The organism is Arsukibacterium sp. MJ3 (assembly GCF_000987765.1).
Lineage (GTDB): Bacteria > Pseudomonadota > Gammaproteobacteria > Enterobacterales > Alteromonadaceae > Alishewanella.
Genome location: NZ_LAHP01000009.1, coordinates 57672 through 115342 on the forward strand (window position 1 = coordinate 57672; position 57671 = coordinate 115342).

Annotated in this window: 52 protein-coding genes and 1 other RNA gene (2 of these 53 cut by a window edge); 31 read left to right on the forward strand and 22 right to left on the reverse strand. The window is 49.0% G+C overall.

From position 1 onward, the window contains the following. From VT06_RS08520 to VT06_RS08535, 4 genes are all read right to left on the reverse strand, one after another. A protein-coding gene (locus VT06_RS08520) for an exo-beta-N-acetylmuramidase NamZ domain-containing protein (RefSeq protein ID WP_046553873.1) crosses the window boundary here: on the reverse strand, positions 1 to 503 show its 5' portion. It extends 685 nt beyond the left edge of the window; 503 of the gene's 1188 nt are visible here — the first part of the coding sequence; the start codon lies at positions 501 to 503; its stop codon lies beyond the left edge, outside the window. Beyond that, positions 500 to 1420, reverse strand: coding sequence for an N-acetylmuramic acid 6-phosphate etherase (murQ, locus tag VT06_RS08525; protein WP_046553950.1), 921 nt, complete (start codon positions 1418 to 1420; stop codon positions 500 to 502). Before murQ ends, VT06_RS08520 begins: the two co-directional genes overlap by 4 nt. A gap of 71 nt (positions 1421 to 1491) precedes the next feature. Further along, on the reverse strand, positions 1492 to 2367 hold the full coding sequence (locus tag VT06_RS08530) for a BadF/BadG/BcrA/BcrD ATPase family protein (protein ID WP_046553874.1): 876 nt from the start codon (positions 2365 to 2367) through the stop codon (positions 1492 to 1494). Between the two features lies 1 nt (position 2368). Beyond that, entirely contained in the window at positions 2369 to 3970 is a 1602-nt protein-coding gene (locus tag VT06_RS08535; RefSeq protein ID WP_046553875.1) for a sodium:solute symporter, read from the reverse strand. 139 nt (positions 3971 to 4109) lie between these two features. Here VT06_RS08535 and nagZ point away from each other — a divergent pair, with 139 nt between their 5' ends. The 3 genes from nagZ to VT06_RS08550 all read left to right on the forward strand — a co-directional run bounded on the left by nagZ (position 4110) and on the right by VT06_RS08550 (position 9949). Next, entirely contained in the window at positions 4110 to 6020 is a 1911-nt protein-coding gene (gene nagZ / locus VT06_RS08540) for a beta-N-acetylhexosaminidase (protein ID WP_046553951.1), read from the forward strand. 5 nt (positions 6021 to 6025) lie between these two features. Then, the gene (locus tag VT06_RS08545) at positions 6026 to 7219 is read left to right on the forward strand and encodes an acyltransferase family protein (RefSeq protein WP_046553876.1); all 1194 of its coding nucleotides are present in this window, start codon (positions 6026 to 6028) and stop codon (positions 7217 to 7219) included. A 183-nt stretch (positions 7220 to 7402) separates the two neighbouring features. Next, positions 7403 to 9949 (forward strand): EAL domain-containing protein, encoded by a 2547-nt coding sequence (locus VT06_RS08550; protein ID WP_046553952.1) that lies wholly within the window; start codon positions 7403 to 7405, stop codon positions 9947 to 9949. 42 nt (positions 9950 to 9991) lie between these two features. Here the strand turns inward: VT06_RS08550 and VT06_RS08555 are convergent, their stop codons facing one another. From VT06_RS08555 to VT06_RS08565, 3 genes are all read right to left on the reverse strand, one after another. After that, a complete protein-coding gene (locus tag VT06_RS08555) occupies positions 9992 to 10633 on the reverse strand; it encodes a cold shock and DUF1294 domain-containing protein (protein ID WP_046553877.1) in 642 nt (213 codons plus the stop codon). A 65-nt stretch (positions 10634 to 10698) separates the two neighbouring features. Further along, the gene (gene nadC, locus VT06_RS08560; RefSeq protein WP_046553878.1) at positions 10699 to 11616 is read right to left on the reverse strand and encodes a carboxylating nicotinate-nucleotide diphosphorylase; all 918 of its coding nucleotides are present in this window, start codon (positions 11614 to 11616) and stop codon (positions 10699 to 10701) included. 1 nt (position 11617) lies between these two features. Further along, positions 11618 to 12139 (reverse strand): TIGR02281 family clan AA aspartic protease, encoded by a 522-nt coding sequence (locus tag VT06_RS08565; protein WP_046553879.1) that lies wholly within the window; start codon positions 12137 to 12139, stop codon positions 11618 to 11620. A 68-nt stretch (positions 12140 to 12207) separates the two neighbouring features. On the opposite strand from VT06_RS08565, the gene ampD reads away from it, so the two are divergent. Genes ampD through VT06_RS08590 form a run of 5 tightly spaced genes read left to right on the forward strand, consistent with a single transcriptional unit; the run spans position 12208 to position 15812 of the window. Further along, positions 12208 to 12780, forward strand: a complete 573-nt coding sequence (gene ampD / locus VT06_RS08570) for a 1,6-anhydro-N-acetylmuramyl-L-alanine amidase AmpD (RefSeq protein WP_046553880.1) — start codon at positions 12208 to 12210, stop codon at positions 12778 to 12780. Next, positions 12777 to 13664 (forward strand): regulatory signaling modulator protein AmpE, encoded by an 888-nt coding sequence (gene ampE / locus VT06_RS08575; protein WP_046553881.1) that lies wholly within the window; start codon positions 12777 to 12779, stop codon positions 13662 to 13664. The genes ampD and ampE overlap by 4 nt, the downstream gene beginning before the upstream one ends. A gap of 1 nt (position 13665) precedes the next feature. After that, entirely contained in the window at positions 13666 to 14124 is a 459-nt protein-coding gene (locus VT06_RS08580; RefSeq protein WP_046553882.1) for a thioesterase family protein, read from the forward strand. 46 nt (positions 14125 to 14170) lie between these two features. Next, entirely contained in the window at positions 14171 to 15085 is a 915-nt protein-coding gene (gene rarD / locus VT06_RS08585; RefSeq protein WP_046553883.1) for an EamA family transporter RarD, read from the forward strand. Between the two features lie 49 nt (positions 15086 to 15134). Then, positions 15135 to 15812, forward strand: coding sequence for a DUF599 domain-containing protein (locus VT06_RS08590; protein WP_046553884.1), 678 nt, complete (start codon positions 15135 to 15137; stop codon positions 15810 to 15812). A gap of 25 nt (positions 15813 to 15837) precedes the next feature. Here VT06_RS08590 and dolP read toward each other — a convergent pair whose 3' ends face one another. The 4 genes from dolP to VT06_RS08610 are packed head-to-tail and all read right to left on the reverse strand — an operon-like array spanning position 15838 to position 19161. Continuing rightward, positions 15838 to 16404: a division/outer membrane stress-associated lipid-binding lipoprotein gene (dolP, locus tag VT06_RS08595; RefSeq protein ID WP_046553885.1), complete on the reverse strand. Its 567-nt coding sequence runs from the start codon at positions 16402 to 16404 to the stop codon at positions 15838 to 15840. Beyond that, positions 16401 to 16988 carry an SIS domain-containing protein gene (locus VT06_RS08600; protein ID WP_046553886.1) on the reverse strand — a complete coding sequence of 196 codons (588 nt, stop codon included), beginning with the start codon at positions 16986 to 16988 and terminating at the stop codon, positions 16401 to 16403. The genes dolP and VT06_RS08600 overlap by 4 nt, the downstream gene beginning before the upstream one ends. A gap of 11 nt (positions 16989 to 16999) precedes the next feature. Beyond that, complete coding sequence (locus VT06_RS08605; RefSeq protein ID WP_046553887.1) at positions 17000 to 17344, reverse strand: YraN family protein; 345 nt, start codon at positions 17342 to 17344, stop codon at positions 17000 to 17002. Positions 17345 to 17346: 2 nt separating this feature from the next. Further along, positions 17347 to 19161: a penicillin-binding protein activator gene (locus VT06_RS08610; protein WP_235357389.1), complete on the reverse strand. Its 1815-nt coding sequence runs from the start codon at positions 19159 to 19161 to the stop codon at positions 17347 to 17349. A gap of 109 nt (positions 19162 to 19270) precedes the next feature. On the opposite strand from VT06_RS08610, the gene rsmI reads away from it, so the two are divergent. Together rsmI and rnpB are read left to right on the forward strand one after the other, a co-directional pair. After that, the gene (gene rsmI, locus VT06_RS08615) at positions 19271 to 20125 is read left to right on the forward strand and encodes a 16S rRNA (cytidine(1402)-2'-O)-methyltransferase (RefSeq protein ID WP_046553889.1); all 855 of its coding nucleotides are present in this window, start codon (positions 19271 to 19273) and stop codon (positions 20123 to 20125) included. An 18-nt stretch (positions 20126 to 20143) separates the two neighbouring features. Further along, an RNA gene (rnpB, locus tag VT06_RS17530) (RNase P RNA component class A) lies at positions 20144 to 20523 on the forward strand. Between the two features lie 139 nt (positions 20524 to 20662). On the opposite strand, the gene VT06_RS08620 is transcribed toward rnpB, so the two are convergent. Next, the gene (locus tag VT06_RS08620; RefSeq protein WP_046553890.1) at positions 20663 to 23506 is read right to left on the reverse strand and encodes a TonB-dependent receptor; all 2844 of its coding nucleotides are present in this window, start codon (positions 23504 to 23506) and stop codon (positions 20663 to 20665) included. A 240-nt stretch (positions 23507 to 23746) separates the two neighbouring features. Here VT06_RS08620 and VT06_RS08625 point away from each other — a divergent pair, with 240 nt between their 5' ends. After that, positions 23747 to 25147, forward strand: a complete 1401-nt coding sequence (locus tag VT06_RS08625) for an SH3 domain-containing protein (RefSeq protein WP_052750205.1) — start codon at positions 23747 to 23749, stop codon at positions 25145 to 25147. Between the two features lie 11 nt (positions 25148 to 25158). After that, positions 25159 to 26253, forward strand: coding sequence for a dipeptide epimerase (locus tag VT06_RS08630; protein ID WP_046553891.1), 1095 nt, complete (start codon positions 25159 to 25161; stop codon positions 26251 to 26253). 28 nt (positions 26254 to 26281) lie between these two features. Here VT06_RS08630 and VT06_RS08635 read toward each other — a convergent pair whose 3' ends face one another. Then, the gene (locus VT06_RS08635) at positions 26282 to 27148 is read right to left on the reverse strand and encodes a MurR/RpiR family transcriptional regulator (protein ID WP_235357390.1); all 867 of its coding nucleotides are present in this window, start codon (positions 27146 to 27148) and stop codon (positions 26282 to 26284) included. A 371-nt stretch (positions 27149 to 27519) separates the two neighbouring features. On the opposite strand from VT06_RS08635, the gene mraZ reads away from it, so the two are divergent. The 16 genes from mraZ to lpxC all read left to right on the forward strand — a co-directional run bounded on the left by mraZ (position 27520) and on the right by lpxC (position 45281). Beyond that, entirely contained in the window at positions 27520 to 27984 is a 465-nt protein-coding gene (gene mraZ, locus VT06_RS08640; protein ID WP_046553893.1) for a division/cell wall cluster transcriptional repressor MraZ, read from the forward strand. Then, positions 27985 to 28944, forward strand: a complete 960-nt coding sequence (gene rsmH, locus VT06_RS08645) for a 16S rRNA (cytosine(1402)-N(4))-methyltransferase RsmH (protein ID WP_046553894.1) — start codon at positions 27985 to 27987, stop codon at positions 28942 to 28944. Beyond that, positions 28941 to 29249: a cell division protein FtsL gene (gene ftsL, locus VT06_RS08650; RefSeq protein WP_046553895.1), complete on the forward strand. Its 309-nt coding sequence runs from the start codon at positions 28941 to 28943 to the stop codon at positions 29247 to 29249. Before rsmH ends, ftsL begins: the two co-directional genes overlap by 4 nt. Then, positions 29246 to 30997 carry a penicillin-binding transpeptidase domain-containing protein gene (locus tag VT06_RS08655; RefSeq protein WP_046553896.1) on the forward strand — a complete coding sequence of 584 codons (1752 nt, stop codon included), beginning with the start codon at positions 29246 to 29248 and terminating at the stop codon, positions 30995 to 30997. The genes ftsL and VT06_RS08655 overlap by 4 nt, the downstream gene beginning before the upstream one ends. Next, on the forward strand, positions 30987 to 32447 hold the full coding sequence (locus VT06_RS08660; RefSeq protein ID WP_046553897.1) for a UDP-N-acetylmuramoyl-L-alanyl-D-glutamate--2,6-diaminopimelate ligase: 1461 nt from the start codon (positions 30987 to 30989) through the stop codon (positions 32445 to 32447). The genes VT06_RS08655 and VT06_RS08660 overlap by 11 nt, the downstream gene beginning before the upstream one ends. After that, on the forward strand, positions 32444 to 33865 hold the full coding sequence (murF, locus tag VT06_RS08665) for a UDP-N-acetylmuramoyl-tripeptide--D-alanyl-D-alanine ligase (RefSeq protein WP_046553898.1): 1422 nt from the start codon (positions 32444 to 32446) through the stop codon (positions 33863 to 33865). Before VT06_RS08660 ends, murF begins: the two co-directional genes overlap by 4 nt. Beyond that, on the forward strand, positions 33859 to 34941 hold the full coding sequence (gene mraY / locus VT06_RS08670) for a phospho-N-acetylmuramoyl-pentapeptide-transferase (RefSeq protein WP_046553899.1): 1083 nt from the start codon (positions 33859 to 33861) through the stop codon (positions 34939 to 34941). Before murF ends, mraY begins: the two co-directional genes overlap by 7 nt. Positions 34942 to 34944: 3 nt before the next feature. Further along, positions 34945 to 36315, forward strand: a complete 1371-nt coding sequence (murD, locus tag VT06_RS08675) for a UDP-N-acetylmuramoyl-L-alanine--D-glutamate ligase (protein WP_046553900.1) — start codon at positions 34945 to 34947, stop codon at positions 36313 to 36315. After that, entirely contained in the window at positions 36312 to 37523 is a 1212-nt protein-coding gene (ftsW, locus tag VT06_RS08680; protein WP_152658999.1) for a cell division protein FtsW, read from the forward strand. Before murD ends, ftsW begins: the two co-directional genes overlap by 4 nt. Beyond that, entirely contained in the window at positions 37516 to 38601 is a 1086-nt protein-coding gene (gene murG / locus VT06_RS08685; protein WP_046553901.1) for an undecaprenyldiphospho-muramoylpentapeptide beta-N-acetylglucosaminyltransferase, read from the forward strand. Before ftsW ends, murG begins: the two co-directional genes overlap by 8 nt. Next, entirely contained in the window at positions 38598 to 40052 is a 1455-nt protein-coding gene (murC, locus tag VT06_RS08690; RefSeq protein ID WP_046553902.1) for a UDP-N-acetylmuramate--L-alanine ligase, read from the forward strand. The genes murG and murC overlap by 4 nt, the downstream gene beginning before the upstream one ends. Beyond that, positions 40049 to 40972 (forward strand): D-alanine--D-alanine ligase, encoded by a 924-nt coding sequence (locus VT06_RS08695; protein WP_046553903.1) that lies wholly within the window; start codon positions 40049 to 40051, stop codon positions 40970 to 40972. The genes murC and VT06_RS08695 overlap by 4 nt, the downstream gene beginning before the upstream one ends. A gap of 1 nt (position 40973) precedes the next feature. Then, positions 40974 to 41729, forward strand: coding sequence for a cell division protein FtsQ/DivIB (locus tag VT06_RS08700; protein ID WP_046553904.1), 756 nt, complete (start codon positions 40974 to 40976; stop codon positions 41727 to 41729). Further along, positions 41726 to 42961 (forward strand): cell division protein FtsA, encoded by a 1236-nt coding sequence (gene ftsA / locus VT06_RS08705; RefSeq protein ID WP_046553905.1) that lies wholly within the window; start codon positions 41726 to 41728, stop codon positions 42959 to 42961. The genes VT06_RS08700 and ftsA overlap by 4 nt, the downstream gene beginning before the upstream one ends. Positions 42962 to 42985: 24 nt before the next feature. Continuing rightward, the gene (ftsZ, locus tag VT06_RS08710) at positions 42986 to 44146 is read left to right on the forward strand and encodes a cell division protein FtsZ (protein WP_046553906.1); all 1161 of its coding nucleotides are present in this window, start codon (positions 42986 to 42988) and stop codon (positions 44144 to 44146) included. Between the two features lie 223 nt (positions 44147 to 44369). Next, positions 44370 to 45281, forward strand: coding sequence for a UDP-3-O-acyl-N-acetylglucosamine deacetylase (gene lpxC / locus VT06_RS08715; protein ID WP_046553907.1), 912 nt, complete (start codon positions 44370 to 44372; stop codon positions 45279 to 45281). Positions 45282 to 45411: 130 nt separating this feature from the next. On the opposite strand, the gene VT06_RS08720 is transcribed toward lpxC, so the two are convergent. After that, the gene (locus VT06_RS08720; protein ID WP_046553908.1) at positions 45412 to 45873 is read right to left on the reverse strand and encodes a DciA family protein; all 462 of its coding nucleotides are present in this window, start codon (positions 45871 to 45873) and stop codon (positions 45412 to 45414) included. A gap of 248 nt (positions 45874 to 46121) precedes the next feature. Here VT06_RS08720 and secA point away from each other — a divergent pair, with 248 nt between their 5' ends. Together secA and mutT are read left to right on the forward strand one after the other, a co-directional pair. Further along, the gene (gene secA / locus VT06_RS08725; protein WP_046553909.1) at positions 46122 to 48851 is read left to right on the forward strand and encodes a preprotein translocase subunit SecA; all 2730 of its coding nucleotides are present in this window, start codon (positions 46122 to 46124) and stop codon (positions 48849 to 48851) included. Next, positions 48835 to 49287, forward strand: coding sequence for an 8-oxo-dGTP diphosphatase MutT (mutT, locus tag VT06_RS08730; RefSeq protein ID WP_046553910.1), 453 nt, complete (start codon positions 48835 to 48837; stop codon positions 49285 to 49287). The genes secA and mutT overlap by 17 nt, the downstream gene beginning before the upstream one ends. A gap of 75 nt (positions 49288 to 49362) precedes the next feature. On the opposite strand, the gene VT06_RS08735 is transcribed toward mutT, so the two are convergent. The 8 genes from VT06_RS08735 to pilB all read right to left on the reverse strand — a co-directional run bounded on the left by VT06_RS08735 (position 49363) and on the right by pilB (position 57040). Continuing rightward, on the reverse strand, positions 49363 to 49887 hold the full coding sequence (locus VT06_RS08735) for an invasion associated locus B family protein (protein WP_046553911.1): 525 nt from the start codon (positions 49885 to 49887) through the stop codon (positions 49363 to 49365). Between the two features lie 82 nt (positions 49888 to 49969). After that, the gene (locus tag VT06_RS08740; RefSeq protein WP_052750206.1) at positions 49970 to 50983 is read right to left on the reverse strand and encodes a PEP-CTERM sorting domain-containing protein; all 1014 of its coding nucleotides are present in this window, start codon (positions 50981 to 50983) and stop codon (positions 49970 to 49972) included. Positions 50984 to 51145: 162 nt separating this feature from the next. After that, entirely contained in the window at positions 51146 to 51379 is a 234-nt protein-coding gene (gene yacG / locus VT06_RS08745) for a DNA gyrase inhibitor YacG (protein ID WP_046553912.1), read from the reverse strand. Between the two features lie 231 nt (positions 51380 to 51610). Beyond that, positions 51611 to 52357 (reverse strand): cell division protein ZapD, encoded by a 747-nt coding sequence (zapD, locus tag VT06_RS08750; RefSeq protein ID WP_046553913.1) that lies wholly within the window; start codon positions 52355 to 52357, stop codon positions 51611 to 51613. A gap of 69 nt (positions 52358 to 52426) precedes the next feature. After that, entirely contained in the window at positions 52427 to 53107 is a 681-nt protein-coding gene (gene coaE, locus VT06_RS08755) for a dephospho-CoA kinase (protein ID WP_235357391.1), read from the reverse strand. After that, positions 53097 to 54038, reverse strand: a complete 942-nt coding sequence (locus VT06_RS08760) for an A24 family peptidase (protein WP_046553914.1) — start codon at positions 54036 to 54038, stop codon at positions 53097 to 53099. Before VT06_RS08760 ends, coaE begins: the two co-directional genes overlap by 11 nt. Beyond that, positions 54038 to 55267: a type II secretion system F family protein gene (locus VT06_RS08765; protein WP_046553915.1), complete on the reverse strand. Its 1230-nt coding sequence runs from the start codon at positions 55265 to 55267 to the stop codon at positions 54038 to 54040. The genes VT06_RS08760 and VT06_RS08765 overlap by 1 nt, the downstream gene beginning before the upstream one ends. A 78-nt stretch (positions 55268 to 55345) precedes the next feature. Further along, positions 55346 to 57040 (reverse strand): type IV-A pilus assembly ATPase PilB, encoded by a 1695-nt coding sequence (gene pilB, locus VT06_RS08770; protein ID WP_046553916.1) that lies wholly within the window; start codon positions 57038 to 57040, stop codon positions 55346 to 55348. Between the two features lie 179 nt (positions 57041 to 57219). Between pilB and VT06_RS08775 the strand changes: the two genes are divergently transcribed. Continuing rightward, positions 57220 to 57671, forward strand: the 5' portion of a protein-coding gene (locus VT06_RS08775; RefSeq protein ID WP_046553917.1) for a transposase. It continues 247 nt past the right edge of the window; only the first 452 of its 699 coding nucleotides appear in the window; it begins with the start codon at positions 57220 to 57222; the stop codon falls past the right edge of the window.

Sequence of the window (57671 nt, forward strand, 5' to 3'; positions counted from 1 at the left end):
TCGAGTATCAGCACTGCCACGCCATGTTCGGCTGCTGCCTGCATTAAATAATGCATTGAGCTAATGTACGTGTAATAACGCACGCCGACATCCTGAATATCGAAAATCACCAGATCCAGTGCTTGCATCTGTTCAGCACTGGGTGCCTTATTGGCGCCGTACAATGACAACAGCGGTAAGCCAGTTTTACTGTCTACTGTGGAGCTGACCTTGGCACCGGCATCATGATCACCCCTGAAACCATGCTCCGGGGCAAAAACACTCACAATATTTACCTGTTCAGCCAGCAGTGCATCAACCAGATGTTGCTCGCCAAGCCGTGAGGTTTGATTAACCAGCATGCCAACACGTTTACCTTGTAATAAGGGTAAATACTCGGCCAGGCGCTCTGCCCCCGGGGTAATAGCAGTGGCTGGTTTATTACTGGTTGCTGGCGGTTGGCTGTTGGCGGCCGGTAAATAAACTATAAGCCACAGCAGGCTTAACACACTGAGTAGTTTCACAATTGTTGTCCCAGCGCTTTACTGACAAAGCCATTACTTTTTGCCAGCGCCGCCTGGCAGCTGGCCAGATCATCGCCGGTTAACACCAATAAAATGGCCAGCTTGGGACTCATGTTGGCTTGCTGTAATGCGGCACTGGCCGTCACGTTATCGCAGTCGGTCGCCTGCATCACAATACGCACTGCCCGGGCCTGTAATTTCTGATTACTGGCATGTAAATCGACCATCAGGTTCTGGTACACCTTGCCACTACGTACCATGGCCGCAGTACTTAACATATTTAGCAGCATTTTCTGGGCGGTACCGGCTTTCATTCGGGTTGAGCCGGTTATTATTTCCGGGCCCACTTCAGCGCAAATAGCAATATCGGCGGCAGCCAGGATTGGCCCGGCAGCATTGCAGCTAATGGCAATTGTGGTTGCCCCCAGTTTGCGACCATAGGCCAGGCCGCCTAAAACATAGGGGGTGCGGCCACTGGCGGCAATACCAACCAAAATATCGTTGCGGTTAAAGTTAATGGCGGTTAATTCTGCTTCTGCCAGCTGTGGGCTATCTTCTGCCCCTTCAACGGCGTGTTTAATGGCTTTTTCGCCACCGGCAATTAAACCAACCACCTGGTTAGCCGGTACACTAAACGTCGGCGGGCATTCTACGGCGTCTAAAATACCTAAACGACCACTGGTACCGGCGCCCTGGTAAATTAAGCGACCGCCACGGTTAAACGCGCTAACAATCGCATCCACTGCCTGGGCTACGGCGGGCAGTGCCGGTATTAATGCCGCAGCAATGCCGTGATCTGCTTGATTAATCAGACTGACAATAGCTAGGCTGTCCAGCTGATCTAGCTTGGCAGAGGCTGGATTACGCGCTTCGGTGCTCATGCTAGCCAGTTGTTGTAGTAATTCGGTTTCACTCATCAGGGCTTTACTCATTTTTTAACGACATGTTGAAAGTATTCGTTTACGTTGCTGGTTTACGCTGGCGGTTTTTAACCCTGCGGCGCCGCACTTTGCTGCGCCGCCAAAATCAGGCCACCGTCTAATGCATTACCCTTTGCCGGTTGTAGCAGCGCCTTTATGTCCGGGTTCAGATACGGCTGACTGCTGGCGGCTAACCCTCCCAGTAACACCACTGGCAGGTCGTGTTGGCCAAGGCAGTAAGTAATCAGTTCGGCAATGGCGGCAGCGTGCTGCTGCAATATCTGTTGTGCCAGTGGGCAGCTACTGTGCGTAAATACTAAGGGTGCCAGCGCGGCAAAGTCAGTGGCGCTCGCCTGTTTTAGCCAAGGTAATACCGTGTTAACGCTGGCGCCGCAGTGCTGGGCTAACGCATGGATCAGTGGGCTAATAACGCTGCTAAGGCCGCTATCGTTGTCTAGTTGCCATAATAATTGCCGCACCGCCAACTTGCCGAGCCAGGCACCGCCAGCCTCATCACCAATAGTAAAACCCCAGCCACCGGTTTGTTGCTCAGTGTCGTCGGCGGTTAACCGCATGGCTACAGAGCCGGTACCCAGCGCTACCATTACCACTGGCTGGCCGTTATTGGCACCATATAACGAGGTGCGGGCATCGGTAGTAAGCTGCCAGGCGGCAAAATCCAGTTGCAGTTGCTGGCAAAATGCGGCGTGTAATTGCGGATTGCCTGCACCAGCCAGGCCAATGCAGGCCACAATCTGGCGTGGGGTAATGGCGGCTTGCTGGCATAGTTGTAGGCACAGCTGCCGGACATTAGTTATGGCCAGCGGCAGATCATTGGATAACTGGGCCGGGCCGGCTGTCGCTTGCCACTGTTGGCCGCTGGCTTTATGCTGCAGCCTGGCCACAGTTTTACTGCCACCGCCATCGATTGCCAATAAATACATGTTAGCGCTCCACGCTATAGGTTGTTGCAACAGCAGGTTTTACGATAGCTGATGACGTGGTTGACTGTGGCTTGCCAGACCAGCACACCAACCATGCCACCGCAGTACCCAGACAAAGTTGCCAGGTAAAGCCCAGATCAATGCTTGCCAGGGTAGGGCTAAGCTGTTGCAGTATATAAGGCTGCATTAGCAGCGTGACCGTAAAGCCGGCTAACAGCGCCGCAGTAACACTGCTGCTGTTACCCCGTTTGCTAAACAGCGCGGTAAAAAACACCCCCAGCAAGCCACTGTAAGAAAACACCATAACACTTAACGCAAACGCCAGTAATGGCATAGCAGAATATTGCTGCCAGTAAAAACACACGATAGCCATTAATGACAACACTACGGCGGTCAGTAACATTGCCCATTGGCCCGCCCGCACATAATGCCGGTCATCGGTCTTGGCGTGGTGCTGTTGACGCCAGGGTTGGTACATATCGGCAACCAATACTGATGCCATCGAGTTTAAACCTGAGGTAATGGTCGATAACGCGGCAGCAATCACTCCCACCACTACCAGCCCGCGCAGGCCAGAGGGCATTTCATTCAATACATAGTACATAAAAACGGTAATTTGTTCACCGGCAAAACTGCCGCTGTAACGGCCACTATTGCTAAAGACATCGGGCCGCTGATAATAGATATACAGCAATAAACCAATAACAATAAAGATCAGCATCACCGGAATAACCAGTAGCGCTGAGGTTAACAATGCTTTGGCGCCACCGGCAGCGGTTTTACAGGTAAGTACCCGTTGGGTCATGTCTTGATCCAGGCCAAAAGCAGCAATATTAAGCAGTACAAAGCCGGTGAGTGCCGACCATACGGTAAACACCCCGCTACTGCTAAAGTCCGCTCTGAAGTCAAACAGTAATAATTTAGACGTGCCGTCGGCTAGTGGTTGGCTTAACACCGTATACAGACTGGCCAGGTCAAGTTGTAAACTGTGGTATAAATACCCTAACACCACCAATGCTGCACTTACGTAAACCGCGCACTGCAAAGCATCGGTGTAAATGACCGAGCGAATGCCGCCGGCCATGGTGCACGCCAAACCCACCGCTGCCAGTAACACAATAGCCATCACAACACTGCTGGCGTCAATATTGTTAAACAACAGCATAGCCACCGCCAGCGCGGCCATATATAAACGGGCACCACTGGCGAAGACGCGGCCAAATAAATACATTTTGCCAGCATGGTTTTTCGCAGTAGCGTTAAAGCGACTTTCCAGCAGTTCGTATACGGTAGTTACTTTTAAGTGATAGTAACGCGGGATAAGCCATTTTATCACTAACAAAGTGGCAATAATGGCACCAATATTGGTAGCCAGATAACTTAGATTACCGCGAAAACCCATGTCTGGGCCGCCTAAAAAAGTCGCGGCAGATTGCGAGGTCGCCAGCACCGAAATGGCAACCAGTAGTGGTGGCATGTTGTTACCGCCAAGAAAATAATCGCTGCTGCTGTTAGCTTGTCGTCGGTTTACCCAGATAGCTAACGACGCCAGTAGCAGAAAATAGCCAATAAAAACCGTCCAGTCTAATAACGTTAATTGCATGGCAGTGTTCCTGCGAGCTAAGGTTTACGATTAATTGTAGTTTCGCCAGTAGCCACTACTGGCGCAGGCGGGTTTTTTTTGTTTTACTGCACGCCAATACATGAACAGACATTACCTTAACATAAGCGGAGTATACAGTGTGTTGCATCAGCAAAATGGGTGGTTACAACGTCGGCTATGCTGGGTGTGGTGTATTTTATTGGGTGTACTGGCGATGAGCAGTCAGGCGCAGCAAACCGCTGCACCGACTATTCGCCAGATGCTGGGCCAAAAGCTGATGCTCGACTTGCGCTACTATTGCAAAGAGCCGCAGCCAGCCGGGGCATGTCGTACGCCATTAACCAGCTTGCCGGCAGAGCTGGCAGAGCTTATCAGCCAATATGACATTGGTGGTGTTATTTTATTTGCTGAAAACCTGCAACACAGCCAACAGATTATTGGTCTGAACCGCCAGTTGCAACAAGCCGCCAGTAAGTCGGCGTTAGCACAGCCGTTATTTATTAGTATTGATCAGGAAGGTGGCCGGGTAGCCCGCTTGCCTCGGCAACTGGCAACGTCGTTTAGTGGCAATATGGCTATTGGTGCTACGTACCCAGAGCATGGCAACCACTTTGCTAAGCAAGTGGGTAGTATTATGGCCACAGAACTATTAGCACTGGGTATAAATGTTAATTTTGCACCCACCGTCGATGTTAATGTTAACCCGGATAACCCGGTGATTAACGTGCGGGCATTCTCTGAAAACCCGGCAGTAGTGGCGCAGCTGGGTGGGGCCATGACAGCCGCTATGCAGCAACAAGGCGTCATTGCCGCGCTTAAACATTTTCCCGGCCATGGTGATACCCATGTTGATAGTCATTTAGGCTTACCGCGGGTGGTGCATAGCCGAGCGCAAATTGATCAGGTTGATTTACTGCCGTTTGCTGACATTATAAAACAGCACAACCCCGGCATGATTATGACTGCTCACATTCAATACCCGGCGCTGGATAGCAGTACCTTTGTGGCGAAAGACGGCCAGAAAATGCTAAAACCGGCCACCTTATCGCGGGCTATTTTGCATGATTTACTGCGCCGGCAACTGGGATTTAACGGGGTCATTGTTACCGATGCACTGGATATGGCGGGTATTAGTCATTTTTTCAGCCCACACGAGGCGGTAATAGCCACCTTTGCTGCCGGTGCCGATATTGCCCTTATGCCGGTAAAATTGCAAAACCCGGCAGAACTGGCCAGCTTAGCTGCTCTGCTCACTGCACTGGAGCAGGCAGTTAACAGTAACCAGCTTGATATTGCTGAATTACGCGCCTCTTATCAGCGCATTATTGCCCTGAAACAACAGTATCCGCTGCTACCGGCGGGCTCAGCAGCAGCGCAACTGGCTAACGCCAATAAGGTAATAGGTAGCCCGGCGCATCGGCAGGCTGAACTGGCGCTGGCCCAGGCCGCCATTACCCGCATCACTATTGCTAAAGACAGTAAGGCAACCGCACTACCGTTAACTATGCTATTAACGCCGGGCAAAAAAATAGTGTTAATTATGCCCGACAACAATAAAGCGGCAGCGCTTAAGTTGGCGTTACAGCAACAGAGTAAAATACCCCTTAGCATTAGCAGCCTCAGTTTATTGCAGAATGATCTGGCTAGCGCCAATGCTTTATTGGCCAAAGCCGATGTGGTGGTGAGTGGTTTTATTACCCCAATGCCGTCGTTAGCAGAAATTGGCGGCATGGACGATATAACCGCGATTGGCCCGTTAGCGGCACGTTACCAGCAGCAGCAACGTGACTTTTTAAGTTTGCTGCAACAAGTACAGCAACAACAGACAGCGCATGTTTTTATTAGTATGCGTGCGCCCTACGATGTGGCTATATATGGCCGGTATGCCGATCTGGTGCTGGCCAGCTACGCCTACAACAGTGAAGACAACGCCATTGCCGCCGGCAATCCGGGGGCAATCTATACGGCGCTGGCAAAGGTACTACTGAGCCAGGCAAGCGCCCCTGGTTCTCTACCGGTAACACTACCGGTTACCGCTATAAAGCACTAACGCTAATGTTTAACTGGCTGCGGCGTCATTGCGATGCCATTTTGGCGCCACTGCCAGCAGAGCGTTTGCTGGCGTTGGATGTGCTGCGCGGTTTAACTATTACGGCAATGATCCTGGTGAATAATCCGGGGAGCTGGCGTTATGTCTATGCCCCGCTGCGCCATGCAGAATGGCACGGTTGGACCATAACCGATCTTATTTTTCCTTTTTTCATTGTTATTGTTGGCATGTCATTACAGCTTAGCCTGCAGCGACAACGTAATACGGCTAAATCGGTTACCATCCGCCATGCTGCTAAGCGCAGTGCCACGCTGTTTGGGCTAGGGCTGTTTTTAGCGCTGTTTTACTATAATTTTTCCGATCCGGCATACAGTTATCTGCAGCAAAAATTGCTAACACTGCGTTGGCTCGGGGTGTTACAACGCCTTGGCATGGTATATTTTTTTACGGTGCTTATCGTATTGTACTGCGGCACCCGTGGTCGCATTGGCTGGTTATTGGCGTTGCCGGTGCTGTATGTAGCCGGCATGTTGTTTTTGCCTTATCACGATGCGCAAGGCAACCAATTTGTCGGCCTGTGGCTTAACGGAAATAACTTTAGTAACTGGCTTGACCATACCTTGTTGGGGCCAGCTCATGTGTATTATCGTCAGGCAATGCCGTTCAGTTTTGACCCGGAAGGACTGTGGTCTAGCTTACCGGCCATCGCCAGTTGTTTAAGTGGCGTGTTAATGGCGCAACTGCTGCAAGCAGACCGGCCATTGCAGTGGAAAATAAGGCTGTTACTGCTTGGTGGCGTGGTGGCGGTCTGGCTTGGTTTACTGTTCGGCGACATTATCCCCATTAACAAACAGTTATGGACGCCAACCTTTGTTTTACTGAGCAGTGGCTTTGCTGCAATTGCTGTGGCAGCCTGTTTATGGTTATGTGATGTGAAAGGCTACCGCCGTTGGGGCGCGCCTTTTGTGGTTTTTGGCGCTAACGCTATTTTGTTTTTTATGTTGGCCGGCATTGCCGCCAGAGTATTGGTGATGCTGCCGCTGGGCGATGGCTCGTTAAAAAGTTGGTTATTTGGCCATTTTTTCCAGCCTTTATTTGGTGATCTTAACGGATCACTGGCCTTTGCTCTGGTGTTCATGGGGTTATCATACCTGTTAATGCACTGGTGTTATCGCAAGGGTTTTATCTATAAAGTTTAACGTTATTATTTATAAACTATAACAGCGCTATTTATAGATCATAAAGGCACTATTTATAGATCATAAAGGCACTATGGCTTGCTGCATTTGCAATTTAAGCTGGCTGCAGTAAGCTCAGTAGCAGAATAATAATAAAGAGACCGATTTATGCGATGTTGCAGCCTGGTGGCTTTGCTGTTCTTAATGGTAACAGCCGCAACCAGTCAGCGGTTAACCGCAACCGAAACCGGTCAGTCTGGCAACCGCCCGTTGGTAGTGGGTATTTATCAAAATCCGCCTAAAATAGCGATAAATGACACCGGCAGGCTCACCGGAATTTTTGGTGATTTGTTACAGCAAATTGCCCTGCAAGAGGGCTGGCAATTAAAGCCGGTAAGTTGCGATTGGGCTTATTGTCTTGAACTGCTAACAAGCGGTGATATCGATATCATGCCTGATGTAGCCTTCAGCCCAGAGCGTGCTGTAGTGATGAGTTTTCATCAAACCCCTGCCTTATATAGTTGGTCAAAATTTTACAGTTTATCTGGCCAAGACGTAAACCAATTAGCTGATTTGGCGGGTAAGCAAGTTGCGGTGTTAAAAGACAGCTCTCAATACTTTTTTTTAAAAAATGTCAGTGAGCAACAGCAATTACCCATAACCTTACTACCCGTAAAGTCATTATCGGCAGCTTTTAATTTAGTGGCTGCTGGTCAGGCCGATATCGCGGCAGCAAGTCACTTTTTTGGTGATCGCCGGGCTGACGCTTTTCAGCTAAAAGCTAATATGTTGCGCTTTAGTCCGGTAGAATTGTATTTTACCACCGCACTTAACCAGAATCTGGATGTGTTGGCGATAATTGATCGACAGTTACAACAGTGGCAAGCTGATCCGCAATCTTATTACTATCAAACCGTTAAACGCTGGAGCGAACCCGATTTTACAGCCACTGCCGCTACCTCAATGTTAGTGCTTTGGGCTGTTTTTAATGTAGTGTTGCTGGCACTGATTGCTGCGATTGTATTCTGGTACTTTCGACGTAGTCGTCGACAGCTTGGGCAGTTGCAATTAAGCCAAGAGCGGCTTACCACCATTTTAAACAGTGTTGACGCCCATATTTACATCAAGGACCGACGTTTTCGTTATCAGTACGTTAACCATAAAATAGCGGAATTATTTTGCCGGCCCGCAGAGCAGATTGTGGGCCATACGGATAGTCTGTTTTTTGATGGTAAAACAGTCGAGCAGTTACAGACTAATGATCAACGGGTATTACATGCCGGCCAGCGAATTGTCGAAGAAGAAATTAATACGCTGGCCAGTAGCGGCCAAAGCCATACTTTTTTATCGGTAAAGTTACCGTTACGTCATGCCAATGGTGAAATATATGCCTTGTGCGGTATTTCAACCGACATTACCGAACATAAGCAGAATCAGGCGGCTATTCACCAGTTGGCGTTTTATGACGCATTAACTGCATTGCCAAATCGTCGTTTGCTGCTAGAGCGGCTTGAGCAAGCGTTCAGCCTGGCTGATCGGATTGGTTGTCAGGGTGCAATATTGTTTATTGATTTGGACCATTTTAAAGATCTTAACGATACCCGTGGTCATGCTGTAGGCGATGAATTACTGAGTCTGGTGGCCAGCCGGCTCGGTGGTCAGTTACGAAAAAGCGATACATTAGCCCGCTTTGGTGGCGATGAGTTTGTGGTGTTACTTACCGAGTTGCAATCCAGGCCTGATTTAGCCGCGCAGCGAGTAGAATTACTGGCAACTAAGTTAATGACTATGCTAAGTCAGCCCTTTCAGCTAACGGAATGCAGTTATTCTATTAGTGCCAGCATCGGTATTGCCATGTTTAGTGATGCCAACAATGTTGATGAATTGCTGCAACGGGCCGACCTTGCGTTGTATGATGCTAAAAGTCGTGGCCGAAATCGTTATTGTTTTTATGACAGCACGCTGCAAGCCAAAGTAATAGCCAGAACCGCAATGCTGAACGGCTTGCGTCAGGCGTTAAGCCTGAATTACTTTAGTCTGCATTATCAGCCGCAATATCATAGTGATGGCCGGATGCTGGGTGCTGAAGTGCTATTACGCTGGTTTGATCCTGAATTAGGGCCGGTATCGCCAGCCGATTTTATACCATTGGCCGAAGATTGCGGCTTAATTTTGCCTATTGGTGCCTGGGTATTGCAGCAAAGTTGTCAGCAACTGGAACGTTGGCAGCATGATCCGATTACCGCGCATTGGCACCTGGCAGTCAATTTAAGCGCACGCCAATTACATGATCCAAAATTTGTTCAGCTGGTAACGGATACCTTGCACAGCACTGGTGCTGATCCGGCACATTTAGTGCTGGAATTAACTGAAACCCAGTTATTGCAGGATATTGAAACGGTTATTGTTAAAATGCAGCAATTGGGTGAGTTGGGCGTACGTTTCTCGCTGGATGATTTTGGTACTGGCTATTCGTCGCTCAGTTATTTAAAACGTTTACCATTAAACCAGCTGAAAATAGACGGCAGCTTTGTCCGTGATGTGCTGCATGACCCCAGTGATGCGGCAATAATCAGAACCATTCTGGCGCTGGGTAACAGCCTGGAGTTAAACGTTATTGCAGAAGGCGTGGAAACGGTAGCGCAGTACCAGGCGTTAACAGAGTTGGGTTGTCAGCAGTTTCAGGGGTATTTGCTGGGCCGACCGGCGCCAGTAAGTGAACTTAGCGCTACTTCACAAATACCGGCGTAGTAAGCAAAAAGTGGCTAAACAAAAGCGGCTAAAGGTGCAGCGTTATGACCACAGCGCCAAGCGGCCCAGAAATAACTTACCGTGTTGCGATAATAACCACAATAATAACAAGCCATTGCCAATAATAACCAGTAAAAACTCACGTTGAAATAAAAATTTACGACGCTTGTGTGCCAGTTTTTTTTGCGCCAGTAAGGCGCCGGGCCAGCCCCCAATCAGGCTAAATAGCTGTAAACTTTGTTCAGGCAGGCGCTGGCGCTGGCGGGCAATAGCGGCAGTCTTGTCAGCCTGATACAGCCAATAGGTAAATAAGCTGGCTTCAATATACAAAATAGGCAATACATAAGGCAGGGTGCCAAACAGTAAGGCAACAACCACCAGTACTAAAAAAGCACAGCGGAAGTACAACGCCACATCTTGGGTGTAGTCGAGATCGATAACAACGGGTTCGTTTTTTGCTGTGGCCATAGCGGCGGGGGTAATGACTGCCAGTTGGGTAGCCAGTGGCCGGCCGTGTTTATCCACGCCTAGGCTAAACTGTAACCGAGCCCCTTCAGCTGGGCGAATTTTGGTATCGGCAAAGTCCCGGATATGAAAAAAAAGTTGTTGCTTATCGTTATCGGGCACGACGAAGCCAAAACCTTTATCATCGCGCCAATGTACTACCTTGCCTGTCAATTGCATCGACGGTAGCTAAGCTCCGGTTATTACGATGGGGGCAGTGTAACAGAAGTTAGCTGAACAGTGGTTTAACTAGTTACCGGCATTATTTTCACAATGCTTAGGCGCATTGATAAATCGATAGCCTGCACATGCTTGGTTAACGCGCCGCTGGAAATAAAATCGACGCCGGTTGCTGCAAGTACGCTTAGTTTCTCGGCGGTAATATTGCCTGACACTTCCAGTTTCGCCCGGCCATTATTTATTTTTACGGCTTCGCTAATGTCGGCCAAGCTGAAATTATCCAGCATAATAATATCGGCGTTGGCGGTTAAGGCTTGCAGCAGTTCATCCAGGTTTTCGGTTTCAACTTCAACCGGCTTACCGGGGAAGTTTTGTCTGGCTTGCAGCACGGCGGCACCAATTGAGCCGGCGGCAGCAATATGGTTTTCTTTAATTAAAAAGGCGTCAAATAAGCCAAAGCGATGATTTACACCCCCGCCACATTGCACCGCATACTTTTGCGCAAAACGCAGCCCCGGTATGGTTTTTCGGGTATCGAGCAGCCGGGTGGCGGTGCCAGCCAGCATGCCGACATAAAACGCGGTTGTGGTCGCGGTGCCACTAAGTAATTGCAGAAAATTTAAAGCACTGCGCTCGCCGGTTAACAGCAAAGGTGCTGGGCCAGTTAACGTGCATAACAAGCTATTTGCATCGACCTTGTCGCCATCTTTAACCTGCCAATCAATACTAACGACAGCTGCCGACGCGTGCCGGTTCAGCTGAGCAAATACTTCGTCTACCCAGGCAGTACCACACACCACACAGGCTTCGCGACTAATAATAGTGGCGTTGGCAAGTTGCCCGCCAGGGATAAGACTAGCGGTAATATCGCCCTCTGCTAAGGCTAAAAAGCCTAAGTCTTCGGCTAGGGCGGCTTGCACACTACGGCTAATTTCCGGTACCAGGTAACGATGCTGCGATGCGGCTGTTGGCTGCTCTGTCATATTAGTTTCGCTGAATTAGGGTAAGTTGGTTGCCTTGCTGGCGGAATTCTAACTGGTTTAAGGCGCTCATGCCTAACAATATCTCGGTGCCACCTAAATTCGGTACCACACTGGCAGACACCTGTTGCAGGGTTATATCGCCTAATTGTAAGGTTGCTATCTGGCTTAAATAAGCAGTGGTAATGCCATTTGCCGTTGCCACCTGAATTTGTCGGCCGCGTGGTAAACCCAGTTTGTCAGCGGTGCTTTGGGCAATAGCGACGGTAGTGGCGCCGGTATCTAACATAAAGTCGACGGGTTGGCCATTTAGCAGCGCCGTGCCAACGTAATGGCCGGCGCGATTTCGAATAAGCACCGTGCTAATTTCGCCACTGCTGTGTTGTATGCTTTGCAGCTGCTGATTCGGATTGCGTTTTGCCGCCAGATAATCCTGAAAAAACAGAAATAGCATCACTAATAATATAAGCCAGGCTAACCAACTAAAGGCTTTAGCAAAGGGGCTTCGTTGCTCGGGAGCTTGCATTAAACGGCCTCAACAATGACAATAGTGCCCTAGCTTAATCACAGTGCAAGCTAAAGGCAAAAATTCTGATGAAAACCACTGCTACTCCACGTTGTCCAACGCTGCTGCAAAGGCCGTCCGGTCATTACGATGAACGGCCGGCCGGCGTAGCCATAAGTTTGTTGGTCATTCACAATATCAGCCTGCCTGCGGGGCATTTTGCGCCAGTGCCGCAACAAGGTAGTTATGTTGATGCCTTGTTTTGTGGCCGCCTCGATTGCAACGCCCATGCTAGTTTTAGCTCGCTGCAAGGGGTAACTGTTGCCGCCCATTGTGTCATTTGGCGTGACGGCAGTATTTTTCAGTACGTACCTTTTAGTCAACGCGCTTGGCATGCCGGTAAAAGTGAGTTTGCTGGCCGGGCCAACTGTAATGATTTTTCGATTGGGATAGAGTTAGAAGGCTGCGACAATTTACCGTATACTGAGCAGCAATATCAAAGCCTGGTAGCGTTAAGCCACTACTTAATGACATGCTATCAAGATATTAGTCCACAGCGCATTGTGGGCCATTGTGATATTGCACCCGGGCGCAAAACGGATCCGGGGCCGGCATTCGACTGGTTAGCATACCGAATAGCACTGAAGGAGAGCAGGGAATGACATTAATAAGTATGTTATTGGCGCTAATAATCGAACGGCTGGCCGTTCGTAGTAATGCCTGGCAAGCGCAGCGTTATGTGCAGGCCTATTTACGGTTAAGTAGCAAAACGCCACTGGCTGGGCTGGCACGGCATCAATTCGGCCAGTATATATGGCTGTTATTGCCTGGCGCTGTGGTCATGTTGCTACTTTGTCTGATCGACAATCGGTTGTTGACGCTTATCGTCAATACGCTGGTGTTATTGGTGGGTATCGGTTGTTGGCATTATCGGCAATTATACAAGCAATATTTGAATGCTCAGGAACGCGGAGATGCTGAAGCGGCGTATCTGGTTATTGAACAAATTCGCCGTGACAGTGCCAGTAAAACTGAGCAAACTAGCTATGGCCAAACCATGGTGTGGCTGAATTTTCGCTATTACGCGGCTACCGTATTTTGGTTTTTACTGTTGGGTGCTTTTGGTGTTATTACCTATGCCTTATTGCGCCAGTTGCATGAACCGCTAACCCTGGCCACCGCCGCATCAGACCAAGAATCAGCAGCCACTGATTACAGTAGCTTACAGCCCGCTAGTGATACTCCCGACGCAGTACACTATCTTAACTACTGGGCACAGTGGTTTCCTACCCGATTATTTAGCCTTGGTTTTGCGCTGGTTGGGTACTTTTCGCGGGCCTCTAACACCTTGTTGGCCTATTTTCTTGATGTTAAAACTGCTAACGAGCAAGTGCTGACAGAGGTTGCCGTAGCGGCAGAGCCTATTGACCCTGAGCTGCGTAATACCGTAGATGAAACCAGTGCTATGGTGCAGCTGGCTAAGCGTAATATGCTGTTTTTCTTAGCGTTTGCTGCGGTGCTCACCTTAAGTGGTTTGTTGAATTAATATGCTGCAATCACCCGAACAGTTGTTACCTTACATTGCCGCCACCTTTGATCAAATGCCGTTTAATCGCTTACTTGGCTTGCAGGTAAGCCGCTTTGCCGAGGATCAGGTTGAAGTGCATTTCCCCTGGGCTGAACAGTTAGTCGGCAACCCAATACAGCAAATTTTACATGGCGGGGTTATCGCCACGGTACTGGATGTGGCCGGCGGTATGATGGCCGTCGCCAGTGCATTAGGGCGCTTTAGTAATATTGAGCAAAGTGAACTGGTGCAGCGTTTTGGCAAAATGAGCACTATTGATATTCGCACCGACTATTTACGGCCTGGCCGCGGCAAGCATTTTATTGCCACCGCCAGAGTGATCCGTGCCGGTAATAAAGTTGCGGTATGCAAAATGGAGCTGCATAACGAACAGGGTGTACATATTGCTCTGGGTACTGGCACTTATCTGGTTGGCTAGCACAAGCGCCACCCTGGCCTAACAGCCAACTTTCTGGGGTTACAACATGTCGTTAAGCAGGGAACAAAAGCTTGGTGGTGCCTTCGCCGCCAGCGCTTACACCCTTTGGGGTATCGCCCCGTTATACTTTAAACAACTTAATTTTATTGCTGCTGCTGAAATTCTGGTGCATCGGATTGTCTGGTCTTGTCTTTTATTGCTAGTGGTATTAATCGCCTTAAAGCAAGGCGCTCAGCTGCGCCAACTACTGCGTCAACCTAAACTGATTTTATGGCTGTTATTTACTTCAATTATTCTTGGTGCTAACTGGGGGTTGTTTATCTGGGCAGTGAACAGTGATCACATGCTGGATGCCAGCCTGGGCTATTATATTAACCCATTGCTAAATGTATTGTTGGGCATGCTATTTCTTGGTGAACGGCTGCGGCCACTGCAGTGGCTGGCATTGGGGTTAGCAACCAGCGGGGTGGTGATCCAGATAGTCATTTTTGGCTCTATTCCCTGGGTAGCGTTAGCCTTAGCCAGCTCGTTTGCTATTTATGGTTTACTGCGTAAAAAACTGGCGGTAGAAGCCATTACCGGGCTGTTTGTTGAATCGTTACTGCTGTTGCCTGTGGCGTTGTGTTACTGGTGGTTTTACGCTGACAGTAGCGCGGTAAATCTGTTGAATAACAGTGTTGGCCTTAATCTTATGCTGGTAGCGGCGGCCTTTGTGACCACTATCCCGTTATTGTGCTTTATCGCGGGTGCCCGTCGATTGCAGTTATCGACCATGGGCTTTTTTCAGTATATCGGCCCCAGTATGATGTTTTTCTTTGGTGTCTGGTTATATCATGAGCCGCTGCGGCCAGCCAGTTTGATCACCTTTGGTTTTATTTGGTTAGCGTTATTTATTTATACTCTGGATGCGTGGCGGCGAAGTCGCAGCCAGCAAAGAATTCGCCGCAGCGCCGTTTGTTAGTTTACCCAGAGCCGTTTTTTCGCCCATAATGCTGTTATAGGAGCATGCTATGCCTGGCCCGTTAGACGTAATTGCGGTTATCTGGTTTTTTATGTTGTGGATAGGCTACACCCTATTTGCCAAGCGCCGGGCTAAGGTGGTGAGTTGTTTATCGTTCGAGTTGCGGCGCAAGCGCACCGACTGGATGCAGAAAATGCTGACCCGTGAAAACAAAATGGCCGACGTGGGCTTAATTTCTACTTTGGAGCGCAATGTTACGTTCTTTGCTTCCAGTTCGCTGCTTATTCTGGCGGGTTTATTAACCGCCATGTCCTCTGCTGAAAAGCTTAGTATTATGTTGTCTAATCTGGTGCCCTGGTCTACTTTCACCGAGGGTTCAGTGCAATTAAAACTGCTACTGCTGACCTTTATTTTCGTATTTGCTTTTTTTCAGTTTACCTGGTCGTTGCGTCAGTACGGCTTTTGCGGAGTGTTAATTGGTGCGGCGCCAGATGGTCGAAATTTAAACGAGGATGATCAAGCGTTGTATGCTAATCGGGCGGCAAAGGTAATTGATCAGGCAGGCCATTCTTTTAACTATGGCTTGCGCGCCATCTATTTTTCGTTGTCAGCATTATCCTGGTTTATTGACCCTATTTTATTTATGGTGGCGACAATAGTGGTGATGATAGTGATGCAGCAGCGCGAGTTTCACTCGAAAGTGCTAAAAGCGCTGCAAGAATGTTAGGGCATGCTGTTGTGTACTAAGCTGGTTACCGTTCAAAAGCTTTAATTACCCGTGATACGCCATCAATATGGCGGGCAATATCTACGGCTCTGTCGGCTTCTGGCCCTTTAACCAACCCCATTAAAAATACTTCCGCATTTTCGGTTACCACTTTAATATTTAGGCCACTAATATCATCTTCGGATAATAATTGGCTTTTTACCTTAGTGGTAATCCAGCTGTCGCGGGTACGGGTGGCTAAAGACGTGCTGTTACCTAATCTGATTTGATTATGGATGTCACGTACCCCAGGGGTATCTTTAACCAGTAGTTCGGCTTGTTGTTTAATGCTGTCGCTACTGACCTGACCGGTTAGCAAAATAACACCGTTATAGCTGGTGACATTAATATTACTCTCATCAGGGATACTCTCGGCCGTACCGATAGCACGCCTAGCCCGGACCACAATGCTGTTGTCATCTAGCTGCGAGCCGAGTGTACGCCGATCGTTGGCGGAATTAGCGGCAGTAGCGCCGCCGGCAACCACGGCGGCAGCGCAGCCTTGTAACAACATTACAGTGGCTGCTACAGCGATAATTTTGCTGGTATTCATAGTTCTCCTTGCTGTGGAAACAGCGTAGTGTCAATTAACTCGCAAATACAATGCAGTAAAAAAGTGTAGCATTCAAACACCCGCGCCGGGCGATGCGCCGGTACTTTTAATTCAACGTCTTGCTGGCTTAATAAACCCGCCAGGTCACTGTCATTATCAACCGTTAGGGCCAATACTTTCATGTCATTGGTCACGGCGGCTTCGACGGCTTTAATCAGGCTTTGTTCAGAGCCGGTAAGCGAAATAACCAGCAGTACATCGGCCGCAGTGCCTAAAGCACGAACCTGCCGCGCCAGATAATCCTGATTAATATGGTTATCAGGGTGCAAGCTCGACATATCATTTTGCAGTGCCAAGGCTGGCAGGCAAGGGCGCTCGGTTTCAAATTGGTCCAGTAGCAGCTGAGCAAAATGGCAAGCCAAACCATGGCTGGCACCGGCACCACAGCAAAGTACCTTACCACCATTAATAAGACTATTGGCGATAACTAAAGCCCCGCTTTCAATGGGTTCGGCCAGCGCTTCGCTGGTGGCGATCATGGTTTGAATATTTTCGCTGAACAGCTGTCGGATATGTTCCTGCATTACCTTTCCTTCTAACTGAATGCGTTTTGCACCCAGTTGTAATGAAAGGGCTCTCGCCCTTCAATTGCTAATACGTCAATCCGGCAAGCCTGATCCTGACCACCATGTTGTTGCAAATACCAGCGCACTGCCCGCAGCAGCTTTTTTTGTTTAGCTGGTGTAACGGCCGCTAAAGCACCACCAAAAGCGTTACTGGCGCGGTATTTTACTTCAATAAATACCAACTGTGAGCTTTGGCGCATCACTAAATCAATTTCACCGGCTTTGCACTGAAAGTTACGACAAACTAGAGTTAGCTGCTGTTGTTGCAAGTAAGCCAGCGCCAGTTGCTCATAGTACTCACCTTTATTGTTCATGCTTAGGGTTCTTGTACCGTAATAAGCCGATTATTGCGATAACTGGCCCAACTTAGTCTGCGCACTATGCTACCGTTCGCATCTAAACTTAACTGGCCGGTTAATCCCGAGAACACCAGCGCTGGTAAATACTGCTGTTGTTTCAACCGTGCCACCAGCTGATAAGCATCATGACCCATCGCAAATAGCCGTTGCAATACTTCATCCTGCTCGCTAAACAACTGCTGATACTGTTCTCGTAACAGTACACTACTTTGCTCACCAAGCATCCAGGGCATTTCGGTAAAGGTTAAGCCGTTTAAATCACGCTGCTCGTTCCGGTCAAGGCTGGTGCTAAAGCTACGCGAACTGGCATACACTGGCAATCTCGGCGCGGTCTGGTTTACCGCCACATCAACATAGGGTTTAAATAAACGGGTTTGTACCGGATCAGCTAACAAGTAAATGGCATCAATATCCAATCGGCTATGCGGTTCGGCTTCCAGTTTGGTGTTACTACCAAGCAAACTACTAACGTTACGGATGCGGCTCTGGCTGGCATCAAGTTCCAGCAAGTTACTAACAATCGCTTCCAATTCAGCTTTGGCACTAAATTGATATAACTCTGGGGCCGCATAGCCCATGGCTTGCCATTGGCTGGCAAAATGTTGCTGCATCCGCTGGCTAATATTATTACGGGCGCTTATTACCACCGGCTTGTGGTAGCTTTTCTGTTGAAACAGTTGGGCCATCTGGCTGGCTTCATCTTCCATGCTTAGCGCAAAAAAGAAGTGGTTATCGCGTTTTTCCTGTGCCGGATTACGACTGTTTAAAAACAGCGTTGGCCAGGGCCAATCGGCTTGTTGGCTAAAGATATCAACTTGGTCACGTAATAGCGGGCCTATCACAAAATCAACTTGTTGTTGTTGTAAGGCCTCGGTAATTTGAGCAGGTGTTTGCTGGCTATCAATAAACAGCAGTTGTACCGGCTCGCCTTTGTATTGGCTGGCGGCACTAATTAAGCCAGCTTGCAAGGCTTTCGCATGGGCCCGAAAGTTACCGCTAAACGGAAGTAACACCGCAATTCGACTGGGCTGGTAAGGTGTTAATTGCAGCAGTTGCTGCAAAGCTGCCGGTAAGGCAGCTGACTTGGGCATAAAAGGATAACGGCGATGCCAATCGGCTAGCGCCTGCTGTAACGCTTGTTGCTGGCCAATATGCAGCCGGCTTAATTCGGCCAAGTTTAACCAGGCCAGGTTGCGGTTGGTGGCATTAGTGCGCAGTGTTGTCAGGTTGTTTTGGTTTAAGGTCGTCAGTTGCTGCCATAATAAATCCCATAGTGCGGGATAGGCAGAATTACTCTGCTGCAGCTGGTCTAGTTGCAATAGCCAGCTACTAGCGGCCAGACTGCGTTGTTGCTGGGCATAAAACTGACTTCCCTGCCATAAATAGGTGCTGATATCGGCTTTAGGCAAGCTATCAATATTCGTTTGCTCCAGCAGCAGGTTAGCCCGCTCTATTTCGTTATTAGCCAGATAAGCTTGTAACAACAGTACCGTATTGCGCTGGCGTACCAGCTTGTATTCACTGTTGGCTAAGGTGTAGCAAATAGCCAGCGCCAGCGGATACTGTTGCTGCTGTAATGCTGCTTGGGCTGCCCGTAGTAAATGAATTTGCCGTGCCTCTCCCTGGTAATCACCGGCTTTTTGATAAATATCGCGGGCATCTGCCATAGCCGGCATGGCTAAGGGTTGCTCGATAGCGTTGGTTGCAATGGGGCCTGCAGCCGGTGTAGCCGGTTGCTGGGCACAGCTGGTTAGCAGGCCGCTGAGGCACAAAAAAAGCAGTGTCTTTAATTTGCTGGAATTCACGTTGCACAGTACCATTAGGCTTTTAATAGGGCTATCTTACTGAGACTGCCCGCCAAGCTCAAATAAATAGCGAAATATGACTAAACAAATTGGATCGTTGTACGTTGTTGCTACGCCTATTGGCAATTTAACTGACATTAGCGAGCGCGCGATAGCCACCTTAAAACAGGTTAGCTGTATCGCGGCTGAAGATACCCGGCATACCGGCAAGTTACTGGCACACCTGGGGGTGCAAACCCGTACGTTGGCGCTGCATGATCATAATGAAAAACAGCGGGCCGCCAGTATCATTGCCCGTTGCCAGGCAGGGGAAGCGGTCGCGCTGGTATCGGATGCGGGCACGCCATTAATCAGCGACCCTGGTTATAACCTAGTTAGGTTGTGCCGTGAGGCGGGGGTAAACGTGGTGCCTATACCTGGCCCTTGTGCTGTTATTACCGCGCTTTGTGCTGCCGGGTTACCCACCGATAAATTTTTGTTTATTGGTTTTCTGGCGGCTAAAAGCAACCAGCGTCAGGCGCAACTGGCGGCGTTGCCGGCCGCAGTGGGTACGGTGGTGTGTTATGAAACCGCCCGGCGTATTCAGGCATGTCTCGATGATGTTGCAACAGTGCTCGGGGCGGAGCGTCAACTGGTGTTGGCCAAAGAGCTAACCAAAACCTATGAAGCCTTTTGCCATGGCACACCGGCACAAATACAGGCCTGGCTGAATGCCGATCCGCAGCGCTGTCAGGGCGAAATGGTGCTAATGATAGCACCTGAACCGGCCAGAGCCGCCAGCGACATCAGCGAGCAAGTGCAGCAAACCTTGAAAATTTTACTGGCTGAATTACCGGTAAAACAGGCGGCAGCGCTGACCGCACAAATACACAATGAAAAGAAAAACCCGCTGTATAAGCTGGCGTTAGAATGGGCTGGCAGTTCAGCCTGATTAGCGTATAATCCGCCCTGAGTTGGCCAAGGCAATCGCTGCTTGCGTAAGCAAGGGGAGGAAAGTCCGGGCTCCACAGGGCAGGGTGCCAGGTAACGCCTGGGAGGCGCGAGCCTACGACCAGTGCAACAGAGAGCAAACCGCCGATGGCCCGCCTTTCTTTGGAAAGAACGGGATCAGGTAAGGGTGAAAGGGTGCGGTAAGAGCGCACCGCGCGGCTGGCAACAGTTCGTGGCACGGTAAACTCCACCCGGAGCAAGATCAAATAGGCCCTCTATGGCGCGGCCCGCGTTGAGGGCGGGTAGATTGCTTGAGGCTTACGGTGACGTAAGCCCTAGAGGAATGATTGCTACTCTGGCAACAGAGCACAGAACCCGGCTTAATGGCCAACTCGCTTAATATATTAAACCGCGCTAAGCCGATAATGCTTAGCGCGGTTTTTTTATGTCTTGCTTTTTATCAATGGATAGACAGCTTGTCGTTATAAAAAAGCCCGCACAAGGCGGGCAAAAGGTACCAGGAAGAGCGGGTGCTGGCTTACATAAACTTATATTCCAGTAACAAGGTATAGGCCCGGCCCCGAGGATCCGCCACGCGTGGCTCCCAGGCTGCACCGGCAGCAAAGTCGTTCTGATGCGCGGTAAACGGTGGGTCTTCATCAAGCAGGTTTTTAATACCAAATGTCAGGCTTAAATTGTCGATAGCCTTGTAGGTTACGCTGTAGTTATAAGTAATGTAGGTATCTACCTTCGGATCCCATTGCGCTGGCACAAAACTGCCATTACGAACGCTTACCGGTAACTCATCGTTATAGCCATCACGATAAAGCTGGGTCAGGCTGTGGCTCCAGTCACCAAGCACATAACTGAAATTCAGCGTGTGTTTCCATTTTAATGGCAAGTTGAAATAGCGAACATACTCGCCAACCAAATTCTCACTATAGGGTAAGCTATCAATGCCTTTCGTTTTAAAGGTGTCAATATAACTGCCATTGAGGTTTACTTTCCAATTGCCACCCGCTAATTCGCCGGTTAGGTTGGCATCCAGTTCAATACCACGGGTTAAAGTACCGCCCGAGTTAATATAACGACGGTCTATTGCCACAATCTGGCCTTGTCCATCGCGGATCCAGTTATCCGTAAACAGGTTATAGTTTTCAATCAGCACGTCACGCGGCGCTGAGCGAATGGTATCGGTACGTTCAATTTCCCACCAGTCGATACTGAAATTAAAGTAGTCCACTGGCACCACCACAAAACCAAAGCTCTTCTGCTCAGATTCCTCTGGTGACAAATCTTCTTTGCCGCCGAAAATTTCTACCGGCTGAATACGACTACAACCGGCAATCGTTTCATCAGCCACACCGCTTGGACAGGTAGCCGGATCGGCTAAATCTAAGCCGGTATACTGTGACTCGGTAACACCATTAAACAATTGATTAAACGACGGCACTTTAAAGCCGGTACTATAGGCACCGCGGAACATCAGCTGTTCTATTGGCCGAAAGCTGAACGATATTTTTGGATTAGTAGAGCTACCAAAGCCATCGTATTTGTCATAGCGGCTGGCGAGCGTTACGTCCAGGTTATCCAGTACCGGTAAGTACACTTCAGCAAATACAGCTTTAATATCACGGCTTACTTTGTCCAGCACGTTAGCATTATCAAATGGCGCTAAAAATACCGGGCGCATTTCCGCTCGCTGGTCACCATTAAACTTAAACTCTTCTCGTCGCAAATCGGTGCCCACCGCCATCATAATGTTGCCACCAGAGAGCTCAAACGGAATTTCACCAGAGAGGGTGGCGTCAATTTGCGTCATAATCGACTCGCCGCCATATAATTGCACACCGCGCGCCGAAGCGGCGTTTAGTGCTGAGAGACCGGCAGCTGATTGGTTTTGTCCTGGCAGTAAAAACGGGTCAATTAAACCACTGCCCAATACTTGTTGTAACTTATCGGTAAAGTAGTAGCCGTCGCCCAATACTGAATCAGACTCGCTGGACGCTCTGGAAATACCGGCGTTGTAATCCCAGCCAGCAATAACCCCTTCCAGCGACGCCAACAAACGATAGGCTGAGGTGGTAGTTTCAATTTCACGGCCACCACAGGTCATACAACGCCAGCGGTAAGCAATAGCTTCGCCGTAATTAAGTTGCGCGGCGCCAAAGTAACCCTCCAAGGCATTATAAATACGATCGTATGAAGCGCCGGTACTCGGGTACCAGGTGCTGGGGCCAAAGGTTGAACCGGGAGAAATTTGATAGGGTTCAAATGCCTTACTGACATCCACTTCCGAGGCGACAAATTCTAGGGTTGCAAGATGATCTTCAGACAGCTTAAAGGTGGCACGACCAATAAAATCCAAGCTTTCTTGCGGTTGCTGAATACGGGCAGCGGCCGGGTAATCCCAGGCACAAGCATAGCGGGATGACGCTGAACTCCACAGCTGGTCACTATACGGTCCCATATTAGCACCGCCGTTTTCACAGCCAGCACCACCAGGCAAGTCAAGAATGTTAATGGCGGTAACCGATTGACCATCCCGTGGGTCTACTAAGCCGGTACCAATTAAATTAGGCTGACTAGAGCCGCGGTTAAATACGGTGGCAAACGGCGTGCCGCGGGTGTCTGGTGACAAGCCACGCTCTGGCTGAAAGGTATTAGAGAAAGCGCGATCGTTGCCGGCCAGTACTTCATTTTTCTTATAAGACAAGGTGCCAAATACGTTCCAGCCGTCCTTGTTAATGTCGCCAGTACCCAGCAGCAAATTGGTGCGGTAGATATTACCGCCGCCCGCTTCCGTATGATCAACAAAGGTCGACACTTCCGCACCGGTGTAATCTGACTTGGTAATAAAGTTAATAACCCCACCGATAGCATCGGTACCGTAGACCGCAGAAGCACCATCTCGTAATACCTCAACCCGTTCCAGTGCGGCAAAAGGAATAGAATTTAAGTCTACCGCGCGGCCTTTTAAACCATGGGTGGCTACCCGGCGCCCGTTTAACAGCACCAGTGTTGCATCCGCACCTTGGCCGCGAAGGTTCGCACCCGATACTCCGTTGTTGCCCCGTTGCTCTTCAGAGACGATACCGCCATTACTGGCCAGGTTATCAGACGAGTTACCGGCAATATTCATTTGCAACAGCAGTTGTTCTGCTGAGGTGATACCTGCGGCATCAATATCGGCACGGCTGAACACCGTAATAGGTAAGTCACCTTCAACGGAGGTACGTTTAATACTAGACCCGGTTACCCGGATCCGTTCAACTTTGGCGTCAGTCGCCATTGTATCGGTTTGTTGAGCGGTATCTTGGGCAAATACTTGTGTGCTCAAGCCTGCTAGGGCAAAAGCCTGAACCAGCTTATTTAACTTCATCACTTTCTCTCCTGGAGTGGCGTATTTCTGTTTTTATAATGGTTAACCGTTACCCGGGTCTGCTTGCCCGTTTTAATGTTTATGCACATGTTTATTTTCTGCACAAAATGAACATAGCAATAAATTTTTGGTTTTGAAAATAATTTATGCTAAAAACTATTAATAATTGGAATATTTGATTCTAATTGCAGCTATTATAAAAGTTATGCGAGCTAATTGCTGTGCTATTAAGAGGGTAAAATGAAGCTAAGTTGTTGTTTTTTATTGGTAGTATGCTTAAGCGCTCTCTGTTTTCAGCAAGGTGCTTATGCCGAGTCAGATATTCCGTTGTTAAAAACCGAACAGCTGCATGCCCGCTATTGGTTGCAGCAGTTGACAGACGCCAACACGGTATTGCTGAATCAGGCCCAAATAAGTGCCCGTAATGTCCAAACCTATGCGCAGCAAGCCAGCATGACCGAGTTGGCCAGTTTGCCCGCCAGCTTTTCAGCCGCGGCATTAACCGCCATTATTGTTAATGCCAGTGCCAACGCTGACCAACCACGATTTTACAGCGATGGCCGCGCCGTTAGTGCCGCACAATGGCAGGCTTACCAGCAACGCTTAAATACTGACGCCGTACGAGCTAGCAACCCACTGCAGTTTGCTCTGGTGCTTACGCGCACGGCGTTACGAAGCATGCCAACTAATGATCGGGTGCATAACCAGAATATGGCTCTGGATTTAGATCGTTTCCAGGAAACCGCTTTATTTCCAGGCGAAGCGGTAGCGGTGCTACATCACTCCCGCGACCAGCAGTGGTGGTTAGTGCAAAATTACCATTATATTGGCTGGGTACAAGCGAACGATTTGGCCATAGGGCCACGCGAGCAAGTGTTAGCCTACAGCAAACAAACACCATTTTTAGTGGTCACGGGTGCCCGGGCCTATACCAGTTTCACCCCTGAATTACCGGCAATTTCAGCGTTACTATTAGATATGGGATCGCGGCTGCCGTTAATGAGCAGCAACGAAACCGGCCACAATGTACACGGCCAAAACCCGCATGCCAGTTATATTGTTAAACTGCCCATCAAAAACGTCGATGGCAGTCTGGGTTTTAGCCCGGCACTTATTGCCCGCCAGCAAGATGTTAGCCTGGGATACCTGCCCTACACCCCAGCCAATATTGTGCAGCAGGCATTTAAATTTCTCGGCGATCGTTATGGTTGGGGCCACGATTATGACAGCCGCGACTGCACCGGCTTTATTATTGAAATTTATCGTAGTTTTGGTATAGATATGCCGCGTAATTCCGGCCAGCAGGGCGAGGGCGGCTATGGTCGTAATGTGCTTTTTAGCCCGCAAAGCAGCCACACTGAAAAGCTGGCGGCGTTAAACCAGGCGGCGGTAGGTGATTTAATTTACCGGCCCGGTCACGTTATGCTGTATTTAGGCGCCGCTAACGGTGAGCCTTTTGTTATTCATTCAGTGCATGAACTGGCCTACTTTTCTGACACTAATACTGATACTACAGCCGCCAAGCCCGTGTTGTATCAGGGGGTGTTAAATGGTGTTGCTGTTACGCCGCTAACCCCGCTGCAACTCACCGCTAACAGCAGTTATCTGGATAAAATATACGCTATTAAATCATTGCGTTAATTGAGGGATATATGAAAATTACCAACATCCGGCTGGGTATGCTGACCATACCCTTAAAAACCCCGTTTAAAACGGCGCTGCGCACGGTACAGCAAATTGAAGATGTCGTGGTGATAGTCGACACCGACACCGGCCATAGCGGGTATGGCTCAGCACCGGCTACCGCCGTCATAACCGGTGATATTCATGGCTCGATTATTGATGCCATTAAAAGCGTGCTAAAACCCAAACTGCTGGGGCAACAGATTGCCGACTTAAACCATATTATTCGCCTTATTCAGGGCGCTATAATGAAAAATTATAGCGCTAAAGCCGCGGTTGAAATGGCGGTATATGACTTGTTTGCTCAGTTGTATCAGGCGCCGTTATACAAAGTATTGGGCGGTGGCGTGCCAAAAATAACCACCGACATTACCATCAGTGTCGACTATATCGATAAAATGGTAGCCGATTCGCTTAGTGCGGTTGAGCGCGGGTTTGAAACCTTGAAAGTGAAAGTGGGTAAAGATATTGGGGTAGATATTGAACGGGTTAAAGCGATATATGCCGCCGTAGCGGGTAAGGCATTAATCCGGCTGGATGCCAACCAAGGCTGGACAGCTAAAGAAGCCGTGTATGCACTGCGGAAATTAGAAGATGCCGGCGTGCGGCTGGAGCTGGTAGAGCAACCGGTAAAAGCTTACGATTTAGAAGGTTTAAAATACATTACCGAGCGGGTTAATACCCCGGTAATGGCCGATGAAAGCAGCTTTGGCCCGCGCGAAGTGATTGACCTGATTAAAATGCGCGCCGCCGACATTATTAATATCAAGCTGATGAAAACCGGCGGTATTGCCAATGCAATAAAAATTGCCGACATTTGCTCGTTTTACGACATGCAGTGCATGATAGGTTGCATGTTGGAGGGCAGTATAAGTGTGGCAGCGGCGGTGCATGTTGCAGTTGCAAAATCGGATGTTATTACCAAAATTGACTTAGATGGCCCGTCGCTTTGTGCGTTTGATCCGGTGCGCAGTAGCGTTAACTTTAATGACGCCGACATTACCATTGGTACTGCGCCAGGCTTGGGTATTACTGCCATCGAAGGCTTAATAATGTTGCCGTAACGGTTGCCGGTTCTGTGGCAGGATATGCTTAGGGTTTTTCCAGCAAACCGAGTAATTCGGTACTTTCTGTTAACGCCCGGTCATTATTCTGCCACTGGCAAAGCTGCAAATACAACATATGGCAAAGGTGTTGTTGCGCTAGCTGGGTTAAAATGGGGTTAAGCCGGATATCTTCCTCAGCACTAAGCGTAAATAAGGTAATGTCAGCAGCCAGATTTTGCGCGTTAGTTTTATAACTGGTCATCGAAATTATTTTTAGCTGCCGGCTTTTGGCGTAATGCTCCAGTTTTAATAAATCGCTATTTTGGCCTGAGTCTGATACCAGCAGTAACACGCTATTGTCAGTTAAACTTCGTGCCAGTTGCAGCGCCAGTGCCGGATCAGCATGATGCAGTGCCAGTTTGCCCAGCTGCAGTAATCGAAACTGCATATCTGCCACTACTATGGCCGACTTAGCAAAACCCGCCAGTAAAATTAAATCGGCCCCTTCTAACAAACGTGCTGCCTGTAGCAGGGTTTTTTCATCATTAATAGTCAGTAAGGTTTGTAAATGTTGTTGCAGGCTAAATTGCAATTGCTCACCAATACCTAATAAACTGCCATCATCAGTATTTTTATCAACTTGGTCGCGGTTTAGTGTGCTGGCAGTAACCACGGCTTCATTAATGGCCAGCTTTAAATCCGGGTAACCTTTATAGCCTAGCTTTTGGCAAAACTTTACCACGCTTGATTGGCTAATCCCCACCGCGTCAGCGAGCTGCTGCGACGAGTAGTCGCGCAGCATATGCGCATTGTCCAGAATAAATTCGGCCAGTTTGCGCTCGATAACCGACATCTGGTCCAGCATGCCACGGATTTTTAGTAAGCTCAGCATAGGCGTTATTGGTTGCTCCACCGGTGCGGTTAGCCGTGACCGGCAAAAAATTAGTTATGCAATATGTAAATTTATATTGAATAATTTATTCAGCAATAGCAAGTTTTCTGGTAAAAAAGCTAGCGACCAGATCACCCTGACTATTACCCGTTTGGTAAAAATTACGCTGCAGCACTTTCCCACCAAAATCATCAACTTCACTTTGGCTACTGTTTTTACTGGATCGTAATCGCTAAGCGTACGGGGTTTTACCTTGACAAGCGTTAAAGCTGAGCCCTAAACTGTATCGTTGTGGGGTTTTGTGGGTAATTGTGGATCACTTTCGGCTTTCCGGACGATTCAGGCGGGTGCTGCGCTAAAAAACGCAGCCCGATTAACCAGGCAGATAAGTTATGTTTCGTGGGTCATTTACACTGACATTAGATGATAAGGGCCGGTTAGCGCTTCCCGCGCGTTACCGTGAACACCTATTGTCTGAAAATCAGGGGCATTTGATCTGCACCATCGACTTGCACGACCCTTGCTTATTATTGTATCCGCTGGCTGAGTGGGAAGAAATAGAAGAAAAGCTAAAAGCCCTATCCAGCCTTAACCCGCAGGAGCGCCGTTTTCAACGGGTACTGCTGGGCAATGCTACCGACTGCGACATGGATAAAAGTGGCCGTATATTAGTGCCGGCGCCACTGCGCCAGCATGCTGGTTTAACGAAAAATATCCGTCTGGTGGGTCAACTTAATAAATTTGAAATCTGGGATGAAACCGCCTGGCACGAGCGCTTAACCGCTGATATTGAGCTGGAACAAGCACAGGCCGGCACGGTGGAATTATCAGAACGATTACAGGACTTTGTACTGTAGATGACTAATAATGCCCATATCGCTGTCTTGCTGCATGAAGCAATTGACGGACTCGCTATTAAAGCCGACGGGGTTTACCTGGACGGTACCTTCGGCCGTGGTGGCCATAGCCGGGCTATTCTCAATTTACTTGGTCCTACTGGCCGTTTATATGCCATAGACCGCGATCCCACCGCCATTGCTGCTGCAGCCCCACTGCAAGCTGATGTGCGTTTTCATATCAGCCATACCCCCTTCGCCGCCCTGGCAACCGTCGCTGAGCAGCAACAGCTCAGCGGTAAACTTAATGGCATTCTGCTTGACTTAGGCGTGTCATCACCACAACTTGACGATGCTGACCGTGGTTTTAGCTTTATGCGCGATGGCCCGCTTGATATGCGCATGGACCCCAGCAGCGGCGTGTCGGCTGCCGAGTGGCTAAACAGTGCCGATGTTGAAGATATCAGCTTTGTATTACGCGAATATGGTGAAGAGCGCTCTGCCTGGCGTATTGCTCAGGCTATAGTAGCTGCAAGGCTGGAAACCCCGTTCACCCGTACGGCGCAGCTGGCAAAATTAATTAGTGAGACGGTGCCGAAAAGTCACAAAGAGAAAAAGCATCCGGCCACCCGTAGCTTTCAGGCTATCCGCATTTACGTAAACAGTGAACTAGAGCAGGTTAAGCTGGCACTGCATGCGGCAATGGCGGTATTAAAGCCGGGTGGCCGGCTGGTGGTGATCAGTTTTCATTCATTAGAAGATCGGTTAGTAAAGCAATTTATGCGTCGCTATTCCAAAGGCGAACCCGTACCGCGTGGTATGCCGTTAACCGAAGCTCAGTTAAACCATGCTATTCCGCTAAAACTGATTGGCAAAGCCATGATGCCTGCCGAGGCCGAGCTTATTGCTAACCCCAGAGCCCGCAGTGCGGTGCTGCGCATAGCAGAAAAACAAGACCTAGCGGGGAAACCTGCGCTATGAGCCACATTCAACTGGAACGGTTAATTAGCCAGGACTGGCGCGAGCATAAGCTGGTAGCGCTGCTCTTGCTGGCCTGCATTGCTTCGGCTTTAACGGTAGTGTATCTGGCGCATTTAAACCGGCAGCTAACCATAGCCCAAGACATGCATTACCAGCAGCGCGACCAACTGGATACCGAGTGGCGCAATTTATTGCTGGAACAGCGTTCGCTGGCCGAACATAGCCGGGTAGAAGATATTGCCAGGCGCCGCCTGAACATGCAGCGGCCTTCTGGCGATAGCGATATTATGGTGAGGCCGCAATGACTGCTAAACCGCGTAAAAGCCAAGCTAAAGCCCGCCAGTATCCGGCCGTGATCAACTGGCGTTTTGCCTTTGTAATGGTCAGCATCTCGGCGGTGTTTGTGGCGCTACTGGCCCGTGCTGCCTGGTTGCAGGTGATCGAGCCAGACATGCTGGTAAGCCAGGGTGATTTGCGTAGCCTAAGGGTTGAAGCCGATACGGTTATGCGCGGCATGGTGTTCGATCGCCACGGTGAAGCCCTGGCGGTAAGTGTACCGGTTGAAGCCATTTGGGCAGATCCTAAAATTGTTATTGAACGCAACGCCCCCGGTGACGAGCGGCGCTGGCATGCGCTGGCCGACATAATGCAAATGACCCCGCAACAGTTGTTAAGCCGGGTGGGTGATAACCCACAACGGCGTTTTGTTTACTTGCAGCGCCAGGTTAACCCGGCGGTGGTGGAGTACGTTAAAAAGCTGAAAGTGCCGGGGATCCATTTTCGTCAGGAATCAAGACGCTATTACCCCGCCGGCGAAGTCACGGCGCAGCTGATAGGCTTTACCAATGTCGATGATGTTGGCGTAGAAGGTGTTGAAAAACGCTTTGATGCCCTATTAACGGGTACTGCCGGGCGTAAAGTATTTCGTAAAGACGCCAAGGGTCGTGAAATTGAAGTGCTTGAGCGCCATGATTCGACCGCGCCGGCTAATGTGCAATTAAGTATTGATCAGCGCATTCAAACGGTGGCCTATCGTGAACTGAAAAAAGCCGTATTGTCGCATGGCGCTACGTCAGGCTCAGCCGTGGTGGTTGATGTCGCCACAGGTGAAGTGCTTGCCATGGTGAATAGTCCGTCATTTAACCCGAATAACCGCCGTAACACGCCGGTACATCGTTTTCGTAACCGGGCCATTACCGACACCTTTGAACCTGGCTCTACCATGAAACCACTGGCGGTATTAAGTGCGCTGGAGTTTGGTACCGCTACGCTTGATACCATAGTGGACACCAGCCCCGGTACCATGCGCATTGGTGGCAGTTGGGTACGTGACCCAAATAATTATAAAAAGCTCGATTTAACCGGCATTATCCAAAAATCCAGCAATATGGGCGTGGCAAAACTGGTGCTGGAAGTACCGCAACAACATGTGCTGGGCCTTTATAACAGCATGGGATTAGGCGAAGAAACCGGGCTGGGATTAGCCGGTGAAAGTAGCGGCATATTCAGTTACCGGCAGCGCTGGTCAGACTTTGAACGCGCCACCTTCTCCTACGGTTATGGTTTATCTGTTACCGCTGTGCAGCTGGCCCGCGCCTACGTTACTATGGCAAACGGCGGTATTAACCGGCCACTTAGCATTATCAAAAATATGGAACCCTATGCTGGCCAGCGGGCTATAAAACAGCAGTATGCTCTGGCAATGCTGGAAATGATGGAAGCTAATATTGGCCCTGGTGGTACCGCAACTCGTGCGCAGGTGCAAGGTTACCGGGTAGGTGGCAAAACGGGTACTGCTCGTAAAGCTATTGCCGGTGGCTATGGCGATGATTACATTGCCTCGTTTGTTGGCTTGGGCCCAATATCAGATCCAAAAATTGTTACGGTGGTGGTAATTAATGAACCCGCCGGCGATGTCTACCACGGTGGTGAAATTGCGGCGCCGGTGTTTGCCAGTATTATGGGTGCCAGCCTGCAACTGTTAAATGTTACCCCAGACGCTAACACAGGTTCTGCGCTGATTAGCCGTAACGGAGGCCGCAATGGTAACTAACCAACTGCATTTATGGCTGCCTGAAGTAAGCCAACAGTTTGCCGACCGGCCGCTGCGACATCTGCAAGTAGATAGCCGTAACGTGGTCAGCGGCGATGTGTTTGTGGCCCTGCCAGGTATAAACCAGCATGGTAATCAGTTTATTGACCAGGCATTAGCACAGGGCGCGGCGCTGGTATTAACCGACAGTGGTCATTATCCGGATCAACCGGTGATGGTGCTGGCCGATTTAGCCGAGCAAATGCCAGAACTAGCCGCTCGTTTTTACCAGCAGCCACAAAAACAGCTGCAATGCATTGGTATTACCGGCACTAATGGTAAATCCAGTACCAGCTGCTTTATTAATCAGCTAGCCGAGCAACTGGCTACGCCAGCGGCGGTAATAGGTACTTTAGGCTATGGCCATTGGCAGCAGTTGACGCCACTGGCTAATACTACGCCGCATTATATTGAATTGCAGGGTATTCTTGCGCAGTTTGTGCAGCAGCAAAGAAAAATAGTGGCAATGGAAGTATCGTCACACGCGCTGGTGCAGCAACGGGTTGCCGGTATGCAATTTCAGGTCGCGGTGTTTACTAATTTAAGCCGCGATCATCTCGATTATCATGGCAGTATGGCGGCGTACGGCCAGGCAAAAAGCTTATTGTTTCAACCTGATATGAGCCGCTGTGCAGTACTTAATGTCTCCGACCCTCTTGGTAAAGCGTTGGCCAGCCGGTACGATATTCCGGTTTGGGCATATGGTAAAGCTGAAGATTGCCAGCAGCAGTCGCGGTTTTTGGGTTATCACCAATTAACGGCTACAGAACATGGCTATCAGTGCTTGATTAGCAGTCATGCTGGTGAACATCAGCTGCATTTGCCATTATTGGGCGAATTTAATATTCAAAACGCCTTGGCGGCTATCGGCAGTTTGTTGGCACTGGGGTATGATTTAACCGCCTTGCTGCATGCCGCCGCAAAGTTAAAGCCGTTGGCCGGACGTATGGAGCAATTCTTGTTCAAGCATGGCGTCACGGTGGTGGTAGATTATGCTCACACCCCTGATGCCCTGCAACAGGCACTAATCGCCTTGCGTCAGCACTGTGCGGGCCGCTTATGGTGTGTGTTTGGTTGTGGTGGTGATCGCGACAAAGGCAAGCGACCCATTATGGGCCAGTTGGCGCAGCATTTTGCCGATCACAGCATCATTACCTCTGATAATCCCCGCAGCGAGCTGCCTTTAAAAATTTGCCAGGAAATAGAAACCGGTATGCAGCATGCCGACAACTACTGCATTGAGCCAAACCGTCAGCTCGCGATTAAACTGGCGCTGGCCAGTGCCCAGCAGGGCGATGTGATCCTGTTGGCTGGCAAAGGTCACGAAACCACGCAGATTATCGGCCAGCAGCAGCATCAATACGACGAGCGTGCTTACGTGCGGCAACTGATGTCGGAGATGGCATTATGATTACGCTAAGCTGTACCGAAATAGCAACCATGGTGCAGGGCCGGTTAATTGGTAACGATCAGCCGATCAATACAGTCAGCACCGATAGCCGTAACATCATTGCCGGTGGGCTGTTTATTGCCTTAAAAGGCCCGAATTTTGACGGCAGTCGTTTTGTTGAAGACGTTATTGCTAAAGGTGCCGTCGCGGTAATAGTAGACACACCACTCGATAGCACGGTTAGCCAGATTGTGGTGGCAGATACCCGCGTAGCACTGGGCCAGTTAGCCGCGGCAATTAAAGCCCGGGTACAGCCAAAAACCATCGCGGTAACCGGCAGTGCCGGTAAAACCACCGTTAAGGAAATGCTGGCGGCCATTCTGAGCCGTTGTGGCAAGGTATTAGCAACCGAGGGTAATTTTAATAATGACATCGGCGTGCCGCTTACTTTATTACGTTTAACCGCAGCTGATAAATTTGCCGTGTTGGAACTGGGTGCCAACCATGCCGGCGAAATTGCCTATACCACGGCCCTGGTAAAGCCCGACGTGGCCATTATAACCAATGCGGCTGCATCACATTTAGAAGGCTTTGGTGACACCTTCGGTGTTGCCAGAGCGAAAGGCGAAATTTTCTCCGGGGTAGCGTTGGGCGGCACCGTTGTTATTCAGCATGACAGCGAGTTTACCGGGTATTGGTTAAGCCGCTGTGCCTCGTTAAATATCATTCGTTTTGCCAGTTACTACCAGGCTAAGGCTACAGCGCAAAACCAGCCAGATATTACGGTAAACCCCGCTGATATCCGGGCCGAAAACATAGTGCTAAATGACTTGGGTTGCGCCCGTTTTAACCTGGTGTATGGCGATGAGCACGTGTTGGTTCAGCTAAGCCTGCCGGGTAAACATAATGTGGCCAATGCGCTGGCCGCTGCTGCTGCTGCCATTACGGTTGGCGCCACGTTTAGCGATGTGCAATTAGGGCTGGCACACATGGCCGCGGTAAAAGGCCGCACCACTATTAATCAGTTAAATAAGCAGTTAAAAATAATTGATGACAGCTACAACGCTAATGTCGAGTCAGCTAAAGCCGCCATTGACTTACTGGCCAGCTATTCCGGTTATCGGGTGCTGCTGTTAGGTGACATGGCCGAGCTGGGCGCCGATGCCCGTATTTATCATGAAGAAATTGGTTTATACGCCAAAAAAGCGGATATTAATCTGTTATTCACCCTGGGCGTGTTATCACAGAGCGCGAGTACCGTGTTCAATGGACAAGGTGCTCATTTTAGCTCGCGGCAGTCAATGTTAGACCAACTAATGCCGTTAATGTTAAGCCAGCAACAGGTCACCATCCTCGTTAAGGGTTCGCGCAGTGCAAAAATGGAGTTAGTCGTGCAAGACTTGCTAGAAAGATGTCAGCAGGAGCATAGCCCATGTTAGTGTGGTTAACCGAATATTTGACGCAGTACATTAGTTTTTTTAATGTATTCAGTTATTTAACCTTTCGCTCCATTTTGGGGGTTTTAACCTCCTTATTTCTGAGTTTATATTTTGGCCCTATCCTAATCGCCCGACTGCAAAAAATGCAAATAGGCCAGGTAGTGCGCGGCGATGGCCCGGAAAGTCATTTTTCTAAAAGAGGCACTCCGACCATGGGCGGTTTGCTTATTTTGGGCTCAATTTTAGTGAGTACCTTGCTGTGGGCTAATTTAAACAACAAATACATCTGGGTAGTACTGTTTGTGTTGGTGAGCTTCGGTACCATCGGTTTTATTGACGACTACCGCAAAGTAATTCGCAAAGATCCCAAAGGCCTGATCGCCCGCTGGAAATACTTTTGGCAGTCAGTTTTTGCCATTATTACCGCGCTATTTCTGTATATGACCGCAGAGCGCCCAGCAGAAACGGCCTTGTTAGTGCCGTTTTTAAAAGACGTAATGCCGCAATTAGGCTTGCTGTTTATCGCGCTGAGTTACTTCGTTATTGTCGGCACTAGCAACGCGGTAAATCTGACCGACGGCCTGGATGGCCTGGCAATAGTGCCGACTATTATGGTCGCCGCCGCCTTCGCTATTATTGCTTACGCCAGTGGTAACGTTAATTTCGCGGCTTACCTGAATATTCCTTATTTACCCTATGCCAGCGAGCTGGTGGTGCTGTGCGCCACGATGATCGGCGCCGGGCTGGGGTTTTTATGGTTTAACACCTATCCGGCGCAGGTATTTATGGGCGATGTTGGTTCACTGGCGCTGGGCGCAGTACTGGGTGTTATTGCTATTTTAGTTCGTCAGGAAATTGTGTTGTTTATCATGGGTGGCATTTTTGTGATCGAAACAATATCGGTCATTTTGCAGGTTGGCTCATACAAACTGCGCGGCCAACGGATATTTCGCATGGCGCCTATTCATCATCATTACGAGTTAAAAGGCTGGCCAGAGCCACGGGTTATTGTCCGGTTCTGGATATTATCCATTATTTTTGTACTGGTGGGTCTGGCGACCCTGAAACTGAGATAACAAATGAATACTACCCTCAACGCCAAACGCATAGCGGTAGTGGGGCTGGGCCTGTCAGGTCTGGCTACCGTACGCTTTTTGCTGGCGCAAGGGGTAAAACCGGTATTAATGGATAGCCGCCCTAAACCTGCAGGGTTAGAGCAGATAGCCGCCGACAAAGTAGACGGTATTTATCTGGGGGAGTTTGACGCAAACCGCCTGGCGCAAATGGATATGATTATTCTTAGCCCTGGCCTGGCAGTAAGCCATCCGGCCATTCGGTTTGCCAAAGCGCAAGGCGTAGAAGTAATAGGCGATGTCGAATTATTTGCCCGTTTTAATCAAAAACCGGTTATAGCCATTACCGGCTCTAATGGTAAATCAACGGTTACCTCGCTGGTAACCGATATGCTATTACAAAGCGGCATTAACGCTCTGGCAGCCGGAAATATTGGCTTGCCGGTACTTGATGCCTTGCGCCAGCTCGATACCGATGTATTTGTCCTAGAGCTGTCTAGCTTTCAACTGGATACTATTAGCAGCTTGCAAAGCCGCGCCAGTTGTTTATTAAATGTCAGTGCCGACCACCTCGACCGTTATGCCGACATGGCGGCGTATACGGCTTCAAAACAGCAGGTTTTTCAACATACGGCATTAACCGTGTATAACCAGGCCGATGTCAGAACATATCCGGGTGCAACGGCCGGTAATGCTGCCCGTATCGCTATTAGCTTGCTAACAACGGAGTTTACGGCAGGTGCGGCTATAGACAGCCAGGCAGACTACGGCATTACAGAATATCAGGGTGAGCGCTGGCTTAAGGTAGCCGGTACGCCGTTGTTAGCCATTAGCAAGTTAGCGCTAAGTGGCAGCCATAATCAGTTTAATGCCTTAGCGGCAGCGGCGTTGGCGTTAAGTGTTGGTGCCAGTCGTGACGCCATTGCTACCACGTTGCAACGCTTTACTGGCCTGGCCCATCGTTGTCAGTTGGTGTTAAGCCACAAAGGTATCCGCTGGGTTAATGATTCAAAAGCCACCAACATTGGCGCTACGCTGGCGGCTATTGCCGGTTTAAAACCTGAGGTGAGTGGCAAGCTTATTTTAATTGCCGGTGGCGATGCTAAAGGCGCCGATGTCAGCGAATTACAACCGGTATTACAGCGCGATGTTAATTATTTAATTACCTTAGGCCAGGACGGCCCAGCTATTGCTGCGTTGTACCCACAAGCCATTCAGGTTAAAGATATAGTTGCTGCGGTGCAGCAGGCAGTTAAGTTGGCAAAAAATGGCGATATGGTGTTGTTATCACCGGCTTGTGCCAGCCTGGATATGTTTAAAAGCTATGTTCATCGTGGTGAATTATTTGCTAAAACGGTACAGGAGCTGGCGCTATGAATACCGTCGCGAAGCCACTGGCGTTATCGTTTTGGCAACAATCTTGGCATAGCCTGACACAGTTGTGGCACACAGATGAAAGTGCCGCCTACGACAAACTGTTTTTAACCATATTAATGCTTATTTTAGCTATTGGCGTGGTAATGGTAACCAGTGCCTCTATGCCGGTGGCCGAGCGAATATTTAATAATCCATTGCATTTTACTATCCGCCATCTGGTGTATTTAGGTATCGGCTTAACCATGGCGGTATTGGTATTGAGGGTTCCGGTAAGCTGGTGGCATCACGGCAATATGTGGCTGCTACTGTTAGGAATATTGCTATTAGTCGCGGTATTGCTGTTTGGTAAAAATGTTAACGGCAGTACCCGCTGGCTGTCGCTTGGGCCAGTTGGTTTGCAGGCAGCCGAGCCGGCTAAGTTATTCTTTTTTGTCTATCTGGCCAGTTATTTGGTGCGCCGGCATGAAGAAGTACGCGACAACCTGAAAGGTTTTATCAAACCGTTAGTAGTACTGTTTTTATTTGCGGTATTGCTATTAATGCAACCCGACTTAGGCACCGTTATTGTGATGTTTGCCACCGCCGTGGCGTTGCTATTTCTGGCAGGCGCTAAAATAGGGCAATTTATTGGCTTAATCGCCACCGGCGCGATGGCCATTGGCGTGTTAATTGTTTACAGCGAATATCGCTGGAAGCGGGTTACCGCTTTTCTTGATCCCTGGGCAGATCCTTTTGGTAGCGGTTATCAGTTAACGCAATCGTTAATGGCTTTTGGTCGTGGTGGCTGGTTTGGTCAAGGCCTTGGCAACAGTATTCAAAAACTGGAATATCTGCCAGAAGCGCATACCGATTTTATTCTGGCGGTTATTGCCGAAGAAACCGGCTTTGTCGGCATCGCCTTTTTATTAGGCTTACTCTTTACCTTAGTGTATCGCGCGCTGCAGATTGGCCAGCGTGCGCTGGAGAAAAACTTAAGTTTCCATGGTTTTATGGCTTACGCCCTGGCGATCTGGATTGGGTTTCAGGCTGCGGTCAATATTGGCGTGGCAACCGGTGCGCTGCCAACTAAAGGCTTAACTTTACCTTTTGTCAGCTCTGGCGGCAGTAGCCTGGTAATTATGCTGATAGCTGCGGCATTACTGCTGCGCATCGATTTTGAAGTTCGCTTAAAAGGTACGCAGGCACTCAGTGGTGGCAAACATGGCTAAGCCATTGGCGCTGATCATGGCCGGTGGCACCGGCGGGCATATTTTTCCGGCACAAGCAGTGGCAACTGCACTGGCTGCCGATGGCTGGGATATTGCCTGGCTGGGCAGCAATAACCGCATGGAAGCGCAATTAGTTCCCGGTTTTGGCTGGCCATTCTATGGCATAGCGGTAGCGGGTTTACGCGGAAAAGGGCTAACCAGCAAGCTTACCGCACCCTGGATGGTACTAAAGGCTCTGTGGCAGGCAGCCAAAATATGCCGGCAGTTACAACCGAAACTGGTACTGGGATTTGGTGGCTATGCCAGTGGTCCCGGTGGTGTTGCGGCCTGGCTTAACGGTATACCGCTGCTTATTCATGAGCAAAACGCCATTGCCGGCAGTACCAATACCTTACTGGCGCGGCTGGCGAATCAGGTGTTAGTGGCCTTTGACAGTGCGTTTAAAGGCCATAGTAAGCGCCAGTTGGTGGGCAACCCCATTCGGGCGGCGCTATTAAAGTGCCGGCTTAACCGGCCAGACACCCAGTGCCTGAATATACTTATCGTCGGCGGTAGCCTCGGCGCTCAGGCACTAAACCAGGCATTACCGGCGCAGCTAACCGAACTGGCTAATAGCGGGTCTATTGCGGTGCGTCATCAAACCGGCCAACGCATGCAAGCCGAAGTAACGCAAGCCTATCAGGCCTTAACAACGCGTGGTGTTGAGGTAACCGTTAGTGCCTTTATTGACGATATGGCCGAGGCGTATCGCTGGGCCGATGTGCTAGTTTGCCGGGCCGGCGCGCTAACCGTAAGCGAAGTAGCTGCTGTAGGACTGGCCGCCATTTTTGTACCTCTGCCAGGCGCCATTGACGATCATCAAACGGCCAATGCCCGGGTGCTGGCCGACCAGCAAGCGGCGGTAATATTGTCGCAGCAACAATTACAACAACAGGGTGTGCTGCCAATAATGACCCCCTGGTTAACGAATAAAGCGCCGCTGCGCCAGATGGCTGAGCGGGCACAAAGCCTGGCAACCATAGATGCGGCAGCGCATATCGCGGCCTTAAGCCGGCACGTAATAGGACAAGTAGGATGATAACCACCGTACAACACAAAAAACAGGCCATGCGCCGGGTAGAGCGGATCCATTTTGTTGGCATTGGCGGTGCCGGCATGGGTGGCATTGCCGAAGTGTTGCTAAACGAAGGCTATAAGGTTAGCGGCTCTGATATTGCGCCAAACTTAGTAATAGACCGCTTAGTGGCACTGGGTGCTCAGGTAAAATTTGGCCATCATGCCAGCCAGGTTGCTGCCGCCAGCGTGGTTGTGGTATCCAGTGCTATAAAAGCGTCTAACCCGGAAGTGGCCGCCGCTTTAGCGCAGCGTATTCCGGTAGTACGTCGGGCTGAAATGCTTGGTGAGCTAATGCGTTTTCGATATGGTATTGCCATTGCCGGCACCCACGGTAAAACGACTACTACCAGTTTGCTGGCGTCTATTTTTGCCGAAGCCGGTACCGACCCTACCTTTGTTATTGGTGGTTTGCTTAATTCAACCGGCTCCAATGCCCGCTTAGGCGCTGGCCGCTATTTAATTGCCGAAGCCGATGAAAGCGACGCCTCATTTTTGCATTTACAACCCATGGCCACGGTAATTACCAATATCGAAGCCGACCATATGGACACCTATCAGGGTGATTTTGAAAAGTTAAAAGACACCTATCTGGAGTTTTGCCACAATTTGCCATTTTATGGCATGGCAGTAGTGTGTATTGACGATAACGTTTTGCGCGAATTAATACCTGCTATTGGCCGCACGGTACTAACCTATGGCTTTAGTGACGATGCTGACTACCGGATAACCGAGTATAAACAGCAAGGTACGCGAGGGGTTTTTGTTATTACCGATCCGGCTGGCCAGCAGCGTGAAGTACAACTGAATTTACCGGGCAAACATAATGCCCTAAATGCCACCGCCGCTTTTGCCCTGGCGGCAGATGAAGGTATTAGCGAGCAGGCTATATTAGCTGCCCTTGGTAAGTTTGAAGGTATTGGCCGCCGCTTTCAGCAATATGGCGAGTTTGACACTGGCCGCGGTACTGCCTTATTAATTGATGATTATGGCCATCACCCCACCGAAGTGGCGGCAACTATTGCTGCTGTGCGCAGTGCCTGGCCAGAGCGGCGATTAGTGATGGCTTATCAGCCACACCGATACAGCCGTACCCGTGATCTTTACGAAGATTTTACTGCCGTGTTGTCTAGTGTCGACAAACTGTTGCTACTAGAAGTGTACTCCGCTGGCGAAGCACCGATAGCCGGTGCCGATAGCCGTAATTTATGCCGCTCTATTCGTGCCAGGGGCCAACTTGAACCCGTGTATGTCGCCGAGCCTAAGGCATTGGCAGCGGCCCTGGCCGAAGTACTGCAAGATGGTGACATTGTGCTTACTCAGGGGGCGGGCAACATAGGCAGCCTGGTAAAGGAACTGGCGGCGGTAAAGCTGAATATTAACGGCTTAAAACAGCTGTCAGGGAGTGGGCAATGAGCAATTTTGGCAAAGTAGCGGTAATGTTTGGTGGTCATTCGGCTGAACGTGAGGTATCGCTGCGCTCTGGTAAGGCGGTATTAAGTGCGCTGCAACAGGCTGGTATTAATGCCGTGGCCTTTGACCCGGCTGAGCAAGCCCTAACCAGCTTACTTACCGAGGTTAAAGCCGACCGGGTATTTATTGTGTTGCATGGTCGTGGTGGTGAAGATGGCACCATGCAAGGCGCCTTACAATTATTGGCTGTGCCTTACACCGGTAGCGGTGTGTTGGGGTCGGCGCTGGCCATGGATAAAATTCGTTGTAAGCGTTTATTTGTGGCGCAAGACCTGCCTACCGCGCCTTTTGCGGTAGTAACGAACCAAACCGTCGATTACGCCGGCTTACTGGCCGAGCTTGGTGGCAAAGTAATGGTTAAGCCGGCTAATGAAGGCTCTAGTATCGGCATGAGTGCCGCCAGCAACCCCATTGAGTTGCAACAAGCCATAGCAGCGGCCTTGCAATACGACAGCGAAATTTTAGTCGAGCGCTGGCTTAATGGCCGCGAATTCACCATTGCTATTGTTGGTGACAAGGTACTACCGATTGTTGAAATGCGCACACCGCGCGCCTTTTACGATTACGAAGCCAAATATCAGGCCAATAGTACCGAATACTTGTGTCCGGCACCGTTAACGGCCGAGCAAACGGCTGCCATGCAGCACTGTGCATTGGCTGCTTTTAATGCCGTAGGTGCAGCAGGCTGGGGCCGGGTTGACCTAATGCTAAACGAGCAAGGCGAACACTTTTTACTGGAAGTAAACACCGTACCAGGCATGACTGAAAAGTCATTAGTACCGATGGCAGCCAAAGCTGCCGGCTTAACCTTTAGCGAGTTAGTGCTGACCATTTTGCAGCAAACGCTAAGCCAGGATAACTAATATGAATTTACGCCAGTTTTATCAGCAATTAAACCACAGGCCCGGCTTTGTCGCCGGACTGCTGTTTTTTTTGTTGGCGCTGGCGTTGTTAGCCTGGGCCGGGGTGCAGGTGAATAATTATTTGCAAAGCCAGCAAGCTTCGCCGATTAAACAAGTGCGCCTGTATGGCGATTTTCAGCATATTCAGGCGAGCAAGTTGCAACAGCGGTTACAACAAGAATATGTAGGTAATTTTTTCCGGGTAGACGTTGATCAGGTGCAGCAATTCCTGCAGCAACAACCGTGGGTGTATCAGGTAGCCGTGCGCAAACAATGGCCTGATACCTTATTGGTCGTTGTAACAGAGCAGCAGCCGGTGGCAGTCTGGAATCAGCAACAATTGCTCAATAATAAAGGGCAGCTGTTTACTGCCCCACTAAGCGAGCTGATCCCAGTATTGCCCCGGCTACACGGCCCAGAAGGCAGTGAGCAGGATGCCCTGACCATGTTTGGCCATATTCAGAGCTTACTGCAGTTACACCAATTCAGCGCCGAGCAATTATGGTTAAACGAACGTTTTTCCTGGCGCTTGCAATTGCAAGATGGCCTGGCGCTAAAATTAGGACGCCAAGACACCATGAAGCGTTTACAACGCTTTATTGAACTGTACCCGACTATGCAAAACCATCGGGAACAAGCATTAGCTGAAATCGATCTGCGCTATGACACCGGCATTGCCGTGCGTTATGCCAACACGGAGCCAAAGAGAAAAGCATGACAAAGTCGATAGGACGAGATCTGATAGTAGCACTGGATATTGGTACTTCTCAGATAAAAGCGGTAGTAGGCGAAATTACCCCGGATAACCGGCTTAGCATTGTTGGCGTGGGCACTCATGCCTCGCGCGGCATGGATAAAGGCGGTGTTAACGATCTTAATCTGGTGGTGCAAGCGGTACAGCGAGCCATAAACGAAGCGGAACTGATGGCCGATTGCCAAATATCGTCAGTGTATTTAGGTATAACCGGTAAACATATCCGTTGCCAGAACGAAAGTGGCATGGTGCCAATTAACGACACCGAAGTTACCGCTGATGATGTGGCTAGCGTTATCCATGCGGCAAAGTCGGTGCCAATATCCGCCGAGCGGCGCATGTTGCATGTATTACCACAAGAATTTTCAGTAGACATGCAAGAAGGTATTAAAAGCCCGATTGGCATGTCAGGGGTAAGAATGGAAGCCAAAGCGCACATTATTACCTGCGCCAATGACATGGCTAAAAACATTGAAAAATGTGTCGAGCGTTGCGGTTTGCAGGTTGACCAGCTTATTTTCTCGTCATTGGCATCCAGCTATGCCGTGCTAACCGATGATGAAAAAGAACTGGGCGTCTGCGTGGTCGATATGGGCGGTGGCACTATCGATTTATCTATTTATACCAATGGTGCCTTACGCCATACCGCGGTTATTCCGGTAGCGGGTAATCAGGTTACCAGTGATATCGCCAAAATTTTCCGCACGCCAATCAGCCATGCGGAAGATATTAAAGTGCAATATGCCTGCGCCCTGCGCAGCATGGTAGGTAAAGAAGAAAGTATTGAAGTACCCAGCGTTGGTGGCCGGCCCGCGCGTTCTATGTCGCGCCATACCCTGGCCGAGGTTATTGAACCGCGTTACCAGGAATTATTTGAGCTGGTATTAGAAGAAATTCGCAGCTCAGGCCTGGAAGAGCAAATTGCTGCCGGCCTGGTGTTAACCGGCGGTACCTCAAAAATGGAAGGTGCGGTTGAGTTTGCCGAAGATGTGTTTCAAATGCCGGTGCGGGTTGGCCAGCCAATGCACGTTAGTGGTTTAAAAGAATATGTACAAGATCCCGCCTACGCCAGCGTAGTGGGCTTGTTGCTGTATGGCAAAGATGTTCGTGCCCAGCAAAAAAACGCGGCGCAAAGCCGCGATCCAGTTAGCAGCGTGCTGAAAAAAATCAGCAGCTGGTTCAAAGGTGAGTTTTAAGAGCGTAACAACGGAGAAAGAGCTATGTTTGAGTTAATGGAAAACCACAACCAAGAAGCGGTTATAAAAGTAATAGGTGTTGGCGGCGGCGGCGGTAATGCTGTCGAGTATATGGTTGCCAGCAATATCGAAGGTGTAGAATTTGTGGCAGCGAATACCGATGCCCAGGCACTGCGTAATTCATCAGCCAACGTAACCCTGCAACTGGGTGCCAGTGTCACCAAAGGTTTAGGTGCCGGTGCTAACCCGGAAACGGGTCGTCGTGCTGCTGAAGAAGATCGCGAAACCATCAAAAAAACCCTGCAAGGCGCCGATATGATCTTTATTGCTGCCGGTATGGGCGGTGGTACCGGCACTGGTGCAGCGCCTATTGTTGCTGAAATTGCCCGTGAACTGGGTATTTTAACAGTAGCGGTAGTAACCAAGCCATTTCCATTTGAAGGTAAAAAGCGTACTGCTTATGCCGACGAAGGTATTCTGGAATTAAGCAAATATGTTGATTCACTCATCACCATACCTAACGACAAGCTGTTAAAAGTATTGGGCAAAGGCACCAGCCTGCTCGACGCCTTTAAAGCCGCCAACAATGTGTTATTAGGTGCGGTGCAGGGTATTGCTGAATTAATTACCCGGCCAGGTTTGATCAATGTCGACTTCGCCGACGTACGTACGGTAATGTCTGAAATGGGCACCGCCATGATGGGTACTGGCCGCGCGTCAGGGCCAGATCGTGCCGAAGAAGCTGCCGAGCAGGCTATTTCCAGCCCGTTGCTCGAAGATATCGATTTATCCGGTGCCAAAGGCATTTTGGTAAATATAACCGCTGGCCTGGATATTAGCATTGAAGAGTTTGAAATTGTCGGTAATGCGGTTAAAGCCTTTGCCTCTGAAAATGCTACCGTAGTAGTAGGTGCAGTAATTGATCCGGAAATGCACGACGAGTTGCGGGTAACCGTAGTTGCTACCGGTATTGGTGCTGATCGCCGGCCAGACATTAGCCTGGTACCGAGCCATCGCCCAGAGCCAATGCAGGCCTATGTGCAGCAAGGTAATACCATGCGCCAGGCGGCTCCGGCAGCTAACCCGCATAAAGAAGAACTGGCGCAGCAAAAAAACCAGCCAGAAAACAAAGCGGGTATCGACATTTTCGATATCCCAGCGTTTTTGCGCAAGCAGGCTGACTAAACCGTTATAGCCGTTATAGCCGATATAATAGAAGCGATAAAGAAGCGATAAAAAAGCGGACAAAGCAGCAAGTGTAGCTAAAACAGTAGCGACAAGTAAAATTAAGCCACTGTTCAGTTGGCATTTGCCAACATAGCCACTACTGTCAAGTGGCATGATTAGCAAAATTATGCTAATATTCGCCGCCATTTTGTGATTGCTTAAATTTGAGCAGGAATAAATTATGATTAAACAACGTACCGTCGCAAAAACTGTCAGTACTATTGGTGTAGGGTTGCACAAGGGTGAAAAGGTTACGCTCACTCTCCGACCTGCACCCGACAATACGGGCATTATGTTCCGTCGTGTTGACCTGAAGCCGATAGTCGACTTTAAAGTTACCCCAGAAATGGTCGGTGACACGGTAATGTGTACCTGTTTAATTAATAAACAAGGCGTGCGGCTGTCTACCACCGAGCATTTAATGGCTGCTATTGCTGGCTTGGGCATCGATAATTTAATTATCGATGTCGACTCAGCTGAAATACCTATTATGGACGGCAGTGCTAATCCGTTTGTGTATCTGCTGCTTGAAGCGGGTGTTAGCGAGCAAAAGTTGGCGAAAAAGTTTATTCGTATCAAGCGCAACGTTCGGGTAGAAGACGGCGATAAATGGGCCGAAATTCGCCCGCATAACGGCTTTAAAATTGACTTCGCTATCGATTTTGATCACCCGGTCATTGCTAAAACCCAGCAGCGCATGCAACTCGATTTCTCCGCTGCCGGCTTTATCAAAGATATCAGCCGCGCCCGTACTTTTGGGTTTTTGCACGATATCGAATACCTACGGGCTAACAACCTGGCACTGGGCGGTAGCTTCGACAACGCCGTGGTATTAGATGAATTCCGGGTATTAAACCAAGACGGTCTGCGTTACGAAGACGAGTTTATCAAACATAAAATTCTGGATGCCATCGGCGATTTATACATGGCAGGTTACAGCATACTGGGCGAGTTTATCTCATACAAAACCGGCCATGCCTTAAACAACCAGCTGTTATGCGCCGTATTAGCACAACAAGAAAACTGGGAATTTGTCAGCTTTGAAAATAAAGCAAAAATGCCCATCTCCTACCTGGCACCACAACTAGCCTAATTTGGCCCTAAAATTTAAAAAACCGACATTACGTCGGTTTTTTTATACCTAAAATAAAATGGGTCAGAGTGATTTACTGGAATAGGAACTGAATATCTGAATAAATAATGAATAAAGGGTCAGAGTGATTTTATTTGGCTAGTAGTCGGGCTAGTGCTTGTTTTACGTTATCGTCGCTGTGCTGTAGTGCTTGTTCTAGCGACGCTCTGGCGCTATCAGACAACCCCTTAGCCTGGCGATTTTTTGCGGGTACCGTGGCAGTTTTTGCTGCAGCTTGAGCAATCTGGCCGTGCGGCGACACTTCAATATCAATTCCCGCTAAATCAGGCAAGATTTTTTGTCTGAAATTGTCTAGAATGGCATCGCGCTGCATCTTTAACCGGTTAGCCCAACCTGGCGATTGACATAAAATAACCGCCCGGCCGGCAGTAATGCTCGATACCTGGCAGAAACTCAGTTGCTCTAGTTGTAAAATATGGCATAGCTCGGTATTTAATTTGCGCACAAGTTCATACTGCTGTTGCATGGTCGCCAGTGAGCTCTGGCCAAACAGCTTAGTTAAATCTTCGGGTTTATGGCTATAGCGTTTCATCAGCAGCGTACTTAACGGGCGTAATTGCAGGCCGGTTAAGTGTAACAGGTTTTAGTAATGCCGGGCTTGCCCAATTTGCAACGCTGGCCTTACTGATGAAGCTTGAAAGTATCACAAAGCATCACCATATAAGTGTCATCATATTCTGTCGATAGCCGCGTTGTTGGCTGGCAGTAAATCACAACAATAATTAATAACTGGCCTGGCCAGGGCTGCAAAGCAGTTTTAACTTAAATGGTAACTGGATAATGTTTGGAAAATTTTTCGCCAAATTAGTTGGCAGCCGCAACGACCGCTTCTTAAAAAAACAGCAGAAACAGGTGCAGCAAGTTAATGCACTGGAAGCGCAATACCAAGCCTTGTCTGATGACGCCCTAAAGCAAAAAACTGCCGAGTTTAAGCAGCGGTTGCAAGACGGTGCCAACCTAGAGTCTATTTTGCCCGAAGCCTTTGCCACCGTGCGCGAAGCCAGTACCCGGGTGTTTAAAATGCGCCATTTTGACGTGCAGTTACTCGGCGGTATTGTGTTGCACCAGGGCCGTATTTCTGAAATGCGAACCGGTGAGGGTAAAACTCTTACTGCCACCTTACCGGCTTATTTAAATGCGTTAAGCGGTAAAAGCGTACATGTTATTACGGTTAACGACTACCTGGCCCGCCGCGACGCCGAAACTAACCAGCCCTTGTTTAGCTTTTTAGGCTTAACTGTTGGCGTTAACGTACCGGGCTTATCGCATCAGGCAAAACAGCAAGCGTACCAGGCCGACATTACCTACGGCACTAATAACGAATTTGGTTTTGATTACCTGCGCGACAATATGGCATTTTCGCCACAAGACCGGGTGCAACGTGATCTGGCTTTTGCCATTATCGATGAAGTTGACTCCATTTTAATTGACGAAGCCCGCACCCCGCTTATTATTTCTGGCCCGGCCGAAGACAGCTCAGAGCTTTACAAACAAATTAATATTTTGGTGCCGCAGTTAGAAAAACAAGAAAAAGAAGACGAAGAAGACAAACATGGTGATGGCCACTTTACTGTTGATGAAAAAGCCCGTCAGGTATATTTAACCGAGCAAGGCCAAATTAAAGTAGAAGACATGCTGCGCGAAGCCGGCATGATAGGCGAGCAAGACACCTTGTTCTCTGCCGCCAACATAACCTTGTTACACCATGTGTATGCTGCACTGCGCGCTCATCAGCTGTTTAAACGCGACGTTGACTATGTGGTAAAAGACGGTGATATCGTTATTGTTGACGAACACACCGGCCGTACCATGGAAGGCCGCCGTTGGTCAGAAGGCCTGCACCAGGCAGTTGAAGCAAAAGAAGGGGTGCGCATTCAAAACGAAAACCAAACCCTGGCTTCTATTACTTTCCAAAACTACTTCCGTTTATATAAAAAACTGGCCGGTATGACCGGTACTGCCGACACCGAGGCATTCGAATTTCAGCAAATTTATGGCCTTGAAACCATAGTAGTGCCCACTAACCGGCCAATGGTTCGAAACGACATGGCCGATTTAGTCTACTTAACTGCCGACGACAAATACAACGCCATAATTGAAGATGTGGTAAAAGCCCGCGACGCTAAACGGCCGGTGCTGGTGGGTACTGCCTCCATTGAAAGCTCTGAATACTTGTCTGATTTATTGAACAAAGCCAAAATTAAACATCAGGTGTTAAACGCTAAATTTCACGCCAACGAAGCGCAAATTATTGCCGATGCCGGCCGCTCTGGCACCGTTACTATTGCCACCAACATGGCCGGTCGCGGTACCGATATTGTTTTAGGCGGTAGCTTACAATCTGAATTAGCCGGTATTGCCGACAAAACCGATGACAAGGTGGCGCAAATTACCGCCGACTGGCAAATTCGTCACGACGAAGTAATTACCGCCGGTGGCCTGCACATTGTTGGTACCGAGCGCCACGAATCGCGGCGTATCGATAATCAGCTGCGTGGCCGTTCAGGTCGCCAGGGTGATCCGGGCTCATCACGTTTTTACCTGTCGCTAGACGATACCTTAATGCGCATTTTTGCTTCAGACCGCATGGCCGGCATGATGCGCCGCTTGGGCATGGAGCAAGGCGAAGCTATTGAACACCCTTGGGTAAGCCGCGCTATTGAAAACGCTCAGCGTAAAGTAGAAGCGCGTAACTTCGACATTCGTAAGCAATTGCTTGAATTTGACGATGTTGCCAACGATCAACGTAAAGTAGTGTACGAGCAGCGTAACGAGTTGCTTGATGCCAGTGACATCAGCGAAACGGTAAGTGCCATTCGTGATGACGTAGTAGAGTCGGTATTTGGCCAATATGTGCCGCCACAATCGTTAGATGAAATGTGGGATATTCCGGGTTTAGAGCAACGCTTAAAAGCCGACTTCGCGCTAGATTTACCGGTAAGCCAATGGCTGGCTGATGACAAAAAACTGTTTGAAGAAAAGCTGCGCGACAAAATTCAGCTGGAGTTTAATAGCGGTTATCAGCATAAAGAACAACTGGTTGGCGTGGGTGTGCTGCGCCAATTTGAAAAATCAATTATGTTGCAAAGCCTTGATACGCACTGGAAAGAGCACTTAGCGGCAATGGACCACCTGCGTCAGGGCATTAACCTGCGTGGTTATGCTCAGAAAAACCCCAAGCAAGAATATAAGCGTGAAGCCTTTGAGTTATTTTCAAACATGCTCGACGAGCTAAAAGTAGACGTTATTGGTATTTTAAGCCGGGTGCAGGTTAAAGCTGCTGAAGATGTAGAAGCCGTAGAAGAGCAGCGCCGTAAAGCCGACGCCGTGCCACACAATTATCAGCATGCGGCTGCCGAGCAACTGGGTGGCCAGGCACCAAATGCCGTGGTTAATACTAACGACATGCCTACACCAGTTGTACGCGAAGGCGACAAAGTTGGCCGTAACGACCCTTGCCCTTGTGGATCAGGTAAAAAATATAAGCAGTGTCATGGCAAGCTTAGCTAAGCCAAGCAGCAGCAAGTTGCTAAACCCACGGCCACAGCTACATGTGGCTGTGGGGGTTATCCTGCGCCAGCAGCACGTGTTGCTGGCGCTGCGTAGTGCAAGCCAGCATCAGGGTGGCAAGTGGGAATTTCCCGGTGGTAAAGTAGAGCAGGCTGAAACAGTAGCCGCTGCGCTTAGCCGCGAGTTAAAAGAAGAGTTGGCCATTACCGTTACCGCCGCCGAACCCTTTATGCTATTAACGCATAGCTACCCAGAGCGCGAAGTAACATTGGATATCTGGCTGGTAACCGCCTTTACCGGCAGCCCCGAAGGGCTGGAAGGCCAACCCCTGCAGTGGGTAAATATTGCTGACTTACCCACTATTACCTTACCCGAAGCAAACCTGCCCATTGTGCAAAAGCTGCAGAAACTGCAAAAACTGCAACAGTTACTGTAATTTCAGCAGCTTACTTAGCCAAAGCTGCTAAAAGCATATATAAACCTAGCCGTTTTATTTTATTACTTATTGCCACTACTGGCCGCCATTTTTAACTGTTAAGCTGGCTAGTGCTTCACTAAAACCGCGTAACGAAAATTTTATTTCTCTTGGCGTTTGCTCGCTAACAAACAGTTTTACGCTAAATGCGGCATTGCTTTGCATAGCCTGTTGCATAGCAGGGGTTAATACCACTAATACCTTACAACCTTCCGGTAAACATACGGTAACAGGCGCTTGATGCTGCAGTTTACCTATACCTATCGCTACCCCTGGTGGCAAATATATACCCAGTGGTAAATTAAGCTGCATTACCGGATCTTGCTGTTGGTTTAGTAGCGATATCTGGCTGGAATAAATAATACTGGGGTTTTCGGGGTTTTGTAGGCCCTGCGACATTACGCACTGGGTTTTACAAACCGTGCGCCAATCGCCATATTGGCTAATGCTGTTGCTGTTTTGGGCTTGAGCTTGCGGGCTAAAAAGTGTTGCAGCCAATGCCACGCCAGCAACTAATGCCGAGCAAGTTAAGGTAAAGCGTCTGCTAAAAAGTGTTGCCATTATTGTAATCCTTTAAAAATAAAGCCCTGCACAAGGCAAGGCTTTTAGTCGTAAAACTACACTACGGGTTAGTGCTTATAAATTACAGCTTAGCATAGCGTTTGCGACGGGCAAACAGCGCTAAAATACCACTACCAAATAATAACAAGCTGGCTGGTGCCGGTACTGGCGTTGGGTCATTCGGGTCATTTGGGTCAACTACCACCACACCACCTACACCAGAAAAACCAAAAATATAGGTAGGCGTAATAGCACCGCTAGCATCAGCAAAACCGTTCTGATCGGCATCTAAACCAGACCAACCGAACGAATACACCTCTGCACCCACCTGGCTTAAGGCAGCTAAAGCCGCATCACGGTTGGCCGCACCACCATAGAAAATATTAAAGGTAAAGGTTTCTCTGGCCAGTAAAGCACCAAAGTCAAAATCGAAGTTAGCGCCAATATCATTAGGGCCAGCAGCAGTAAAATCACCACTAAAGCCTAATTGTGGTGAGCAAGATGCTAGCGGGTTAGAGCTACAAAAACCATTGTCATTAGCGCCTAATACGGCGCTTGCCCCAGCAGTGCCAGCAATAGTTACAAACTCACTAAATGGAGTAGGTGAGGTATCCCAATCAAAATTGCGACGATACAACAAGTTAGCAATATCAACCCCGCTTGTGTTTTCAATAGTTACCGTTACCTGATACAAGTTGTCAGTTGCAGTGGCTAAGGCAAAAGCGTGCGTTATTTGCAGCAAGCCGCCCATAGACGTTACCGAGGTTGCCGTAGTAGCCGTACTGTTAAAGCTAACCAAGCTTAGACCTGACGTGCCGCGTGACTCATTGGCATAGCCAGAACTACCATTTGCTGCAACACCCCAGCCTTCACATTCGCAACCATGGTAGGTTGCTTCATATTCCACACCATCGCTAATATAGCGCAAGCCAACTCCGGTAATCCCGGTAACATCGGCATTGCCACCCGACACGTTTAAATTACCTAAATCGTTTACACCTAGTGCAACATTACCATCAGTTATAATCATCGAGGCTTGGCATAAGCTTGCCATGCTAAGTAAAGCACCTACTGCTGCCAGTTTTAAAATTTTCATAGGTTTCATCCTGAAAGTTATTTAAAATTGTATTACAACGCGAGTTATCAGCATAAAAAGTGCCAATGTTTAAAGCATTGAAAAACAATGTAAATAAATTGTACCTATTATAAAATTGTAAAGAAAGCAGACGAACTAAACGGCCTTGGACCGATGTAAGGGTTACTCTTTAAAAAACTGATTATCCTGCGCCATAAACGCTTCTTCTAGTTCGGCCAAATATTGCTCAGTTAAATTGGCATCTGTCGGTGCTTTATCGGCAATGCGGTGGTTTTCGGCTGCCCAGTCGCCTAAGTCGATAAGTTTACAGCGTTCAGAGCAAAACGGCCGAAAGGCTGAGCTGGCATCCCAAATAACCGCGGTGCTGCAAGTAGGGCATTTAACAGTGGTAGACATAAAATAACACTCGGTTTAAAGCGCAAAAACGGCGCTTAGTATAGCAGATAAGGCAGTTGAACACAGTTTGCTATAGCTGCAATAATTTGGATCGCTGCAACCGGATTACCCACGCTGACACGCCGTAAACCCCTCCCTTGAGTCTTCTTTTCGCCCGTGTGGGGCAAAAACGGTCGGCTTAGGGTAATTCGGTTTTCGCTATGGGTTTACGCTTCGTTTTTAGCATCAGAATTAACAGCAAGCTAACTGAAACTCTTGCGATGTTGCCGCGGCACTGCGGGCGCTGTCGGCGTCTAGTTGCATAAACCGAATAGCATAGCGGTATTTATTACCACTTACCGTCGGGTAAATACCTTGGTAAGCTTGGTACTTAATGCGCAGCATTTCATATTGCTCGGCATTTTGCTGATAAAAACCATTGTCGGCTACTACGCTTTGAAACTGGCTACGCTCTCTTATAAAATTCAGCACATAGCTAATAGCCTGCGAGGCCAGTTCAACCTGGTTAAGCCAGCCTTGGGCTTGCGTTTGGCGTTCGGCCATGGGTAAATGAAACCAGTATTGCAGTTGTGGCATGTCAAAGTAGCAGCAACCACCTGGAAAACTAAAACGTTGCCGTAGCGGCGCTAAAAAATTATCGTCTTTTAAGCCTGCCAGCAATTTGCCGCTTCGCAGCAGTTCAGATTGCATGCGCACCGCCGCTTGCAGCAGGGTTTGTAATTTACTGTCTGACACCGACGGATGCTGCGACCACAACACCAGCTGGCTTTCACAGCGCTCCATGTCTTTAATAAGATCAGGGCGCACATCATTGCGATCCATTACTTCAATTAAGGCAAACAGGCTGGTAAAAAAGCTTTGTTGCTGGCTTTCATCGGCTAGTGTTAACAAGCATTGCACTTGCTGCAATAAAAATTCCAGGCGCAAGTAAGTGCGTATTTTTTCATTTAGCGGGTGCTCGTAGATAATGTCGCTCATACTTGCTATGGCCTGTAGTGGAAATAGGTTACTTAACAGCGCTGCTGCACCGCGTTTACTATGGCACGCTTAAGCGGGCGTGGCCATGCTAATATAACGCTGGTGTAGTTGCTGTACTTGTTGCTTTAGCAGGGGTGCTGCTCCGTTATTGTCAATAATGTCATCAGCTAAGGCCAAGCGCTCTGGCCGGCTTATCTGGCTGTTAATAATTGCCTGGATCTGCTGTTCACTGACGCCATCCCGGCTTAGAGTACGCAATAGCTGGTTTTGTTCCGTAATATCTACCACCACTACCCGGTTAACCACGCTATTAAGCTTATTTTCTAGCAACAGTGGCGCAATTAACAACACATAGGGTGCGGCCGGTAAGGCGTGTAATTGCGCCAGCATAGCGGCGCGTATTGCCGGGTGCATTACGCTATCTAGCCATTTTTTGGCGTTAATATCACTAAAAATTAATTGGCGCAGCGCAGCCCGGTTTAGGGTTTTATCGCTTGTTAGCACGCTTTGCCCAAAATGCGCGGCAATTTTCGCCAGTAACGGGCTGCCCTTTGCTACCACTTCACGCGCCACAATGTCGGCATCTACTGCCGGCACGCCAAGGCTGTTAAATAGCTCAGCTACCGTGCTTTTACCACAGCCAATACCGCCGGTTAAACCGACAATAAAGCGGTTTTGCCCGGCGGCTTGTGAATGGGGAGCGTGCGAATAAAGCTTTTTCGAATTAGCGGCGTGCAAATTAGTTGCCAAGGTAACGTAAATACATATTAGTAAGCGGTTCACCCCATAACAAGGCAATAAAGCCGGCGGCGGCAATATAAGGGCCAAACGGAATAGGCGTGGCTTTATCGCGGCCTTGTATCGCCAACATACTGGCGCCTATAACCGCCCCCACTACCGACGACAATAAAATAATTAATGGCAGCTGTTGCCAGCCCAGCAGGGCGCCAAAAATAGCCAGCAATTTAAAATCGCCATAGCCCATGCCTTCTTTGCCGGTTAATAGCTTAAAGCCCCAATACACCAGCCATAAGCTTAAATAGCCAGCTGCGGCGCCAATAATGGCGGTGGCCGGGCTTACTAAGGCGGCGTCGGTTAAGCTAAAAACCAGTGCCAGCCATAATAGCGGCAAGGTAAGGCTGTCGGGCAGTAGCATAGTGTCAATATCAATAAAGCTTAGTGCTATTAAGCCCCAGGTAACCAGTATTAACACTAACGCCAGGCTGCTAACGCCATATTGCCAGGCCACTAAGGCTGAAAGCAGTGCGGTTAGCGCCTCTACTGCCGGGTAGCGGCTGCTTATTGGGGTTTTGCAGTGGCGACAGCGGCCTTTTAACAGCAGCCAGCTAACTAGCGGAATATTATCGCGCGCGGCTATGGGTGCATCGCAGTTGGGGCAGGCTGAACGTGGCACCGCCAGATTATAACGTGCGGCTTTTTGTGCGGCATTAGCGCTTGCCGCCTGGCTAGTAGCATTAGCGCCTGCGGCGTTGCCTTTGCTAGTAACAACCGCATCAGCTTGAAAATACGCTTGGTATTCTTGCTGCCACTCGCGCTCCATCATTTTTGGTAGCCGGTACACCAGCACATTTAAAAAGCTGCCTATTAGTAAACTAATAACTGCAGTAAGGCTAATAAATACCGCCGGCTGCTGGCTTAAATACTCGGCTAATACACTCATTAAACAATAGCGCCCATAGCAAATATCGGCAGATACATGGCTATAATTAAACCACCAATTACTACGCCTAATACCGCCATTATCATTGGCTCTAGTAGCGCCGTTAGGCCATCTACCGCATCATCTACTTCTTGCTCATAAATGTTGGCTACTTTTTCCAGCATACTGTCCAGTGCGCCCGACTCTTCACCAATCGAGACCATTTGTATTACCATTTCCGGAAAGCGGTCGGTTTGGCGCATGGCCTGGTACATTTGGTTACCCGATGATACTTCTTCGCGTACATGTAAAATGGCGTTACGGTAAATTTCATTACCCGAAGCACCCGCCGCCGACTCCAGCGCTTCAATAAGTGGTACACCGGCGGCAAAGGTAGTGGCCAGGGTGCGGGCAAAGCGCGCTACTGCCGCTTTATTTAAAATATTACCAATTACCGGCGCTTTTAAAATCCAGCCATCGGCCATTGTTCTAAATTTTAAGTTATTGGCATAAGCCTTTTTCACCAGGTAACCAAAAGCAAATAGCCCGGCTAGCACCACCCACCAGTATTGCTGCATTAATTCGGAAATACCCAATACAAATAGCGTAAAGGCTGGCAGTTCAGCACCGAAGCCAGCAAATATTTCAGCAAATTGTGGTACTACAAAAATCAGCAATACCGAGGTAACTATAAACGCCACTACCAATACCGCTATCGGGTAAAACATGGCTTTTTTAATTTTCGATTTAAGCGCTTCAGCCTTTTCTTTATAAATGGCTATACGGTCAAAAATGCGGTCGAGCGCACCCGATTGCTCACCCGATTTTACTAAATCGCAATATAGCTCATCAAAGTATTTTGGGTGCTCGCGCAGCACTTCAGATAACGGAATACCGGCTTGTATTTTTACCGATATTTTCTGCATTAGTACCCGTAAGCTTTTATTGTCACTGCCATTAGCAATTAAATCGATGCTTTGCACTAACGGCACACCGGCGCCTAACATGGTGGAGATTTGCCGGGTAACCACAGAGATGTCGGCCGGGGTAATTTTTTTCTCGCCACCAAATAACGATTTGGGTTTACGCTTAACTTTAGAGGGGGTAATACCTTGCTGGCGTAATAAGGCTTTTACCTCGGCAATGCTATTGCCTTTAAGCTCGCCATCGGCTTTTTTACCACGGCGGTTTACGCCTTTATATTGGTATATTTCCAGCTCTTTTATTTTAAATTTTTGTGCCTGAGCCATAATGGTTGTCCTGTTGCGGCGTTAATGCGCCAAATAAAGTAAAAGTGCGCTATTTACTTAGCGCTAATCGCTAAACCCTTAGCCCTTAGTTACCCGGTTTACTTCGGCTAAGCTGGTCATGCCGGCGGCGGCTTTAATTAAGCCCGACTGGCGTAAGCTGTAAATGCCTTCTTTTTCGGCTTGCTTAGCAATATCTAACGAATTACCGTCGGCCATAATAATATCGGCCATTTTGCCGCTTATGGGCATTACCTCGTAAATACCCACCCGGCCTTTATAGCCATTGGTGCAACTGTCGCAGCCGACCGGTTTAAAAATGGTAATGCTGCTAAGTTGTTCGGCTAAAAAGCCCTGGCGCAGTAATTCTTGCTCGGGTAATTGCTCGGGTGCTTTACACTTAGAGCACAGCCTACGCGCTAAGCGCTGGGCAATAATTAAGGTAACTGAACTGGCCACGTTATAGGCAGGTACGCCCATATTAAGCAAGCGGGTAAGGGTTTCGGGCGCCGAGTTGGTGTGCAGGGTAGATAACACCAAGTGGCCGGTTTGCGCCGCTTTTATGGCTATTTCGGCGGTTTCTAAATCGCGTATTTCACCTACCATTATTACGTCGGGGTCTTGCCGTAAAAACGACTTTAGCGCGGTAGCAAAGGTTAAGCCAGCGCGCGGGTTCATTTGTACTTGGTTAATGCCGGTAAGGTTAATTTCTACTGGATCTTCAGCGGTAGAAATATTGGTCTCGCTGGTATTTAAAATAGCCAGCCCGGTATACAGCGACACCGTTTTACCGCTACCGGTAGGGCCGGTAACCAATATCATGCCTTGCGGCTGCGCCAGTGCCGCCAAATAGCGCTGCTTTTGCACGTCTTCATAGCCTAATATATCGATACCCAGCATGGCGCTGTCGGAATCGAGTATCCGCATTACAATTTTCTCGCCCCACAAGGTGGGCAGGCTGCTTACCCGAAAGTCGATTGATTTTTTTGCCGATAACTTAAGCTTAATGCGACCATCTTGCGGTACGCGTTTTTCGGCAATATCGAGCCGCGCCATTACTTTTAAACGCGCCGACAAGCGGGTGGCCAGTGCTACCGGTGGGTTGGCCATTTCATGTAATATGCCGTCGATACGAAAGCGAATGCGGTACATTTTCTCGTACGGTTCAAAGTGTAAATCTGAGGCGCCTTTACGAATGGCATCTAGCAGCATTTTATTAATAAAGGCAATAATTGGCTGGTCTTCTTTATCGGTTTGTACGCCGCCTTCTTCTTCTACTTCTTCAATAATGCCCATCGAGCCTAAGTCCCAGTCGGCGGCATCGCCGGCCAGGTTAAAGCTGCTATCAAACAGTTTTTCAATTAGTTTTTGCAGCTTATCAAATTCAACTACTACGGTTTCGGCATTTAGGCCGGTGTTAAATTCAAAATCTTCAATTGCTGCCATATTGGTGGGGTCAACCACCGCTAAATACATATTGCGGCCGCGCTTGGCCAGCGGCAGCATATCGTTTTTACGAATAAGTTTTTCGTTACGTAAGTCTTCTGGTACGTATTCTAGCTCGTAGTAATCTAGGTCAATGCTTAGCGCCTGGCTTACCTGTGCCGCCAGCTCAGCTAAGCGCACCGAGCCTATTAGTTTTTCATTAATTAATAATTCGGGCAGGGTGCGGTATTGGCTGGCTTTTTCGCTTATGGCTTTAGCGGCCTTATCATTATCAATAATGCCTTGCTGCAATAGCCGTTTTAATAATGTGGAATTTGCATTAACCGCCATAAAGCGTAAATATCCTGACTATGCTGTTAACTTTTATCATTATCTTGATTATGCCAGCATTTAGCACTTATTCAAGTTTATAGTGTACCTAGTGGCTAATGCCATAAATTAGGGTCAGAACAAAATTAAATTGTCGGCTATGCTTAAATTATTTCTGCTTGCGGCAATAGGAGTTTTTTATGGCAAGATTGCCTCGTGTTCATCTGCCAGGTGTGCCTGAGCATGTTATTCAACGTGGTAATAACAAGCAGGTGTGTTTTGCCTGCGATGACGATTTTGCCGCCTATGCCAATTGGCTGCAAGAATTTGCGGAGAAATTTCAGGTGCAACTGCACGCTTGGGTGTTTATGACTAATCATGTGCATTTGTTATGTACAGCAACTGACCATACTGGCATAAGCCTGATGATGCAAAGCTTGGGCCGGCAGTACGTGCGCTACTTTAATCGGCGCTATAATCGCAGCGGTACGTTATGGGAGGGGAGGTTTAAGTCTTGCTTGGTGCAAAGCGAGCAATATGTGCTGGCTGTGTATCGCTATATTGAGATGAACCCGGTAAGAGCGGGCATGGTTCCTGCTGCAGCTAACTACCACTGGTCCAGCCATGGTGTTAATGCGCTGGGTTGGACATC

Excerpts from the sequence above, each read along its gene's own strand:
- murQ (WP_046553950.1), bottom strand. The coding sequence starts at position 1,420 with ATGAGTGAAACCGAATTACTACAACAACTGGCTAGCATGAGCACCGAA.
- VT06_RS08530 (WP_046553874.1), bottom strand. The coding sequence starts at position 2,367 with ATGTATTTATTGGCAATCGATGGCGGTGGCAGTAAAACTGTGGCCAGG.
- VT06_RS08535 (WP_046553875.1), bottom strand. The coding sequence starts at position 3,970 with ATGCAATTAACGTTATTAGACTGGACGGTTTTTATTGGCTATTTTCTG.
- VT06_RS08545 (WP_046553876.1), top strand. The coding sequence starts at position 6,026 with ATGTTTAACTGGCTGCGGCGTCATTGCGATGCCATTTTGGCGCCACTG.
- VT06_RS08550 (WP_046553952.1), top strand. The coding sequence starts at position 7,403 with ATGGTAACAGCCGCAACCAGTCAGCGGTTAACCGCAACCGAAACCGGT.
- VT06_RS08555 (WP_046553877.1), bottom strand. The coding sequence starts at position 10,633 with ATGCAATTGACAGGCAAGGTAGTACATTGGCGCGATGATAAAGGTTTT.
- nadC (WP_046553878.1), bottom strand. The coding sequence starts at position 11,616 with ATGACAGAGCAGCCAACAGCCGCATCGCAGCATCGTTACCTGGTACCG.
- VT06_RS08565 (WP_046553879.1), bottom strand. The coding sequence starts at position 12,139 with ATGCAAGCTCCCGAGCAACGAAGCCCCTTTGCTAAAGCCTTTAGTTGG.
- ampD (WP_046553880.1), top strand. The coding sequence starts at position 12,208 with ATGAAAACCACTGCTACTCCACGTTGTCCAACGCTGCTGCAAAGGCCG.
- ampE (WP_046553881.1), top strand. The coding sequence starts at position 12,777 with ATGACATTAATAAGTATGTTATTGGCGCTAATAATCGAACGGCTGGCC.
- VT06_RS08580 (WP_046553882.1), top strand. The coding sequence starts at position 13,666 with ATGCTGCAATCACCCGAACAGTTGTTACCTTACATTGCCGCCACCTTT.
- rarD (WP_046553883.1), top strand. The coding sequence starts at position 14,171 with ATGTCGTTAAGCAGGGAACAAAAGCTTGGTGGTGCCTTCGCCGCCAGC.
- VT06_RS08590 (WP_046553884.1), top strand. The coding sequence starts at position 15,135 with ATGCCTGGCCCGTTAGACGTAATTGCGGTTATCTGGTTTTTTATGTTG.
- dolP (WP_046553885.1), bottom strand. The coding sequence starts at position 16,404 with ATGAATACCAGCAAAATTATCGCTGTAGCAGCCACTGTAATGTTGTTA.
- VT06_RS08600 (WP_046553886.1), bottom strand. The coding sequence starts at position 16,988 with ATGCAGGAACATATCCGACAGCTGTTCAGCGAAAATATTCAAACCATG.
- VT06_RS08605 (WP_046553887.1), bottom strand. The coding sequence starts at position 17,344 with ATGAACAATAAAGGTGAGTACTATGAGCAACTGGCGCTGGCTTACTTG.
- rsmI (WP_046553889.1), top strand. The coding sequence starts at position 19,271 with ATGACTAAACAAATTGGATCGTTGTACGTTGTTGCTACGCCTATTGGC.
- VT06_RS08620 (WP_046553890.1), bottom strand. The coding sequence starts at position 23,506 with ATGAAGTTAAATAAGCTGGTTCAGGCTTTTGCCCTAGCAGGCTTGAGC.
- VT06_RS08625 (WP_052750205.1), top strand. The coding sequence starts at position 23,747 with ATGAAGCTAAGTTGTTGTTTTTTATTGGTAGTATGCTTAAGCGCTCTC.
- VT06_RS08630 (WP_046553891.1), top strand. The coding sequence starts at position 25,159 with ATGAAAATTACCAACATCCGGCTGGGTATGCTGACCATACCCTTAAAA.
- mraZ (WP_046553893.1), top strand. The coding sequence starts at position 27,520 with ATGTTTCGTGGGTCATTTACACTGACATTAGATGATAAGGGCCGGTTA.
- rsmH (WP_046553894.1), top strand. The coding sequence starts at position 27,985 with ATGACTAATAATGCCCATATCGCTGTCTTGCTGCATGAAGCAATTGAC.
- ftsL (WP_046553895.1), top strand. The coding sequence starts at position 28,941 with ATGAGCCACATTCAACTGGAACGGTTAATTAGCCAGGACTGGCGCGAG.
- VT06_RS08655 (WP_046553896.1), top strand. The coding sequence starts at position 29,246 with ATGACTGCTAAACCGCGTAAAAGCCAAGCTAAAGCCCGCCAGTATCCG.
- VT06_RS08660 (WP_046553897.1), top strand. The coding sequence starts at position 30,987 with ATGGTAACTAACCAACTGCATTTATGGCTGCCTGAAGTAAGCCAACAG.
- murF (WP_046553898.1), top strand. The coding sequence starts at position 32,444 with ATGATTACGCTAAGCTGTACCGAAATAGCAACCATGGTGCAGGGCCGG.
- mraY (WP_046553899.1), top strand. The coding sequence starts at position 33,859 with ATGTTAGTGTGGTTAACCGAATATTTGACGCAGTACATTAGTTTTTTT.
- murD (WP_046553900.1), top strand. The coding sequence starts at position 34,945 with ATGAATACTACCCTCAACGCCAAACGCATAGCGGTAGTGGGGCTGGGC.
- ftsW (WP_152658999.1), top strand. The coding sequence starts at position 36,312 with ATGAATACCGTCGCGAAGCCACTGGCGTTATCGTTTTGGCAACAATCT.
- murG (WP_046553901.1), top strand. The coding sequence starts at position 37,516 with ATGGCTAAGCCATTGGCGCTGATCATGGCCGGTGGCACCGGCGGGCAT.
- murC (WP_046553902.1), top strand. The coding sequence starts at position 38,598 with ATGATAACCACCGTACAACACAAAAAACAGGCCATGCGCCGGGTAGAG.
- VT06_RS08695 (WP_046553903.1), top strand. The coding sequence starts at position 40,049 with ATGAGCAATTTTGGCAAAGTAGCGGTAATGTTTGGTGGTCATTCGGCT.
- VT06_RS08700 (WP_046553904.1), top strand. The coding sequence starts at position 40,974 with ATGAATTTACGCCAGTTTTATCAGCAATTAAACCACAGGCCCGGCTTT.
- ftsA (WP_046553905.1), top strand. The coding sequence starts at position 41,726 with ATGACAAAGTCGATAGGACGAGATCTGATAGTAGCACTGGATATTGGT.
- ftsZ (WP_046553906.1), top strand. The coding sequence starts at position 42,986 with ATGTTTGAGTTAATGGAAAACCACAACCAAGAAGCGGTTATAAAAGTA.
- lpxC (WP_046553907.1), top strand. The coding sequence starts at position 44,370 with ATGATTAAACAACGTACCGTCGCAAAAACTGTCAGTACTATTGGTGTA.
- VT06_RS08720 (WP_046553908.1), bottom strand. The coding sequence starts at position 45,873 with ATGAAACGCTATAGCCATAAACCCGAAGATTTAACTAAGCTGTTTGGC.
- secA (WP_046553909.1), top strand. The coding sequence starts at position 46,122 with ATGTTTGGAAAATTTTTCGCCAAATTAGTTGGCAGCCGCAACGACCGC.
- mutT (WP_046553910.1), top strand. The coding sequence starts at position 48,835 with ATGGCAAGCTTAGCTAAGCCAAGCAGCAGCAAGTTGCTAAACCCACGG.
- VT06_RS08735 (WP_046553911.1), bottom strand. The coding sequence starts at position 49,887 with ATGGCAACACTTTTTAGCAGACGCTTTACCTTAACTTGCTCGGCATTA.
- VT06_RS08740 (WP_052750206.1), bottom strand. The coding sequence starts at position 50,983 with ATGAAAATTTTAAAACTGGCAGCAGTAGGTGCTTTACTTAGCATGGCA.
- yacG (WP_046553912.1), bottom strand. The coding sequence starts at position 51,379 with ATGTCTACCACTGTTAAATGCCCTACTTGCAGCACCGCGGTTATTTGG.
- zapD (WP_046553913.1), bottom strand. The coding sequence starts at position 52,357 with ATGAGCGACATTATCTACGAGCACCCGCTAAATGAAAAAATACGCACT.
- VT06_RS08760 (WP_046553914.1), bottom strand. The coding sequence starts at position 54,038 with ATGAGTGTATTAGCCGAGTATTTAAGCCAGCAGCCGGCGGTATTTATT.
- VT06_RS08765 (WP_046553915.1), bottom strand. The coding sequence starts at position 55,267 with ATGGCTCAGGCACAAAAATTTAAAATAAAAGAGCTGGAAATATACCAA.
- pilB (WP_046553916.1), bottom strand. The coding sequence starts at position 57,040 with ATGGCGGTTAATGCAAATTCCACATTATTAAAACGGCTATTGCAGCAA.